At 54.2% G+C, this 45,927-nt stretch carries 35 protein-coding genes, 5 tRNA genes and 1 pseudogene (1 of these 41 cut by a window edge); 28 read left to right on the top strand and 13 right to left on the bottom strand.

The features are described 5' to 3' along the window. The 3 genes from AA74_RS0115965 to AA74_RS0115955 form a co-directional block, all read right to left on the bottom strand. Window positions 1–58, bottom strand: a tRNA-Lys gene (locus tag AA74_RS0115965). A gap of 12 nt (window positions 59–70) precedes the next feature. Next, window positions 71–146 (bottom strand) — tRNA-Val (locus AA74_RS0115960). Window positions 147–187: 41 nt separating this feature from the next. Further along, window positions 188–263: transfer RNA gene (locus AA74_RS0115955), tRNA-Val, on the bottom strand. 258 nt (window positions 264–521) lie between these two features. On the opposite strand from AA74_RS0115955, the gene gltX reads away from it, so the two are divergent. Continuing rightward, on the top strand, window positions 522–1,937 hold the full coding sequence (gene gltX, locus AA74_RS0115950) for a glutamate--tRNA ligase (protein WP_023294239.1): 1,416 nt from the start codon (window positions 522–524) through the stop codon (window positions 1,935–1,937). Window positions 1,938–1,981: 44 nt separating this feature from the next. Here gltX and AA74_RS0115945 read toward each other — a convergent pair whose 3' ends face one another. Together AA74_RS0115945 and AA74_RS0115940 are read right to left on the bottom strand one after the other, a co-directional pair. Then, the gene (locus tag AA74_RS0115945) at window positions 1,982–2,374 is read right to left on the bottom strand and encodes a YfeC-like transcriptional regulator (RefSeq protein WP_008501594.1); all 393 of its coding nucleotides are present in this window, start codon (window positions 2,372–2,374) and stop codon (window positions 1,982–1,984) included. A gap of 1 nt (window position 2,375) precedes the next feature. Continuing rightward, on the bottom strand, window positions 2,376–2,738 hold the full coding sequence (locus AA74_RS0115940; protein ID WP_008501593.1) for a YfeC-like transcriptional regulator: 363 nt from the start codon (window positions 2,736–2,738) through the stop codon (window positions 2,376–2,378). 217 nt (window positions 2,739–2,955) lie between these two features. Here AA74_RS0115940 and AA74_RS0115935 point away from each other — a divergent pair. The 3 genes from AA74_RS0115935 to AA74_RS0115925 all read left to right on the top strand — a co-directional run bounded on the left by AA74_RS0115935 (window position 2,956) and on the right by AA74_RS0115925 (window position 5,553). After that, window positions 2,956–3,031, top strand: a tRNA-Ala gene (locus AA74_RS0115935). A gap of 41 nt (window positions 3,032–3,072) precedes the next feature. Then, a tRNA-Ala gene (locus tag AA74_RS0115930) sits at window positions 3,073–3,148 on the top strand. 215 nt (window positions 3,149–3,363) lie between these two features. Then, the gene (locus AA74_RS0115925) at window positions 3,364–5,553 is read left to right on the top strand and encodes an EAL domain-containing protein (protein WP_025912772.1); all 2,190 of its coding nucleotides are present in this window, start codon (window positions 3,364–3,366) and stop codon (window positions 5,551–5,553) included. 44 nt (window positions 5,554–5,597) lie between these two features. Here AA74_RS0115925 and AA74_RS0115920 read toward each other — a convergent pair whose 3' ends face one another. Further along, window positions 5,598–6,785 (bottom strand): NupC/NupG family nucleoside CNT transporter, encoded by a 1,188-nt coding sequence (locus AA74_RS0115920; RefSeq protein WP_008501591.1) that lies wholly within the window; start codon window positions 6,783–6,785, stop codon window positions 5,598–5,600. A 348-nt stretch (window positions 6,786–7,133) separates the two neighbouring features. Here AA74_RS0115920 and AA74_RS0115915 point away from each other — a divergent pair, with 348 nt between their 5' ends. After that, on the top strand, window positions 7,134–8,372 hold the full coding sequence (locus AA74_RS0115915) for an Nramp family divalent metal transporter (protein ID WP_008501590.1): 1,239 nt from the start codon (window positions 7,134–7,136) through the stop codon (window positions 8,370–8,372). Between the two features lie 32 nt (window positions 8,373–8,404). Here the strand turns inward: AA74_RS0115915 and AA74_RS0115910 are convergent, their stop codons facing one another. Together AA74_RS0115910 and mgrA are read right to left on the bottom strand one after the other, a co-directional pair. Beyond that, complete coding sequence (locus AA74_RS0115910; protein WP_008501589.1) at window positions 8,405–8,746, bottom strand: DUF2502 domain-containing protein; 342 nt, start codon at window positions 8,744–8,746, stop codon at window positions 8,405–8,407. Window positions 8,747–8,873: 127 nt separating this feature from the next. Beyond that, the gene (gene mgrA, locus AA74_RS0115905; RefSeq protein WP_025912771.1) at window positions 8,874–9,872 is read right to left on the bottom strand and encodes an L-glyceraldehyde 3-phosphate reductase; all 999 of its coding nucleotides are present in this window, start codon (window positions 9,870–9,872) and stop codon (window positions 8,874–8,876) included. 184 nt (window positions 9,873–10,056) lie between these two features. On the opposite strand from mgrA, the gene ipdC reads away from it, so the two are divergent. Continuing rightward, the gene (gene ipdC, locus AA74_RS0115900) at window positions 10,057–11,715 is read left to right on the top strand and encodes an indolepyruvate decarboxylase (protein WP_025912770.1); all 1,659 of its coding nucleotides are present in this window, start codon (window positions 10,057–10,059) and stop codon (window positions 11,713–11,715) included. Here ipdC and AA74_RS0115895 read toward each other — a convergent pair whose 3' ends face one another. Next, complete coding sequence (locus AA74_RS0115895) at window positions 11,716–12,951, bottom strand: ion channel protein (RefSeq protein WP_008501586.1); 1,236 nt, start codon at window positions 12,949–12,951, stop codon at window positions 11,716–11,718. It abuts the gene before it with no gap. A gap of 205 nt (window positions 12,952–13,156) precedes the next feature. On the opposite strand from AA74_RS0115895, the gene glk reads away from it, so the two are divergent. Continuing rightward, window positions 13,157–14,122, top strand: a complete 966-nt coding sequence (gene glk, locus AA74_RS0115890; RefSeq protein WP_008501585.1) for a glucokinase — start codon at window positions 13,157–13,159, stop codon at window positions 14,120–14,122. A 35-nt stretch (window positions 14,123–14,157) separates the two neighbouring features. Here glk and AA74_RS0115885 read toward each other — a convergent pair whose 3' ends face one another. Next, window positions 14,158–14,889 (bottom strand): LytTR family DNA-binding domain-containing protein, encoded by a 732-nt coding sequence (locus AA74_RS0115885; RefSeq protein ID WP_021241782.1) that lies wholly within the window; start codon window positions 14,887–14,889, stop codon window positions 14,158–14,160. Between the two features lie 3 nt (window positions 14,890–14,892). Next, entirely contained in the window at window positions 14,893–16,599 is a 1,707-nt protein-coding gene (locus AA74_RS0115880; protein WP_032667591.1) for a sensor histidine kinase, read from the bottom strand. Window positions 16,600–16,985: 386 nt separating this feature from the next. Between AA74_RS0115880 and alaC the strand changes: the two genes are divergently transcribed. After that, complete coding sequence (gene alaC, locus AA74_RS0115875) at window positions 16,986–18,224, top strand: alanine transaminase (protein WP_008501582.1); 1,239 nt, start codon at window positions 16,986–16,988, stop codon at window positions 18,222–18,224. 52 nt (window positions 18,225–18,276) lie between these two features. Here alaC and ypdK read toward each other — a convergent pair whose 3' ends face one another. Further along, window positions 18,277–18,348 (bottom strand): membrane protein YpdK, encoded by a 72-nt coding sequence (gene ypdK, locus AA74_RS1000000123455; RefSeq protein WP_099458937.1) that lies wholly within the window; start codon window positions 18,346–18,348, stop codon window positions 18,277–18,279. A gap of 357 nt (window positions 18,349–18,705) precedes the next feature. Continuing rightward, entirely contained in the window at window positions 18,706–19,626 is a 921-nt protein-coding gene (lpxP, locus tag AA74_RS0115870; protein ID WP_025912768.1) for a kdo(2)-lipid IV(A) palmitoleoyltransferase, read from the bottom strand. Between the two features lie 12 nt (window positions 19,627–19,638). Between lpxP and AA74_RS1000000123630 the strand changes: the two genes are divergently transcribed. From AA74_RS1000000123630 to tssF, 20 genes and pseudogenes are all read left to right on the top strand, one after another. Further along, on the top strand, window positions 19,639–19,776 hold the full coding sequence (locus tag AA74_RS1000000123630) for a hypothetical protein (RefSeq protein WP_159427010.1): 138 nt from the start codon (window positions 19,639–19,641) through the stop codon (window positions 19,774–19,776). A 639-nt stretch (window positions 19,777–20,415) separates the two neighbouring features. Further along, window positions 20,416–20,913, top strand: a complete 498-nt coding sequence (gene tssB, locus AA74_RS0115865; protein WP_008501580.1) for a type VI secretion system contractile sheath small subunit — start codon at window positions 20,416–20,418, stop codon at window positions 20,911–20,913. A 32-nt stretch (window positions 20,914–20,945) separates the two neighbouring features. Next, a complete protein-coding gene (gene tssC / locus AA74_RS0115860) occupies window positions 20,946–22,490 on the top strand; it encodes a type VI secretion system contractile sheath large subunit (protein WP_025912767.1) in 1,545 nt (514 codons plus the stop codon). 17 nt (window positions 22,491–22,507) lie between these two features. After that, entirely contained in the window at window positions 22,508–23,848 is a 1,341-nt protein-coding gene (gene tssK, locus AA74_RS0115855) for a type VI secretion system baseplate subunit TssK (protein WP_025912766.1), read from the top strand. Continuing rightward, window positions 23,845–24,534, top strand: a complete 690-nt coding sequence (tssL, locus tag AA74_RS0115850) for a type VI secretion system protein TssL, short form (RefSeq protein WP_025912765.1) — start codon at window positions 23,845–23,847, stop codon at window positions 24,532–24,534. The genes tssK and tssL overlap by 4 nt, the downstream gene beginning before the upstream one ends. Next, window positions 24,531–26,237, top strand: a complete 1,707-nt coding sequence (locus AA74_RS0115845) for an OmpA family protein (protein ID WP_025912764.1) — start codon at window positions 24,531–24,533, stop codon at window positions 26,235–26,237. Before tssL ends, AA74_RS0115845 begins: the two co-directional genes overlap by 4 nt. Before the next feature lie 5 nt (window positions 26,238–26,242). Further along, on the top strand, window positions 26,243–26,734 hold the full coding sequence (hcp, locus tag AA74_RS0115840) for a type VI secretion system effector Hcp (protein ID WP_023325816.1): 492 nt from the start codon (window positions 26,243–26,245) through the stop codon (window positions 26,732–26,734). Window positions 26,735–26,892: 158 nt separating this feature from the next. Next, on the top strand, window positions 26,893–29,547 hold the full coding sequence (tssH, locus tag AA74_RS0115835) for a type VI secretion system ATPase TssH (RefSeq protein ID WP_025912763.1): 2,655 nt from the start codon (window positions 26,893–26,895) through the stop codon (window positions 29,545–29,547). Further along, a complete protein-coding gene (locus AA74_RS0115830) occupies window positions 29,544–31,922 on the top strand; it encodes a type VI secretion system Vgr family protein (RefSeq protein ID WP_025912762.1) in 2,379 nt (792 codons plus the stop codon). Before tssH ends, AA74_RS0115830 begins: the two co-directional genes overlap by 4 nt. A gap of 3 nt (window positions 31,923–31,925) precedes the next feature. Continuing rightward, window positions 31,926–32,708, top strand: a complete 783-nt coding sequence (locus AA74_RS0115825) for a DUF4123 domain-containing protein (RefSeq protein ID WP_025912761.1) — start codon at window positions 31,926–31,928, stop codon at window positions 32,706–32,708. A gap of 119 nt (window positions 32,709–32,827) precedes the next feature. Further along, window positions 32,828–33,361, top strand: coding sequence for a DUF3304 domain-containing protein (locus tag AA74_RS1000000123005; RefSeq protein WP_025912760.1), 534 nt, complete (start codon window positions 32,828–32,830; stop codon window positions 33,359–33,361). Window positions 33,362–33,542: 181 nt separating this feature from the next. After that, window positions 33,543–34,075: pseudogene (locus AA74_RS01000000122240) on the top strand (DUF3304 domain-containing protein). 181 nt (window positions 34,076–34,256) lie between these two features. Then, the gene (locus AA74_RS0115810) at window positions 34,257–34,790 is read left to right on the top strand and encodes a DUF3304 domain-containing protein (RefSeq protein ID WP_025912759.1); all 534 of its coding nucleotides are present in this window, start codon (window positions 34,257–34,259) and stop codon (window positions 34,788–34,790) included. A 181-nt stretch (window positions 34,791–34,971) separates the two neighbouring features. Beyond that, on the top strand, window positions 34,972–35,505 hold the full coding sequence (locus tag AA74_RS0115805) for a DUF3304 domain-containing protein (RefSeq protein WP_025912758.1): 534 nt from the start codon (window positions 34,972–34,974) through the stop codon (window positions 35,503–35,505). After that, window positions 35,493–37,952, top strand: coding sequence for a DUF2235 domain-containing protein (locus tag AA74_RS0115800; RefSeq protein ID WP_025912757.1), 2,460 nt, complete (start codon window positions 35,493–35,495; stop codon window positions 37,950–37,952). The genes AA74_RS0115805 and AA74_RS0115800 overlap by 13 nt, the downstream gene beginning before the upstream one ends. 14 nt (window positions 37,953–37,966) lie before the next feature. Beyond that, window positions 37,967–38,224 carry a PAAR domain-containing protein gene (locus AA74_RS0115795; RefSeq protein ID WP_025912756.1) on the top strand — a complete coding sequence of 86 codons (258 nt, stop codon included), beginning with the start codon at window positions 37,967–37,969 and terminating at the stop codon, window positions 38,222–38,224. Between the two features lie 5 nt (window positions 38,225–38,229). Beyond that, a complete protein-coding gene (locus tag AA74_RS0115790) occupies window positions 38,230–39,357 on the top strand; it encodes a hypothetical protein (protein WP_253270962.1) in 1,128 nt (375 codons plus the stop codon). Next, entirely contained in the window at window positions 39,335–42,772 is a 3,438-nt protein-coding gene (locus AA74_RS0115785; RefSeq protein WP_025912754.1) for an ImcF-related family protein, read from the top strand. Before AA74_RS0115790 ends, AA74_RS0115785 begins: the two co-directional genes overlap by 23 nt. Beyond that, window positions 42,772–44,373 carry a type VI secretion system protein TssA gene (tssA, locus tag AA74_RS0115780; RefSeq protein WP_025912753.1) on the top strand — a complete coding sequence of 534 codons (1,602 nt, stop codon included), beginning with the start codon at window positions 42,772–42,774 and terminating at the stop codon, window positions 44,371–44,373. The genes AA74_RS0115785 and tssA overlap by 1 nt, the downstream gene beginning before the upstream one ends. A 42-nt stretch (window positions 44,374–44,415) precedes the next feature. Next, a protein-coding gene (gene tssF / locus AA74_RS0115775; protein ID WP_025912752.1) for a type VI secretion system baseplate subunit TssF crosses the window boundary here: on the top strand, window positions 44,416–45,927 show its 5' portion. 243 nt of this gene lie beyond the right edge of the window; 1,512 of the gene's 1,755 nt are visible here — the first part of the coding sequence; the start codon lies at window positions 44,416–44,418; the stop codon falls past the right edge of the window.

Here is a 45,927-nt window from a genome sequence, read left to right as displayed (position 1 = left end):
TGCAGGATTCGAACCTGCGACCAATTGATTAAAAGTCAACTGCTCTACCAACTGAGCTAACGACCCGAAATGGTGGGCGATGACGGGCTCGAACCGCCGACCCCCTCCGTGTAAAGGAGATGCTCTACCAACTGAGCTAATCGCCCAATCTCAATCCTTATCTACACTGCGAGTCTACCGAAGTAGATGGTGGGTGATGACGGGCTCGAACCGCCGACCCCCTCCGTGTAAAGGAGATGCTCTACCAACTGAGCTAATCACCCCCGCTGTGTGGAGTCGCATTATAGGGAGAGTTGAAAATGAGTCAACGCATTTTCTAAAGTTTTTATTCGTTCGTCGTAAAATTAAGCAAAACGATCGCGAAATGGGCAGTGGCGCATGATTTCTAAACAAAAATCGCAAACTCGGGCCCGATTCAGGGAACAACATTGAGGAATCGCCGCACAGTGATAGAATATTGCCCATTGTTTTTTCCCCAGGATTTGCCGATTACCGGCATCTTTATAACGTAAGGCCATTTCATGAAAATCAAAACTCGCTTCGCGCCGAGCCCGACAGGCTATCTGCACGTCGGTGGTGCACGTACCGCTCTCTATTCCTGGCTTTTCGCACGCCACAACAAAGGTGAGTTCGTGCTGCGTATTGAAGACACCGATCTTGAGCGCTCCACGCCAGAAGCAATTGAAGCCATTATGGATGGGATGAACTGGCTGAACCTGGAATGGGATGAAGGTCCCTACTTCCAGACCAAACGCTTTGACCGCTATAACGCCGTCATTGATGAGATGCTGGTCGCGGGCACGGCGTATAAGTGCTACTGCTCCAAAGAGCGTCTGGATGCGCTGCGTGAAGAGCAGATGGCGAACGGTGAAAAGCCGCGTTATGACGGCCGCTGCCGCCACGACCACAGCGAGCATGCTGCAGATGAGCCTTGCGTTGTGCGTTTTGCTAACCCGCAAGAGGGGTCTGTGATCTTTGACGATCAGATCCGTGGCCCGATCGAATTCAGCAACCAGGAGCTCGACGATCTGATCATCCGTCGTACCGATGGTTCTCCAACCTACAACTTCTGCGTCGTGGTTGACGACTGGGATATGGAAATTACCCACGTTGTGCGCGGTGAAGACCATATCAACAACACGCCACGTCAGATCAACATCCTGAAGGCGCTGAACGCCCCTGTGCCTGTTTATGCGCACGTCTCCATGATCAACGGCGACGACGGGAAAAAGCTGTCTAAACGTCACGGGGCGGTGAGCGTGATGCAGTATCGCGACGACGGCTATCTGCCAGAAGCGCTGCTGAACTATCTGGTGCGTCTGGGCTGGGCTCACGGTGACCAGGAGATCTTCAGCCGCGAAGAGATGATCGAACTGTTCTCTCTCAGCTCTGTCAGCAAATCCGCCAGCGCGTTCAACACCGACAAGCTCCTGTGGCTGAACCATCACTACATCAATACCATGCCGCCAGAATATGTGGCGACGTATCTGCAGTGGCACATTGAGCAGGCAAATATTGATACCCGCACAGGCCCTGAGCTGGCGGATCTGGTGAAACTGCTCGGCGAGCGCTGCAAAACGCTGAAAGAGATTGCTGAAAGCTGCCGCTACTTCTATGAAGAGTTTGATGCGTTTGATGCGGACGCCGCGAAGAAACACCTTCGCCCGGTTGCGCGTCAGCCGCTGGAAGTGGTGCGTGACAAGCTGGCTGCCATTACCGAGTGGACCGCAGAGAATGTGCATCACGCCATTCAGGCGACGGCGGACGAGCTGGAAGTCGGCATGGGTAAAGTCGGTATGCCACTGCGCGTTGCGGTGACCGGTGCGGGTCAGTCTCCGGCGCTGGACGTAACGGTTCATGCTATCGGCAAATCACGCAGCGTAGCGCGCATTAACAAGGCTCTGGACTTTATCGCTGAACGAGAAAATCAGCAGTAATAACGTCTCAGATAAAACAAACGGCAGGGGAACCTGCCGTTTTTTTATGCTTCTTCTTCTGCAATACCCAGACGCTTAAGAAAGCCGTGAATGCCTTCGCGCTTCAGGAAGGTGTCCAGACGCTTCTGCTCTGCTGCAGTCATACTCTCCAGCGTCTCAATTATGCCCGGAAACAGGTTTGCAGAGGGGGCATTGTAGGCGGAGGTGGCCTCCGCGAGATGGTAAACTGCCTGACGGTTGCGAATCGCCGGGAGACTCATGATATGTTCCTTCACGCGCGCATCGATATGAATGAGCCGCGCGCGGCCGCCTTTCACGCCGTTGAGTCCTTCTGTTTTCCAGCCCTGCTGGCGAATCCAGCGATTAACCGTTTGCCTGGCAACGCCCAAACTCTCCGCCAGCTCTTCCGTGGTCATTTTGCTCCGTAATTTTTTCATATCAGTCCCGATCGCGAATCCCTAAACGTTGCAACAATCCGGTGATCCCTTCCCGCAGTAACAGCGATGTCATCTGTTTCTGCTCTTCCGGTGTCATTTCATCAGCCAGCGTCAGGAGTAGGGTGTGAAGCGAACTGTTATGGCTGGTACCTTCTGCCATATCGGACGTTTCGCTTGCCCGACGTGCGCTGCGGATAAAGTCGCGGACTTTTTCGTTCACATGTACCAGTCGCGCTTTCCCGCCCTGAACGCCAGGTTTTGGTGACGTAATCCAACCCTCTTTGCGTACCCATTTATTGATGGTCTGTCGGCTATAGCCAGTGAGCAGGGCTAACTCTTCTGGCGTCATTCGTTCCTTGATCATGCAATTTCCTGAATATCAGTGGGGTTAATTAACGGCTCATTTTATAGCACCGTTTTACATGAAAACGTGACAGGCTTAACTCCTGATTACGAGCACGCTCGCAAAGTGATTCATTTGCATGATTTTTCGGCGATCGAACGGCGGTCATTGATTTTGCCGTTGACACTCCGCAGCGGAATTCATATTATGCCGCCCGTCAACATGACAGCTTTACGATGGGGCTATAGCTCAGCTGGGAGAGCGCTTGCATGGCATGCAAGAGGTCAGCGGTTCGATCCCGCTTAGCTCCACCAAACTCTGAACCCAACAGAGTGCGGTCAGTAAAGTCATATGTGGGGCTATAGCTCAGCTGGGAGAGCGCTTGCATGGCATGCAAGAGGTCAGCGGTTCGATCCCGCTTAGCTCCACCAAAATTGTAAACCCTCGTCAAATGACGAGGGTTTTTTTTATCTGTTTGTAACGCCCGCCACTGGTTTTTGTTATCAAAAAGAAGGTATTCCCATACCTCACCTCAATCGAAATCAATAAACGTGTCTATAAATAGACTTGAACTTGATTCGTGCAATTAATAAACCTATTATCCATCCGGTCAATGATTCAGACGGATAATATACTCATCAGCTTAATGAATAGAAAAACGTACAATAATGTAAAGATATTTATAATTGCCCTGACACTTTGTCTGATTGCGGTACCTGTCTCCCGTTATCTCTCTCCACGCGCAATTGTTAATGGTCATGACGTTTATTTAGCATGGCTGCCGCTCAGCGTGATGCTGGCGGTAATTCTGCTATTTGGGCGCAGGGCTATTTTTCCCATTTTGTTAGGTTTTACTGTCACTAATTTATTCTATATTAATTTAGCGCCGCTACAATATTCAGTTTTGCTGTTCTGTCAGACCTTTGCGTTGTTCGCGGCCTGCGGTCTGCTACGCCTCATGCTGGGCAAGCGCTGGCGCCACTCCATCCCTAACAAGCACATCGGGCTACGTATATTCTGGCTCGGTTTTATTGTGCCATTTGGTATTAAGCTGTCGATGTATATGGCAGGCTATTTGTTTGATTTTCCGGTGACTATCTCAACCTATTTCGGCGAAGGAACGGTAATTTATAATGTTGTGGATATTCAAAGCCTGATATGCGCGGGGCTGATTTTTACCATGATGTTCTATTACCCATTAAGAATGATAATTAATCCTCGTTATGCCGTCACCTTCTGGCGGCGAAGCGTGAAGCCCGTGTTTTATCACAAGAATCCATTATATATTTTTGTCTGGCTGATGCTTTTAGGCGCCATTCTCATCATTTTATGTGGTCCTTTTGAATCACCGGTCATTGCGGGCTATTTGATGCCGCTGATTTTTATTCTTTTTACCCTGGCAATAAGCCGCCTGACCTATGCGTTGATTTCTCTGCTCTGGGCCACCTCAGCGCTCCTGCTGTTGACCTACAACTACAACTTCCTTAACGGGGTCGAATCGGGCCATTCACTCTCCTTTATCCTCTCCGTGCTGATCTCTTTCGCTATCTGCTTGCTTTACATGTCGCGCATTTACCAGCGCAGCGAGTGGCTGAAGCGGGGCTGGCAGGGCAGGGCGCTTACCGATCCCCTTACCGGTTTGCCCAATATTCGTGCGCTGGAAGATTATCTTGAGATTCACCCGGATGCCAAAGTGTGCATTCTGCGCATGGATAACCTGGAGTTTTTGAGCCGCCACTACGGGATTATCATGCGGGTCCACTGCAAACGTACGATCGCCACGTCGCTACAGCCACTTTTGCAGAAAGATGAGACGCTCTTCCAGCTTCCGGGAAGCGAACTGGTGCTGGTATTACTGGGGCCGGGAACCGCCGAGCGGCTCCAGCATATGGTCGATCGGCTGAACAGCCGTAAGATTTTCTGGAACAACACCGGGCTGGATATTGAATTTGGCGCATCCTGGGGAATGGTCGAAAACGGCGAAAAGCTGCATCACACGCTGGGACAGCTGAGCTGGCTGGCAGAGCAGGCCTGCGGAGAGCAAAACGTTCTCGCGCTCACGAATAGCCTTGAGGCGGCATCAGGACAAACGACAGAGCGTGTCCTGATGCTGGCGCGGATTAAGCATGCCCTTGAGGTGGGGCAGTTCCATTTATACGCGCAACCGATCCAGAAGGCGGACGGGAGCGGGTATTACGAAATCCTGGCGCGTATGGAGAGCGAGGGCGAGATCTTCACCCCTGACCGCTTTATTCCGCTGATTGCCCAGTTCAACCTCAGCCATCGGTTTGATATGTGCATTATGGAGAAATTACTGCTGTGGCTGCGCGATCACCCTTCAACACAGGCTGGCACCCGTTTCTCCGTCAATCTGATGCCGCTCACGCTGATGCAAAAAGAGGTGGCGACTGAGATTTGCGCGCTGTTTGAACGGTACGGCGTGGCACCTCAGGCCGTCGTGATTGAGATCACCGAGGAGCAGGCTTTTTCAAATTCAGGCACAAGTATCAACAATATTCAGCAGCTGCGGGATTACGGTTTCCGAATTGCCATAGATGATTTTGGTACTGGCTACGCCAACTACGAGCGCCTCAGACGCCTGCAGGCGGACATCATTAAAATTGACGGCTGCTTTGTGAAAGACATTTGTACAGACGACATGGATGCAATGATCGTCCAGTCGATGTGTAATCTGGCGAAGGCGAAATCGCTGTGCGTCGTCGCGGAATACGTCGAAACGCCGGCCCAGCGGGAGATGCTGCTTCGCTTTGGTGTGGATTACCTGCAGGGATACCTGATAGGCAAACCCAAACCGCTGGAAGAATTGCGGGCATAAAAAAACCGGGAGCCAGGCTCCCGGTTTTTGTTTAACGGTAAACGTTACAGAACCAGTGCCGCGATAGATGCGGACAGGACGCTCACCAGCGTAGAGCCGTAAACCAGCTTCAGGCCAAAGCGAGAAACCACGTTACCCTGCTCTTCGTTCAGACCCTTAATCGCACCGGCGATGATACCGATAGACGAGAAGTTCGCGAAGGAGACCAGGAACACGGACAGAATACCTTCCGCGCGTGGAGAAAGCGTGCTGGCAATTTTCTGCAGATCCATCATCGCAACGAATTCGTTAGAAACCAGTTTGGTTGCCATGATACTGCCCACCTGCAGCGCTTCGTGAGCCGGAACACCCATCACCCATGCAACTGGGTAGAAGATGTAGCCCAGAATGCCCTGGAAGGAGATACCCAGCACCGCGGCGAACAGGGCGTTCAGTGCAGAAATCAGCGCAATGAAGCCGATCAGCATGGCGGCAACGATAATCGCGACTTTGAAACCGGCCAGGATGTATTCACCCAGCATTTCGAAGAAGCTCTGGCCTTCGTGCAGGTTAGACATCTGGATGTTCTCTTCGCTGGCGTCAACGCGGTACGGGTTGATCAGCGACAGAACGATAAAGGTGCTGAACATGTTCAGTACCAGCGCAGCCACCACGTATTTTGGTTCCAGCATGGTCATATACGCGCCCACGATAGACATGGAAACGGTAGACATTGCGGTTGCCGCCATGGTGTACATGCGGTTGCGGGACATCTTGCCGAGAATATCTTTATACGCGATGAAGTTCTCAGACTGACCGAGGATCAGGGAACTGACGGCGTTGAAGGATTCCAGCTTACCCATGCCGTTCACTTTGGATAACAGGAAACCAATTCCACGAATCACGAACGGCAGAACGCGGATGTGCTGCAGAATACCGATCAGCGCGGAGATGAAGACGATAGGGCAGAGAACCTTCAGGAAGAAGAACGCCAGACCTTCGTCGTTCATTTTACCGAAGACAAAGTTGGTCCCTTCATTGGCGAATCCGAGCAGTTTTTCGAACATTTCGGAGAAGCCTTTCACGAAGCCGAGGCCTACGTTGGAGTTCAGGAAGAACCACGCAAGTAAAACTTCAATGACCAGCAGTTGGACAACATAACGAATACGAATTTTTTTGCGGTCTGTGCTGACCAGCAATGCGAGTGCAGTAACGACAACAAGTGCCAGGACAAAATGAAGGACGCGGTCCATATTTGCTCCAAATATGAGGCAGGTTTAATTTTCGTGCACATTCTATGTAACAAGCGAAAAGAAAACGAGATCGAGGACACACTATAGTTACATCCTGTGACGAGTCTCAAAAATAGTGATCCACAATACATTTTTGTTATGTTAGGTAAATGAGTGAAAAGTTAAGTTTGTGTGCTAGTCTTCACAAAAGCATGCGCGATTTCAGTTTCAGTTAGATCGCCCCACTTACCCGCCCGTCTATCGTTCAAAGCTATCAGAGAAATCACTGCAAACTTCATAAATGATCTTGATAATCATTCTCATTTTGATAGCATTAAACATAGCAAAGGCTATATTTCAGAGGCAGAAATGACAAACAGTCGCGTAGAGGGTAGCAGTGGCAGAGCAGCGCGCAAGTTGCGGTTCGCATTAATGGGACCTGCGTTCATCGCTGCCATTGGTTATATCGATCCAGGTAACTTTGCGACCAATATTCAGGCCGGGGCCAGCTTCGGTTATAAGCTGCTCTGGGTGGTCGTCTGGGCAAACCTGATGGCAATGCTGATCCAGATGCTCTCCGCAAAGCTGGGGATTGCGACGGGCAAAAACCTGGCGGAGCAAATTCGCGACCATTATCCGCGTCCCGCGGTCTGGCTCTACTGGGTTCAGGCTGAAATCATCGCCATGGCCACTGACCTTGCTGAATTTATCGGCGCAGCGATCGGCTTTAAGCTGATTCTGGGTGTGTCGCTATTGCAGGGGGCGGTCCTCACCGGGATTGCCACGTTCCTGATCCTGATGCTGCAGCGTCGGGGTCAAAAGCCGCTGGAGAAGGTCATTGGCGGTCTGCTGCTGTTTGTCGCGGCGGCCTATATCGTTGAGCTAATCTTCTCACAGCCGAATCTGGCGCAGCTCGGTAAAGGAATGGCGATCCCAAGCCTGCCGACCTCGGAAGCGGTGTTCCTGGCCGCCGGGGTGCTGGGGGCGACCATCATGCCGCATGTGATCTATCTCCACTCCTCGCTGACTCAGCATCTCCACGGTGGGACGCGTAAAGAACGTTACTCCGCCACCAAGTGGGACGTGGCGATCGCCATGACCATCGCGGGGTTTGTCAATCTGGCGATGATGGCTACTGCAGCCGCAGCTTTCCACTTTAACGGTCATACCGGTATTGCCGATCTCGACCAGGCGTATCTCACGCTGGAGCCGTTGCTGAGCCATGCTGCCGCCACGATATTTGGCCTTAGCCTGGTGGCTGCTGGTCTCTCTTCTACGGTGGTGGGTACGCTGGCAGGCCAGGTGGTGATGCAGGGGTTTGTCCGGTTCCATATTCCGCTGTGGGTTCGTCGTTCCGTCACCATGCTGCCGTCATTTGTGGTGATTCTGATGGGACTCGACCCAACGCGAATTCTGGTCATGAGCCAGGTGCTGCTGAGTTTTGGTATTGCGCTGGCGCTGGTGCCGCTGCTGATCTTTACCAGCAACAAAACTCTGATGGGCGAGCTGGTCAACTCAACGCTGGTGAAACGAACCGGGTGGGCCATCGTGGTGGTGGTCGTGGCGCTGAACCTGTGGTTGTTAGTGGGAACCGCGCTGGGTCTTTAACATAAAAAGGAGCCGTGGAGGCTCCTTTTTGATTAGTGATGATGGCCGTGACCATGACCTTTGCCGCGACCCCAGCCGCCGCGACGGTCGTCACGATCGTTCCAGCCTTCACGGTAACCGCGCTCATAGGCGCTGTCTTTATACCAGCCGCGGTGTCTGCCGTTATCATGTTTCCACCAGCGATCGCCGCGCCACTCATAGTGACGATGCCAGTAATCACGGTCGCGCCAGTAGCCACCGTCCCAGTATCTGCCGTAGTCGTCACGATCGCCAATTTGTAATTTTACTGATGGCAACAGGGTGATTTCGCCCGCAGTGGCGATCAGCGGCGCCGAAGCCAGTAATACCGCTGCAAGAATCAGTGACCTGAACATACTCTTTCTCCTTCACGATCGGGGCCTTTGTTGGGCCTGTTAACGCAATTTTACGAGTTGGTAAAGCGCCGTATCATCGCCTCAACTCCGAATTCCTGGGTGAGAGCACTTTTTGCTAAAAGTGATGTTATATTGAGCTGCTCAGGATCGCGTCTATACGGGCCAACTCTTCTGCAGAGAAATGGCGGTTTGCCAGCATCCCCACGGCGTCATCAATCTGAGCCGCTTTACTTGCCCCAATCAGCACCGACGTCACGTCCTCATGGCGTAATACCCAGGCCAGCGCCATCTGGGACAGCTTCTGGCCGCGACTTTCTGCCAGGGCATTCAGCTTCCTGACTTTCTCCAGCTTCTCTTCGGTGAGCTGATCGGGTTTAAGGAACTGACTGCCGCTTGCCGCGCGTGAGTCTGCGGGGATGCCGTTCAGATAGCGATTGGTCAGTTGCCCGCCGGCCAGCGGCGAGAAGGGAATACAGCCGACTCCTTTTTCCTGCAACACGTCCAGCAGCCCCGCTTCCGGCGCACGTTCAAAGAGGGAGTATTTCGGCTGGTGGATCAGGCAGGGCGTCCCGAGGTCATTAAGGATATCAATCGCCTGGCGAGCCAGAACAGCCGGGTAGTTGGATAATCCGACATACAAAGCCTTCCCCTGACGCACCGCATGGTCAAGCGCTTTCATGGTTTCCTGCAGCGGCGTTTGAGGGTCTGGCCGGTGATGATAGAAGATATCTACATACTCCAGCCCCGTGCGCTTCAGGCTTTGATCGAGGCTTGCCAGCAGATATTTACGTGACCCCCAGTCGCCGTAAGGCCCCTCCCACATGGTATAACCCGCTTTGGTGGAGATGATTAGCTCGTCGCGCCAGGGCAGGAAATCCTCCTGCAAAATACGTCCGAAATTACGTTCGGCCGATCCGGGGGGCGGGCCATAGTTGTTGGCAAGGTCGAAATGCGTAATGCCCAGATCGAACGCACGCTGTAAAAGTTGACGGCTGTTTTCGATAAGGGTGGTGTCACCAAAGTTATGCCACAGCCCAAGTGAGATGGCAGGCAACCTGAGTCCGCTTCGCCCGCAGCGGCGATACTCCATTGTCCTGTAACGATTTTTGTCCGGCTGATAACCCATTTTCGTGACCTCTGGCGCTGAAGTGAAAAATCAGTGTATGCGTTTACATTTTCGTGAAAAAAGCAGCATAGCGCAGCTTTTTTTGTAAAGCATTCTTTCCATGCCCTTCTTATCACCAATTCTGGACAGCCATCACGCTTATTTAATACTCAAGGTGAGGTCAACATTAGAAGGATACCTGTTCATGCGTACCCCATACTGCGTCGCCGATTACCTGCTGGACCGTCTTACTGATTGTGGAGCCGATCATCTGTTTGGCGTGCCGGGCGACTATAACCTGCAGTTTCTCGACCATGTGATAGACAGCCCGGATATCTGCTGGGTGGGCTGTGCCAACGAGTTAAACGCTTCTTATGCCGCTGACGGATACGCCCGATGTAAGGGCTTTGCCGCGCTGCTGACGACATTTGGCGTAGGAGAGTTAAGCGCCATGAACGGCATTGCGGGCAGCTTCGCCGAGCACGTTCCGGTCTTGCATATTGTAGGGGCACCGGGTACGGCATCACAGCAAAGAGGGGAGCTGCTGCACCACACGCTTGGCGACGGTGAGTTTCGTCATTTTTATCATATGAGCGAGCCGATCACTGCTGCACAGGCGATCCTGACCGAACAAAACGCCTGTTATGAAATCGACCGGGTGTTAACGACAATGCTCCGGGAGCGTCGCCCCGGCTATCTGATGTTGCCTGCCGATGTGGCAAAAAAGGCCGCCACTCCCCCTGTAAACGCTCTCACGCTCAGGCATCCACATGCCGATAGTGCCTGCCTGAAAGCGTTCCGGGACGCCGCAGAAAACAAGCTTGCCAGGAGCAAGCGTATTGCGCTGCTGGCCGATTTCCTTGTCCTGCGCCACGGCCTGAAGCATGCGCTACAAAAATGGGTCAAAGACGTGCCGATGGCACACGCCACCATGCTGATGGGAAAAGGGATCTTTGACGAACGTCACGCCGGATTTTATGGCACCTACAGCGGTTCAGCGAGCGCAGGTGCGGTAAAAGAGGCGATTGAAGGGGCGGATACCGTACTGTGCATCGGCACGCGATTTACCGATACCCTGACAGCCGGCTTCACGCATCAGCTCACCCCGGCACAAACGATAGAAGTTCAGCCTCATGCCTCACGCGTGGGTGATCTCTGGTTTACCGGCATCCCTATGCTTCAGGCAATCGAAACGCTGGTAGAACTGTGCAAACAGCACGTGCACGAGACGCCCGCGCAGTCCTCTCAAAGCGCGATGGCCTACCCGCAGCCGGATGGCTCGCTGACGCAGGCGAATTTCTGGCAAACGTTGCAGACGTTTATTCGTCCGGGAGACATCATTCTTGCGGATCAGGGCACCTCGGCCTTCGGCGCGATCGACCTTCGTCTGCCGGCTGACGTGAATTTTATCGTCCAGCCGTTGTGGGGATCGATTGGCTATACGCTAGCGGCAGCATTTGGCGCGCAAACGGCCTGCCCGAACCGGCGCGTGATTGTCCTGACGGGGGATGGCGCGGCGCAACTTACTATCCAGGAGCTTGGCTCGATGCTGCGGGATAAACAACACCCCATCATTCTGGTCCTGAACAACGAAGGGTACACGGTGGAAAGAGCGATCCACGGGCCTGAGCAGCGTTACAACGACATTGCGCTATGGAACTGGACGCAAATCCCGCAGGCCCTGAGCCTTGATCCTCAGGCCCAGTGCTGGCGGGTCAGTGAAGCGGAGCAGCTGGCGGACGTCCTTGAGAAAGTGGCGCACCACGAGCGGCTCTCGCTGATTGAGGTGATGCTGCCGAAAGCCGATATCCCTCCGCTGCTGGGGGCGATCACCAAAGCGCTGGAAGCGCGCAACAGCGCCTGATTATTTGTCGTTTCGCCAGGCCATCATCATCGGTTTGCCCGCCAGCAGGAGCCAGGCGGGCAACATCACGATGCAAAGTAACGGGATGAGGGTGGTATCCGGTACCACCACGGCGGCCATGAAGAGGCTCAGCCAGGCATCGCGCGTGACCACCAGCACCAGCCCCAGAATCGAGCAGGAAACGGTAATCGCAGCCGGAACGGCATCGACATGCTCGTGCAGCATCAGCCCCAGCGCGACGCCGACAAAGACCGCCGGGAAGATGCGTCCACCACGGAAACCGCAGGCGGCCGCCACCACCAGCGCTGCCAGCTTGATCACGGCAAACAGCAGATAGTCGGAGACGCTAAACACCTGGCTGAAGGCCAGCTGCTGCATCTCGTCCAGTCCTTTAAACAGCGTCACCGGCCCGCCGATCGTACCTAAAATACCCAGAATCAAACCGCCAGCCCCCAGAATCAGCACCGGGTGTTTGAGTCTGTGCATCAGCCGGTGCAGGCGTGGAAGACACCATACTGCCACCATGCCCAGCGCAATGGCGATGGCGGCGACGATGGCACCGCTGAAAATATCGGCGATTTGCATCTGGCCGTAGTGGGGGAGAGAGAGTGAAAAATGGGGATGGAAAAACAGGCTGGTCGTCAACGCTCCGGCGGCTGCGGCCATCAGTGGGGCAAAGAGCTTGTCCCAGAGTGGGACATCGTTGTTACTGCTGAGCGTCTGAGAAAAGATCAGTGCCGCCGCAACGGGCGTGCCGAAGAGCGCCCCGATGGTGCCTGCGGAGGCGAGAATGGTCCAGTCCAGCGCGCCAACGCGGGGCAAAATGCGTGAACCAAGAAAAACCGCCAGGCCAATGTTCACGGCCATAATCGGATGCTCAGGTCCCAGACTAACGCCTCCAGCCAGACCGATAATCAGCGCAATGATTAGCCCTGGCAACGCCGAGGGGGCCACCGGGGCACCGATCAACGGTTCCAGTGCCGGATCGGGGCCGGCATGGCCGGGACTGAAACGGATCACCAGGCCCACCGCAATACCGGTTAACGTCAGCATCCCAACGATCCACGCAGGAGAGTCAGCGGTGACGCCCAGCCCTGCAGGAAGCGCGTTCCATAATAGTGTTTGCAGCACCGACGCGACTTTCATCACGACAATAAGGACCAGACTTGAAACCACGCCTATGATGAGCGCCGGAATTGCCAGCAACAGCATGGTTCTGGCTCGCGGGTGAAGCATGATGATTTCCTTGTACAAAACGGTATTACGTTACTTTGCACATTAAGCCTTATGGCAATAGTGCAAAAGGTGCTGAAACGGTAAAGTTATTCTGTGACGAAGATCGATAATCCATGGGCATTCACCTTCCGGTCGTTGTTGTTATCACGCCTTGAATTTACAGTGTCCCAAAGATTTATTCTGACTTTAGCGGAGCAGTAGAAGAATGACAAAGTATGCTTTGGTAGGCGATGTGGGCGGCACGAATGCGCGCCTTGCATTATGCGATGTAAATAGCGGTGAAATTTCCCGGGCGAAAACCTATTCCGGTCTCGATTATCCAAGCCTTGAGGCCGTTGTCCGCGTCTATCTGGAGGAGCATCAGATAAGCGTCGAAGATGGCTGCATCGCCATTGCCTGCCCGATAACCGGCGACTGGGTCGCCATGACCAACCATACCTGGGCATTCTCCATCGCCGAGATGAAAAAAAACCTCGGCTTTGCGCATCTTGAAATCATCAATGACTTTACCGCGGTGTCCATGGCGATCCCGATGCTGAAGCCTGAGCATCTGATCCAGTTTGGCGGCGCTGAACCGGTCGAAGGTAAGCCGATTGCGGTTTACGGGGCCGGTACCGGGCTGGGCGTTTCACATCTGGTGCATGTCGCTCAGCGCTGGGTGAGCCTGCCGGGTGAAGGCGGCCACGTGGACTTTGCGCCAAACAGCGAAGAAGAGGGCATTATCCTCGAAGAGTTACGCGCGGAGATCGGCCACGTCTCCGCCGAGCGCGTCCTTTCAGGACCGGGGCTGGTGAACCTGTACCGGGCGATTGTGAAATCGGACGGTCGTCTGCCGGAAAATCTGCAGCCGAAAGACGTCACCGAACGCGCGCTGGCGGACAGCTGCATTGACTGCCGTCGTGCCCTGTCGCTGTTCTGCGTGATCATGGGGCGCTTCGGCGGCAATCTGGCGCTGACGCTGGGTACCTTCGGAGGCGTTTATATCGCGGGCGGCATTGTGCCGCGCTTCCTGGAGTTCTTTAAAGCCTCCGGCTTCCGCGGCGGGTTTGAGGATAAAGGGCGCTTCAGAAGCTACGTGCAGGACATTCCGGTTTATCTGATCGTGCATGATAATCCAGGCCTGCTGGGGTCGGGTGCCCACCTGCGTCAGGTTCTCGGTCAAATCCTCTGACGCATAGCCCTCTCCCGCAGGAGAGGGCTTTTTCGTTACAAGTGCATGAGCTGGCGGAATTCTTTCACCTTGCTGCGGCTCACCGGCACCTGAAAATCCAGATCCTTCAGACGCAAAATATAGGTGTTGTTAAACCACGGTTCGATCTCGCGGATCTTGTTTAAATTGACGCAGAACGAGCGGTGGCAGCGGAAAAAGTGCGACGCAGGCAGCTTGCTGCAAAACTCGGTGATGTTCATCGCCATCACGTAAGATTCCCGCCGCGTATAGACAAACGTCATCTTTTCATGGGCTTCGGCATAGTAGATATCATTGACCGGCGTCACGATGATGCGCTCATCTTTGACCAGATTAATGGTGTCGTTTTCCCGTACCGTTGGGCTGGCGTTTGCAGGGGCGGTCTGCTGCTGCCACGCGGCCTCCAGCTTTTGCAGCATGCTGACAATCCGCGACTCCTGGTAAGGCTTAAGGATATAGTCAAATGCCTCCAGCTCGAAGGCCTCTACGGCGTGCTCTTTCCAGGCGGTCACGAACACAATAAACGGCTTATGGGCAAACTGATTGATGTTTTGCGCCAGCAATACGCCATCCAGCGACGGAATATTGATGTCCAGGAAGATGGCATCGACCCGGTTATGCTGCAGAAACTTCAGCACGTCCAGACCGTCATCAAAGGTACCCACAATTTCCATCTGGCTGTGGGTGTTGATAAGCCAGGTTAGCTCCTGTTGAGCCAGAATTTCATCTTCTACGATGATGACTTTCATGGGTTACTCCACCTGGGGCAACAGTGATGTTGCCGAATGAACGGGAGAGCGCTCGTTCGGGACGTAAAACGCAATTTCGGTGCCCGGTTCAAGACGCTGAATATTCAGCCCGTCGCCGTAAAGCAGCTTGACCCGGTGGTGCACGTTCAGCAGGCCGATTTTATTTCCGGGCATCTCGTTAGACTCCACCCGCTCAATGACTTTAGGATCAATTCCGTGGCCGGTATCGCGCACGGCAATACGTACGCGGTTGCCGCTTTCGGTGACGCTGATGGTGACGACGCCTTTGCCTTTACACGGCTGAATGCCGTGAACAATCGCGTTTTCGACCAGCGGCTGGATAAGCAGGCTTGGGATCACGCAGTTGACCTCTTCATCAATATCGTAAATGACCGTGAGCTTGTCACCAAAGCGCGCCTGCTCAATCGCGATGTAGTCTTTAATCTGATACAGCTCTTTTTTGATGTCGATCTGCTCGTCATCTTTCAGCTCGATGTTGTAGCGCAGATAGCGCGACAGGTTAAAAATCAGCTGGCGCGCGGTGTCCGGATTAAGACGAATGGACGAGGAGATCGCGTTCAGCGCGTTAAACAGGAAATGGGGATTGATTTTGCTCTGCAGCGCGCGCAGCTCTGCCTTATTTGCCATCTCACGCAGTTGTTCCGCCCGGGATACTTCCAGCTGGGTGGAGATAATCTGCGACAGGCCGATGGCCATCTCCTGCAGCGTGGAGGTGATCTGATGCGCGTGGCAGTAATAAATTTTCAGCGTGCCCGTCACGACGCCTTTCTCCCACAGCGGAATCACCAGCATGGAGTGGATTTCCGGCGTTCGGTGGGCTTCATCATTGTTTTTAATAATGATTTTACCGTAGTTAATGGCCTGTCGGGTGGTTGGGCTGATGGTGTCATCATTATCGCGATAGTTGTGCTCCCCGACGCCAACGTAGGCCAGCACGTGGTCAATATTGGTGATGGCGACAGCGTCAGCGTGGATGTCATGGCGAATGATTTCGCAGACCTGACGCAACGACTCCGCGTTAACGTGGCGGAAGAGAGGCAGCGTTTTGTTGGCGATATCCAGCGCCAGCTTGGCCTGACGGGCGGCGCTGGCCTCTTTTTCCCCTTCAACGCTTTGCACCAGCAGCACGATAAAGCCGATGCACACGCTGCCCAGGATCATCGGAATACCGATTTTCGAGACGATATCCAGCCCAAGTTCGGTGGTCGGGGCCCAGACGACGACCAGGATCATGGTCAGCGTTTCGCACACCATGCCCGCCACGATCCCGGCGCGCCAGCGCTGTTTTTTCGGGATTTTGCGGCTGATCCAGCCGGAGAGCACCCCGGCAATAATGCTGGTGATAAAGCAGGGCACCGCCGTGACGCCTCCGATGTCAATCAGGTAGCGATGGGTTCCGGCAATCACGCCGGTGATGACACCCACCCACGGGCCAAACAAAATTCCGCCGGACATCACGGCGATAATGCGCACGTTAACCAGCGAACCCTCTACCGGCACGCCAGACCAGGTGCTGAACAGGGCGAACAGCGAAAAGATGGCGGTAACGGCCAGCAGCTCTTTTGGCGAGTGTGCGGATTTGTGCAATAGCTCGCGAAACAGGCGAATGCGAATGAGGAAAAACAGGCAAATCAGCATTAATGCCGCACGGTCAAAAACCGCCAGCAGCATAGTGAATATTTCGTGCACGAGTAGACCTGGGAAAACGGGAAAGAACCATGATAAAAAACCTGGGGCGTGTTGACCAGCTATCCGTCAGGTTTATCAAATGAGGAAAAACCATAATTTCTAAAGGGGATTGTCTGTCAGTAACGGACACGTCCTGATTTTTTATAGCCTGCGTATCGTCAGGTAACCGTTTTGATATCATCTTGTTAAATAACAGCTATCAGAAAGCCAACCCTGAAACAGGGGCTTCCGCTTTTCGGCACAGCCGGGTTCCGGTTTTCAGGCGATCGCTTTTTTTTCACTTCCCTCTCGACAGCGTGATTTTTTTCAGGTTATTTTCTAAGCACGCCACATCGGTGGCAGCGTCGCTCGGACGGTCCGGGCGCTAACGTTAATCTGAGGAATCTATGGCTGAATTCAGTCCTGAACGCCGTTTTACGCGTATCGATCGTCTCCCCCCTTATGTTTTCAATATCACCGCTGAACTGAAGATGGCTGCGCGTCGGCGCGGCGAAGATATTATTGATTTCAGCATGGGTAACCCTGACGGCCCAACACCACCGCATATCGTTGAAAAACTCTGCACGGTTGCCCAGCGTCCGGATACGCACGGCTACTCGACCTCCCGCGGTATTCCCAGATTACGTCGCGCGATCTCGCGCTGGTATCAGGATCGCTATCAGGTTGATATCGATCCGGAAAGTGAAGCGATTGTGACCATCGGCTCGAAAGAGGGGCTGGCACACCTGATGCTGGCTACGCTGGATCATGGCGATACGGTGCTGGTACCGAATCCCAGCTACCCAATCCACATCTACGGTGCGGTGATTGCCGGGGCGCAGGTCCGTTCGGTTCCGCTGGTGGAAGGGGTCGATTTCTTTAACGAACTGGAACGTGCGATTCGCGAAAGCTATCCGAAACCGAAGATGATGATCCTCGGTTTCCCGTCGAACCCAACGGCCCAGTGCGTGGAGCTCGATTTCTTCGAGAAAGTGGTCGCGCTGGCGAAGCGTTATGACGTGCTGGTGGTTCACGATTTAGCCTATGCCGACATCGTGTATGATGGCTGGAAAGCGCCATCTATTATGCAGGTCCCGGGCGCGCGTGACGTGGCGGTAGAGTTCTTCACCCTGTCGAAAAGCTACAACATGGCGGGCTGGCGTATTGGCTTTATGGTGGGTAACAAAACGCTGGTGAGTGCACTGGCGCGAATTAAGAGTTATCACGACTACGGCACCTTCACGCCGCTGCAGGTTGCGGCTATCGCTGCTCTTGAGGGCGACCAGCAGTGCGTCCACGAGATTGCCGCTCAGTATAAGCGCCGCCGTGACGTGCTGGTAAAAGGCTTGCATGAAGCCGGCTGGATGGTGGAAATGCCGAAGGCGTCCATGTACGTCTGGGCGAAAATTCCGGAACCGTACGCGGCGATGGGATCGCTGGAGTTTGCCAAAAAGCTGCTCCAGGATGCGAAGGTGTGCGTATCACCGGGCATTGGCTTTGGTGATTATGGCGACACCCATGTGCGATTTGCCCTGATTGAAAACAGCGACCGCATTCGTCAGGCGGTGAGGGGCATCAAGAGTATGTTCCGGGCCGACGGGCTTCTCTCCTCGAAGAGCGTGGCTGAAAATCCCGCGTCATCATGACATAAAAAAACAGGAGCCAATGGCTCCTGTTTTTTTGACTGCATGTTCTTCACTAGATCATCAGGGCAAAGGTTCCGGCCCAGACTAAAACAATCACCGAAATGCCCATAAAGAAATATTTCACGTTTCATCGCTCCGCGTATCTTGTGGTACGCATTTAAAAACAGAGTCCACCTGATTATAGAGAACTGAAATCCGGTCAAAGCGGAAATGAGAATTTTCCCGTTTCGCCGCTGACTCCAGCTCAGAATTCTGTGCTTTCCTGTTGCCAGACGGCGCTAATGTACGCCTAAAAATGAGGGGTGACAAGAGGGATTTTTTTAAATAATTTCCGTCACTTACGAGTGTCGTGGAACGGCGACAGTTTGATTTCGCATCGCAATAAATTCACTTTGGGCGACGCAATGAAAAACGGTTTCTTAACGGATGACAGGTGATTGAAAAGGTTAGTTTCTTAGCGAAACTAACCTTTCTGAAGAGCTTAAATATAGAGCGAGGCTTCGCCAATAGGGCGGGTTTTGAAACGACGATGCATCCACAGATACTGCTCTGGCGCACGCATGATTTCAGTTTCGATGACTTTATTGATAAACGCCGCGGCTTCGCACTCGTTTTCAGGATAGTTAGCCATCTCAGGAGAGATGTGCAGACGATAGCCTGATTTATCTGCTTTTCTCACCATCGTCACGGTCAGCATGGAAGCGCCCGACAAACGAGAAATGACAAAGGTGCCGTTGGTCGTCGCAACATCTTTAACCGCAAAGAAAGGCGCAAAGCTGCTGCCTTTACGTCCATAATCCTGATCGGGGGCAAACCAGACGGCTTCACCTTTCTTCAGAGCCCCGACCATACCGCGCAGGTTATTACGGCTGATCATCGCCTTATTCGAACGCATGCGGCCACGCGTTTGTACCCACTCCATCAGCGGACTGTTGTGTGGTCGATAGGTCGCCATCATTGGCTGGCACAGACCCATCACGCGGCCACCCAGTTCCAGCGACATAAAGTGAACGCCGACGACCATCACGCCGCGTTTTTGCATCTGCGCGCGTTTAAGGTTATCCAGCCCTTCCACGTCAAACCACTTGCGGACGCGCTCATCCGGCCAGAACCAGGCCATGCCGGTTTCAAGCAGTGCCATGCCGATAGACTTGAAGTTTTCAGCAATGAGTTTCTCGCGCTCTTCGGCATTGTAATGCGGAAAGCAAAGCTCAATATTTTTACGCGCGATGGATTCGCGGCGTTTCAGGAAGAAGCGGGAAGCGCTGCCCAGTTTCGACCCCAGCAAACGCAGGACAGGGTACGGAAGTTGAACCAGCAGCCAGAGAACGCCAAGACCAAACCATGTAAACCAGTAACGCGGGTGTAAAAACGCGCGTTGAAATTTGGATTGAGACAAAATAGTAAAACCTATGTGAAGCCTGTAAAGGTAGCGCAGAGTTTGCGATACGACGTGCCGATAAGACCGTTCTTCAAGGTGATGGTTGCAGGCTTTACCGAACTTTACGGCGTTGCCTGGCCACTGCTGATTTGGGCGGGCGGCGTAATGTAGCACCGTTATACGATATGTGCTATTACTCGTTTTTGATTAAAAAAGCGGCAGTTAAGGAGGTGCTTGATTTTACAGATTTTATAGAAAGTCGCATTGAAAGCGTTTTTCCTGACTGAGCGGAGAGCAGAAGCCCTGGCGATCGGATGGAAGACGTAACGAAAAAGAATGGCATTGTTGAGTTACGGCAAATTAATTATTTCTCGTTTATTTCTTCCTTGCCTAATAAATAAGAATTTTCTTTGTGAAAAATCTTATTTATTATTCATATCCTCAATGGAATAGTCGTCTTTTATCACCCACTTTTCTCTTCTTTTAATCGTACTGCAATAAAATATTGCAGTTCTTTCTTGTTTTTTGACATAGTGCCGTGATGCAAATCAAAATAAGATGTTTTTATTAATATCTCTCTGGCTGCAATCCCTTCGGCGATACAAATATTCGATTTGTGAGAAAAGAGTAGTTTCTTTTTCTGAGTTGATTGAGCAATTTGCGATAATGTCTTAGTGGAAAATTCTTAAGAAAATTCTTGTATCGGATAAATGATCTGTGTATTTGATTTTGTTCCGATCATTATTCTATTATTGCGCATCAAGAACGATACCGTGAAGTTGGCATAGCAAAACAAAGAGGGATGATTAGATGGCTGACAGTTTTCAGAACGAGGTGCCTAAGGCACGTATTAACCTGAAGCTTGACCTGCATACTGGCGGAGCAAGCAAGAAAATGGAATTACCCTTGAAATTGCTTGTTACGGGTGATTTCAGCAACGGGCAGGAATCTGCGACAATATCTGAGCGTGAAAAGATTAACATCACCAAAAATAATTTTGATAGCGTTCTTTCCGAATATTCCCCAAAAGTTAACCTGGCCGTAAAAAATACACTGTCTGACGATGGTGGTGAAGACAACATTCAGCTGACTTTCCAGAGCATGAAAGATTTCACGCCAGAGCAGGTGGCTGCCCAAATTCCGCAGCTGAAGGCGATGCTGGCGATGCGCAACTTGCTTCGCGATCTCAAAGCTAACCTGTTGGATAACCAGACTTTCCGAAAAGAGCTGGAAAAAATCGTTGTTGACCAGTCGCTTAGTGCTGAGTTGCGAAATGAACTGTCCGCACTGGCTTCAAAACAACCTTAACCATCATGCTGTTTTAACGGATTAATCAAGGAATGCTCATGTCTGTACAAAATAATATTGCTGGCGGGGAAAGCGTGGTGCTGGAACGTCCTGCTGTGGGTGGTGTATACGCCTCACTGTTTGAGAAAATCAATCTGAATCCTGTCTCCGAGCTGAGTGCGCTGGACATCTGGCAAGATGCACAGGCGATGTCCGATGCGACCGCTGACGAGCGTCTGACAGCAGGTATGCAGGTCTTTCTGGAATGCCTGACCAAGGCAGGCTCGAAAGTCGAAAAACTGGATAAAAGCCTGATCGATCATCACATCGCTGAGCTCGATTACCAGATAAGCCGCCAGCTCGACGCCGTTATGCACCATGAAGAGTTTCAGGCGGTTGAGAGCCTGTGGCGCGGCGTGAAGTCGCTGGTTGATAAAACGGATTTTCGCCAGAACGTGAAAATTGAGCTTCTGAGCATGTCTAAAGAAGAGCTGCGCCAGGACTTTGAAGACAGCCCGGAAATCATCCAGAGTGGCCTGTATAAACACGCCTATATTGATGAATATGATACCCCTGGCGGCGAGCCGATTGCGGCGCTGATTTCCGCTTATGAGTTCGATGCTTCAGCGCAGGATGTCGCTCTGCTGCGCAACATCTCAAAAGTATCCGCAGCTGCACATATGCCGTTTATCGGCTCAGCAGGCCCGAAATTCTTCCTCAAGGAGTCAATGGAAGACGTCGCTGCGATTAAAGATATTGGCAACTATTTTGATCGCGCCGAGTACATCAAGTGGAAATCGTTCCGCGATACGGACGACGCTCGCTACATCGGTCTGGTGATGCCCCGCGTACTGGGACGCCTGCCATATGGCCCGGATACCGTTCCGGTTCGCAGCTTCAACTATGTCGAAGAAGTCAAAGGTCCGGATCACGACAAATACCTGTGGACGAATGCGTCGTTTGCCTTCGCGTCCAACATGGTGCGTAGCTTTATCAATAATGGCTGGTGTGTACAGATCCGTGGCCCGCAGGCCGGCGGTGCGGTTCAGGACCTGCCTATCCATCTGTATGACCTGGGTACCGGCAATCAGGTAAAAATCCCGAGTGAAGTGATGATCCCTGAAACGCGTGAATTCGAATTCGCGAATCTGGGCTTTATTCCGTTGTCCTACTACAAAAACCGCGACTACGCCTGCTTCTTCTCGGCGAACTCCACCCAGAAACCGGCGCTGTATGACACCGCTGATGCGACCGCCAACAGCCGCATCAACGCGCGTCTGCCGTACATCTTCCTGCTGTCGCGTATCGCCCACTACCTGAAGCTGATTCAGCGCGAGAACATCGGTACCACCAAGGATCGCCGACTGCTGGAACTGGAGCTGAACACCTGGGTCCGCACTCTGGTAACCGAAATGACCGATCCGGGCGACGAACTGCAGGCGTCTCATCCACTGCGTGATGCAAAAGTGGTGGTGGAAGATATTGAAGATAACCCTGGCTTCTTCCGCGTGAAATTGTATGCGATTCCGCACTTCCAGGTGGAAGGGATGGACGTCAACCTGTCGCTGGTTTCCCAGATGCCGAAAGCGAAATCGTAATAACAGGCAGGAAGCCGATGAAAACGGAACAACCGTTATGGGGTAGGGGCATTATGGTCGCTCCCCAGCATTTTCAGCAACAGGTCGCGTATGCGGCCTGGTCTGCCGAGTGTATTGCCCGGCTGGGCCTCTCCTGCCCGTGGGGGGTCATAAATGCTACCTTCGAGCCGGAAGCGCTCAGGCTTGGTCGTCTTCAGGCCCGTCATCTGCATGTCCGTTTTCAGGACGGTACGCTGATTGATACAGACAATGCTGATTCGCTGCCTCCGGTACTGTCGCTTGAAAGCGAATCGCAGGAGGTGACGGTGGTGCTGGCGCTCCCGCTACTGCGGGCGAACGGCGGCAACTGCCTGAAACCCGATGAGGTGGCCGAGCGTCCGGTGCGATATCGTCAGCGCTGGCGGGATGTACGCAATACCTTTGGGGAAGACACTCGTCAGATTGCCGTGATGCAGCCTGAACTGACGCTGCGTTTTGCCCATCAGAACAACAGCGATTATCTGACTTGTCCGGTCACCCGCCTGCAGCAAGACTCGCAGGGTACATGGCTATTGGATGAAACATTTCTTCCTCCGCTGTTGACCCTCCAGGGCAGCCGTTGGCTGGTTACCCAACTGGAACAACTACTGACACAACTGCGGGCGCGACTGTGCCGTCTGATGGCAATGCGGCGTGAAAGCAATGAGCGCATGGCTGATTTCGCCGTGGCAGATGTATCACTGTTCTGGCTGCTCAACGCGCTGAACAGTGCCGAGCCCGTGCTGGGTCAGTTCCAGCGTAATCTTCAAAGCCCACCGGAACGTCTGTATCCGGAACTTTCTCGCCTTGCGGGGAGCCTGCTGACCTTTTCCCTGGAACATCAGGTGAGCGCCATACCGGCCTGGCATCACGAGCAACTCAATGCGGTATTTCCACCGCTGTTTGATTTGCTTGGCGATCTGCTTGAAGCCAGCCTGCCGTCACGCGTGGTGGCCCTGGCACTCGACTATGACCCACGGCTGCACTTCTGGCAGGCTCGCCTGCATGACCCGCGTCTGCGCGAAGGGGCTGATTACTATCTTTCTGTGCGCTCACCGATTCCGGTGGCGCAACTGCAGGAGCAGTTTCCGCGCCAGTGTAAGGTGGGCAGCCCTGACCATGTGCGGGGGATCGTCAACTCTTCCCGCGTGGGCGTGCCGCTGACGCCGCTGCGCCATGTGCCAGCCGCCATTCCACTGCGTCTGGAAAATCAGTATTTCAGTCTCGATCTCTCCCATCCTCTGGCGACTGAAATGCTCCAGAGTGGGACATGTATGTTTTACGTCCCGGGCATGCTCGGCGAGCCTGAACTTGAACTCTTTGCGGTATTGAGAACATGAGTGAACGTAAACACGGCGCTGTCGTGTCTGTTGATATTGACGCACTGCTGCAGGATACCTGGCTTCAGGTCATCAGCCTTCGCTATGGCCCGCAGTTTCAGGAAGGCGAAGGTCGGATCTTGTGGGAACGCTGTATCGCTGATGTGGAACGCGTTCAGCGTGAACTGAAAGCGAGCGAACTCGATGAAGCCAGCTGTAAGCATATCCTCACTGCACAATGTGCATTGCTTGATGAGGCGGTCAAAGGGCGCGGTGTAGAGGATGATGCCTGTGTGCAGTGGTATGACATTCCTCTGCAGGGACACTTCCTCGGCACAATGGACGCGGGTGACACTTTATGTGACAGGATGCGCGATGTGCTGCGTGAACCTGCTCCAGATAATGCCGTACTGACCTGCTTCCAGCGGGTAATGATGCTCGGATTCCTGGGAAACTTTCGTGCGCTAAACGATCCGGAACGCCAGAAACTGGTCAGCGCACTCAACGAGCGCGTTACACCGTTCAGCTACCCGCAGACCCATCCCGTTCTGGCAGAGAGCCGCAGCGGACGGGGAGCGGGAGGCTGGCTGGCGTCATGGCCCGCGCGTATCGGCCTGAGCGTGATTGTTCTTGCCGCACTCTGGTGGGGACTGGATCGCTGGCTCGATCAGATGCTGCTGACCCTGTTGCCGGGAGTCGTAAAATGAGTCCTGTACAACAGCGCGGGCTTGCGCTGTGGGCTGCCCTGCTGAGTGCTGTGGTCTGCCTGGCTTTTCTGCCGTTATCCCGGCTGGCTTCAGTGCTCATTCTGCTGGCGATGATCGGGGTTATCGTCGCGTTCTGGTATATCGCCAGACCTCGTGCGGAGCATGACGTCAACCTGCGTCTGGATGACCTTCCTGAAACTACTTACCGTCAACCTGTGGTGCTGGTTTGTGGCGATATGCCTTTGACCTGGCCGCAGCAGTCACCAGTACTGATCGTCACGCAGGGATGCTGGATCCGCGTTGAGGACCATCAGGATCTGGAGCAGGTTGCCCGTCAGATTCTGTGGCAGCGCCCGGACTGGGGGCGTCAGCTGTCGGTGATGGTCAGTGTCTGCCCGCAGAAACATGTCGACAGCGAAGCCCTGACAAGTCGTCTGCTGGCTCTGCGCTGGCAAATCAGCCAGTTGCGTAAAGAAACGGGACAGTCTGTGCCACTCATTCTGAATGGTCAGATTGGCAGCGCGATGACGGATGACATGCTCTGGCAGGCCGCTATTCCGGGTGAAGGGTGGACTGTCTGGCGTGAGTCGAATGCGCCTTGTTCGATCGCCGCGTGGGTCACCACTGGCGGTGCGCCTGTGATGCAGCAGCAGGTGCTGATGAACAGCCTGATGAGCTGGTTCCATCAGCATGTCCAGGCGGTATTCATCGATGAGAATCCTGATGTTCCGGTCATTGCACCTGCAGCGCTGCTGTGGGGAATGGGACCGATTCTTGCCGGAAGCCTTGCGTCCTCTGCCTGGACGGCATGGTTATCGCGTCATACTGCCATGCAGCAGGTAGCCGGCTGGCAACCGGTAGGGACGGACAGCACGGTGATATCACCCTTCCCGGATTTCATCCTGCCGCTGTTACCGGAAGGAAGTGGACTTACTCCCCGCGCCCGCACCTGGCGCTGTGCCCTTGGTCTTTTCACCCTGGCGGCCATCGCCGCGCTGCTGAGCAGTGGCTGGAACAATCGCCAGTTGCTGCATCGCGTGAGCTTCGATATAGCACGTTATGACAGCCTCTCCATGGATGACTACGGCCCGAAAGCTGGCGCCGTTGAGGTCCTTCGTGAGAATGCAGCGCTGCTGGATGACTATGCACGTAACGGCGTACCGGCCCGATTGGGTCTGGGGCTTTATCAGGGGGAACGTCTGCGGATGCCCCTTCTGGAAGCGATCCGCTCGTATATGCCGCCGCCTCCTAAACCGCAGCCAACCCCAAAACCAGCACCGAAAATAGTGAGGCTCGACAGCATGTCGCTGTTCGATTCCGGCAAGTCCGTGCTGAAAGCGGGTTCCACCAGGATGCTGGTGAATTCACTGGTTGGCATCAAAGCGAAACCGGGCTGGCTGATTGTCGTGTCTGGGCATACCGATAACACCGGCAATCCGCAACTTAACCAGACGCTGTCTCTGAAACGCGCCGAAGCGGTACGCAACTGGATGCGGGACACGGGCGACGTGCCCGAAAGCTGTTTTGCGGTGCAGGGCTATGGCGAAAGCCGTCCTGTCGCAACCAACGACACCCTGGAAGGGCGTGCGCTCAACCGCCGTGTCGAAATCAGTCTGGTACCGCAGGCGAATGCCTGTCAGATACCCGGCAAACACCCGGCGCCATCGCAGGATGATGGCGTCTCAGAAAATAAAACGGAGTAATTAACATGGCAATTCCTGTTTATCTTTGGCTGAAGGACGACGGCGGCGCGGACATCAAAGGGTCTGTTGACGTTCAGGATCGTGAAGGCAGCATCGAAGTGGTTGCACAGGAGCATAACCTGTACATCCCGACCGACAACAACACCGGCAAGCTGACTGGCACCCGCATCCACACGCCGTTCCTGTTCACGAAGGAAATCGATTCCTCCAGCCCGTACCTGTACAAGGCGGTGACCACCGGTCAGACCCTGAAATCCGCTGAGTTCAAGTGGTACAAAATCAACGACGCGGGCCAGGAAGTGGAGTACTTCAACACCAAACTGGAAAACGTGAAGGTAGTGAAGGTGAATCCTGAAATGTATGACATCAAGGATCCTTCTAAAGAGAAGCACAACCACCTTGAACGCGTTGAACTGCGTTACGAAAAAATCACCTGGACCTACAAAGACGGCAACATCATTCATTCCGATTCCTGGAACGAACGCGCCACGGCGTAATCCTGATGCGGGCAGGTTTTCCTGTCCGCAGTTTTTTGCTGAGTGCCTGAGATGCGGGCACTCAGCAAAGAAAAAACAATCTGCCTGCCTGACCTTATGCGCTTTGGTGAACAGCGAGGGGCGGTAGCGTGTCCAGGAACCGACAAAGAGAGAATCTCATGGAAAATCCAGCCATCCTGTTACGTCGTCTGAACCCTTACTGTGCCCGAGCGATGGAAGGCGCAGCTTCGCTCTGTCAGACCCGTGCCCATGCCGAAATTCTGCCGGAGCACTGGCTGCTGAAGCTGCTGGAGCAGGGGGAGGGTGACCTGACGGTGCTGGCGCGTCGCTATGAATGGGATATGGATAGCATCTGGCAGGATTTGCTTGGCTGGCTCGACAGACAACCTCGCTCCGTGCGCCATCGGCCCCAGCTCTCTGATGACATCCAGACTCTGATGCAGCAAGCCTGGCTACTTGCCTCACTCAATGGCGAAGAGCACATTCGCAGCATCCATCTGCTGATGGCCCTGGTGGAAAAACCAAAACTGGCACGTTGTGACGGCCTTTGGCCGTTGTTAACGCTTGCTCAGAGCCAGCTGGAGCGCCTGCGACCGTTGCTGGATGCGCAATCGGATGAACGTCCGGAAATGCAGCGCGAAGCCGAGCTGGCACAGAACCACGGTGGTGAGGTGGAGTTTGTCGGGCGTCCGGCTGGTGTGGAAATGAAAGAGGGCGAACTGAGTCCTGCGCTGCAGAACACGCTGGATAAATTCACCCTCGATGTCACCGCCAAAGCGAAGGAAGGGAAGATCGATCCGGTGTTTGGCCGTGACACAGAAATCCGTCAGATGGTGGATATCCTCTCCCGTCGCCGCAAAAACAACCCGATCCTGGTCGGCGAGCCGGGCGTGGGGAAAACCGCACTGGTTGAAGGTCTGGCATTGCGTATTGCCGAGGGTAATGTGCCTGAATCACTGAAAACGGTCACTCTGCGTACCCTTGACCTGGGCCTGCTGCAGGCCGGTGCAGGCGTGAAAGGCGAGTTCGAACAGCGGCTGAAAAACGTTATCGATGCGGTGCAGCAATCCCCGTCCCCGGTCCTGCTATTTATTGATGAAGCGCATACCATCATCGGCGCGGGCAACCAGGCGGGGGGCGCCGATGCAGCGAACCTTCTGAAACCGGCGCTGGCGCGTGGTGAACTGCGTACCATTGCGGCCACTACCTGGAGCGAGCACAAGCAGTACTTCGAACGCGACGCGGCCCTGGAGCGTCGTTTCCAGATGGTAAAAGTCGATGAGCCTGACGATGACACCGCCTGCCTGATGCTCCGTGGTTTGAAATCCCGCTACGCCGAGCACCATCACGTGCACATTACCGACGATGCGGTGCGCGCTGCTGTTACGCTTTCCCGCCGCTATCTGACGGGCCGCCAGCTGCCGGACAAGGCGGTTGACCTGCTCGACACCGCCGCAGCGCGCGTCCGCATGAGCCTCGACACGGTGCCGGAACAGCTGACCTGCATTCGCTCGCAGATTACCTCTCTGGAAATGGAGAAGCAGGCGCTGCTGGAAGATATTGCTGTCGGCAATCAGAGCCATGGTGAACGCCTGACCGTCATTGAGCAGGAAGAGAACGCTCTTATCGTTGCTCTCGACGAGCTTGAAACGCAGTACGGGCAGGAACTGAAACTCACCGAACAACTGCTGGAAAGCCGCCAGGACATCTCCCGTCAAAGCGAGACGCACGCGCTGCAGCAGGAACTGAACGGCATGCAGCACAGCAATCCGCTGCTCTCCCTGGATGTGGATGTACGCACCGTTGCCAACGTGATTGCTGACTGGACAGGCGTTCCGCTGTCATCGCTGATGAAAGATGAGCAGACCGAACTGCTGACCCTCGAAAATGAAATGGGTAAACGTGTGGTCGGGCAGGATGTGGCGCTCGAGGCCATCGCCCAGCGTCTGCGTGCGGCAAAAACGGGTCTCACCTCCGAGAATGGTCCGCAGGGCGTGTTTCTGCTGGTGGGACCGAGCGGGGTGGGGAAAACCGAAACCGCGCTTGCGCTGGCCGATGTCATGTACGGCGGTGAGAAGTCACTCATTACGATTAACCTCTCAGAATACCAGGAGCCGCATACGGTTTCCCAGCTGAAGGGCTCCCCTCCGGGTTACGTCGGTTATGGCCAGGGAGGGATCCTGACCGAAGCCGTGCGCAAGCGCCCGTATAGTGTGGTTTTGCTCGATGAAGTCGAAAAAGCCCACCGCGACGTGATGAACCTGTTCTATCAGGTCTTTGACCGCGGCTTTATGCGCGACGGCGAAGGACGTGAAATCGACTTCCGCAACACCGTCATTCTGATGACCTCGAATCTCGGCAGCGACCACCTGATGCAGCTGCTTGACGAACAGCCGGAGGCCAGCGAAGGCGATCTTCACGAGCTGCTGCGTCCGATACTGCGCGATCACTTCCAGCCGGCGCTGCTGGCCCGCTTCCAGACCGTGATTTACCGCCCCCTCTCGGAAGCAGCCATGCGTACCATCGTGGAAATGAAACTCTCACAGGTCAGCAAGCGCCTGCATCGACACTACGGCCTGAGCACGCATATTGATGAGAGCCTGTATGACGCGCTGACCGCCGCCTGCCTGCTGCCGGACACCGGCGCGCGCAATGTCGACAGCCTGCTCAACCAGCAGATTCTGCCGGTGCTGAGTCAGCAACTGCTGACCCACATGGCCGCGAAACTGAAACCACAGTCATTACGCTTTAGCTGGAGTGAGGAAGAGGGGATCGGGCTGGAATTTGATGTGAAACAGGGAGTGGACGCATGAGTAATAATCCTCCATTAAGATACAGTCATAGCCACCACCTGCTGGCGGTGAAAGGCTGTGAGTCCGCGCTCGACGTGCTGGCGTTTGAAGGCGATGAAGCCCTGAGCACGCCGTTCCGCTATCGTATTGAATTCACCAGCATTGACCACGCTATCGCCAGAGAGGCGATGCTGATGAAGCCCGGTTCGCTGACGCTGCAGGCCCCGGTAGAACAGGGTTACGGCATTAAAGTGCAGCAGGCCGTGCGCACCCTTCAGGGCGTGGTGACCGGTTTTGAACGCCTCAGCACGTCAAAAGATGAAACCCGCTACGCCCTGACGCTCCGGCCACGTCTGGCGCTGCTCGATCGCTCGCACCAGAACGCCATTTACCAGGACATGTCGGTTCCGCAAATCGTGGAAAAAATCCTGCGCGAGCGCCACGGTATGCGCGGTCAGGATTTTCTGTTCTCGCTGTCAAAAGAATACCCGCGCCGTGAACAGGTGATGCAGTACGGTGAGGACGATCTGCACTTTATCACCCGCCTGCTGGGTGAGGTCGGTATCTGGTTTCGCTTCACCACCGACACGCGCCTCAACATTGACGTGGTGGAGTTTTACGACAGCCAGCAGGGGTATGAAAAAGGTCTGACGCTGCCGTCGGTACCGCCATCGGGCCAGCATTCAAAAGGCGTGGATTCAGTCTGGGGAATGGAATGCCATCACAACGTGGTGCAGAAGCAGGTCAGCACCCGGGACTACAACTACCGTCAGGCCACGCAGGACATGAACACCCTGGTGGATGCGACCCGCGGGGATGTCACCACGTACGGTGATGCCTATCACTGGGCGGATAACTACCTGACGCCGGGCAGCATCTATGACCGCAATCCGGCCCCGGAGTCCGGGGCCTTTTATGCCCGCCTTCGTCACGAACGCTACCTGAATGGTCAGACCCGGGCGCAGGGCATCACCAGCTGTCCGACCCTCTCGCCGGGTCAGGTACTGAAAGTCACCGGCGGGTATGAAGTGGCCGACGTGTTTGCGCAGGGCGTGGTCATCACGGCGATGCACACATATGCCCGCCGTGATAAGGACTTTGCGGTTGATTTTGACGGCATTCCGGACAGCACCGATTTTGGTTTCCGCCCGGAACCTGGCTCACGCCCGGTGATGGCTGGCACCTTACCGGCCCGCGTTACCAGCACCACCGAAAATGACACCTACGGGCATATCGATAAAGACGGTCGCTATCGCGTCAACATGCTGTTTGACCGTGATAACTGGGAAACCGGGTTCGAGAGCCTGTGGGTGCGCCAGTCCCGCCCATACGCAGGGGACACTTACGGTCTGCACCTGCCGCTGCTGGCGGGCACCGAAGTGGCGATTGGCTTTGAGGACGGTAACCCGGACCGGCCGTACATTGCCGGCGTGCTGCACGACTCGGCGCACGGCGACCACGTCACCATCCGCAACTACAAACGCAACGTCCTGCGTACCCCGGCGAACAACAAAATCCGCCTCGATGACGAGCGCGGAAAAGAGCACATCAAGGTCAGCACGGAGTACGGCGGGAAGAGCCAGCTGAACCTTGGACATTTAGTGGATGCTGAGAAGCAGAAGCGCGGTGAGGGCTTTGAACTCAGGACGGACAGCTGGGGTGCCATCCGGGCGCAGAAAGGGATCTTTATCTCGGCTGACGGTCAGACGAAGGCGCAGGGCCAGGTGCTGGATATGGCACCAGCAATCAGCCTCCTGAAAGGGGCGCTCAACCAGGTCACGGAATGGGGAAGCATCACGCAGACTCATCACAACTTTTCGCCTGATACCGATCCACTGAGAGAGTTCGTTAACGGATCTGAGGGGCTTAAAGCCCCTGCGCTGCTGATGTCTGCCCCGAATGGTATAGCCGCCGTTACGCCTGAAACCACGCTCATGCACAGCGGGAAAGGTCTTTACCTGCAGAGCCTGGGCGAGGTCAATATAGCATCAGCACAACGTCATTCGGTCAACGCCGAAAAAGCGATTTCTATGCTGGCACAGCAGGAGGGAATGCGGCTGGTTTCTGGAAACGGCCCGATGACCCTGGAATCCCACGCTGACACCTTATCGCTGACCTCGCTTAAGGACATTACCGTGCAGTCAACGCAGGGGCATCTGCAGATTACGGCGAAAAACGGCATCACTATTGGTTGTGGCGGCGCGTATATACGGCTTTCGCCGCAGGGAGAGATTCATATTCACGGACCAGGGCTGCTTAGCCTGAAAGGTCAGCACAAGATGCTGGGGCCGCAGAGTGAAGATTTTCCATTGCCGGAACTTCCTTCCTCGGTCTGCAAGGAGTGTCTGAAACGGGCGCAGGAAATGGCTAAAGGGTTTGTGCCGAGGGAGAGTTAATAAGTGTTGAATGAATATTCTGAAAACGTGCTGGAGAGCGCTCGACGGCTTTGCCAGCAGATTGGACACACCTATATCGATGTCATTGTTGATCAGTGTAGTGTGGATTATTCAGTCATTCCGGCGTTATCAGGTTTTTCTCCGGAGATAAAATGGCAGTCGCTGTATAAGGGCTTACCGGAGGAGATTTATCCCGAAGATGCGCCTCTTCTGGTGCGGGTTATGTTTGACGATCTGCAACAATGGAACTGGCTTCAGGCGCTTGCAAAAGAAATGTCCTCAACGGCACCTTTACTGATTATATGTTCGCCATGGACATTGTCTGGATTGGGTAAATGGCTTACTGAAATCGTTAATGCCCGCCAGGAAGGCAGAGAAGGTGTTTTTCGGTTCTGGGATACTCGTATTTTTTCTTATCTTTTTACGGATATTCTGAGCGCTGAACAGCAGGCGCAACTTAAAAGACCCGTAATAGGCTGGGGATGGCAGGATCGTGATGGACAGTCGGTATGGCTTACAGGAAGCGGGAAAATCCCGAAGCGCGACGAGCGCGCTGAGCAAGTAGATTTCAGCGATAAGCAATATGAAAAATTTATGTGCTTATGTGATGCAAAACGTTTTATTGACCAGAAGTTACTGATGACAACGATGTTTGCCTCAAAGGAAGCTGAATTCAGGGCGTGCTTTGAGGGAATGGTGAGCGCTACCCAGGCCGGCGTATTGTTCGACGATGAACGTGATGCCTGGGTGATCGACTATTTGACCCGATTGCATGCCGGAATTTGATAATGAAGGTGCTGGAAGTATGTTCTACGTAACCACGGATTTGGTCTGGTACCTGCCTGAATTTCCGGCTCAGGTCCGGCAGGTGTAAGAGTGGACGACGCAATACAAGGACAATAAGGATGAAGATAACAATTTCAGGTGTATTACTGGGTGCTTTTTTACTGGCCGGATGCAGCCAGCCAAAGGCTGAGGCGCAAACGCAAAGCGGTGGTACGGGAACAATAAAAGCGATTAACCATACCAAATGGGCCATCAATCATTTCAGCGTAAACGGTCAGTCGGGCATTGATATTATTGGTCCATTTCAGGGGGGCGGCGGAGGATGCTGTTACGGTGTACCTTCAGCCTGGAAACCGGGAATGACAGTCAAAATTGACTGGGAAACAGGAGTTGGTGGGTCGAAAGGTTTTCCGGGCTTTTCTGACAGAGAAAAATATAAAAAATGGAAACGGCAGAATGATTTGCAAAAAAAACAACATAGCGCGATTGTTTCAATACCTGATTATACAGGACAGGAAACCTGCGGTATTACGGTACATTTTTTACCGTGTGATGACGTAAAGGTAACAACCAGCTGCTGGTCACCTGCTAATGCAAATTACCCGATCAAACTCCCCCTGGAAATGAAGGAGCCAAAAGTATGTCCGAAGTAACCACGGATTTAGTCTGGTATCCACCTGAATTTCCTGCTCGTGGCAGCAGGCTTAAAGCCTGCCTGTCATAACCTGAACAGAAAGTTATTCCGGACCAGAAATGATTTAATTATGTCAGCCGACGGCACAACTAAATGATTTTACCTGTAAGAGTGGACGACGCAATACAAGTAAAATAAGGATGAAGATAACAATTTCAGGCGTATTACTGGGCGTTTTCTTACTGGCCGGATGCACTCAGCCAAAGGCTGAGGCGCAAACGCAAAGCGGTGGTACGGGAACAATAAAAGCCATCAACCATACCAAATGGGCCATCAATCATTTCAGCGTAAACGGTCAGTCGGGCATTGATATTATCGGGCCTTTTGATGGCGGTGGCGGTGGGTGTTGCTATGGCGTACCGGCAGTCTGGAAACCAGGAATGACAGTACGTATAGACTGGGAAACCGGGCGCGGGGATACCGATGGTTTTCCTGGGTTTGGTGATGACGCTAAATATCTCGCATGGGAAAAAAAATGAAGGCAGAGAATCGCCAGCACACAAAAACAGTACCACTGCCCGATTATACAGGACAGGAGACCTGCGGTATTACGGTACATTTTTTACCCTGTGATGACGTAAAGGTAACAACCAGTTGCTGGTCACCTGCTAATGCAAATTATCCTATTAAACTACCGCTGGAAATGAAGGAGCCGAAAGTATGTCCGAAGTAACCACGGTTCTGGTCTGGTACCCGTCTGAATTTCCTGCTCGTGGCAGCAGGCTTACAGCCTGCCAGTCATAACCTGAACAGAAAGTTATCCCGGGCCGGAAATGATTTAATTATGTCAGCCGACGGCACAACTAAATGATTTTACCTGTAAGAGTGGACGACGCAATACAAGGAAAATAAGGATGAAGATAACAATTTCAGGCGTATTACTGGGCGTTTTCTTACTGGCCGGATGCAGTCAGCCAAAGGCTGAGGCACAAACGCAAAGTGGTGGTACGGGAACAATAGAAGCGATTAACCATACCAAATGGGCCATCAATCATTTCAGCGTAAACGGTCAGTCGGGCATAGATGCTATCGGGCCTTTTGACGGCGGTGGCGGTGGGTGTTGCTATGGTGTACCGACAGTCTGGAAACCGGGAATGACAGTACGTATAGACTGGGAAAGCGGTGAGGCTTCCACAGAGGGATTCCCGGGATTTGCTGACTATGAAAAATATAAGGCCTGGGAAAAGAAAATGAGTGCAAATAACAGAGAACATAGCAAAATAGTACCGCTTCCCGATTATACAGGACAGGAAACCTGCGGTATTACGGTACATTTTTTACCCTGTGATGACGTAAAGGTAACAACCAGCTGCTGGTCACCTGCTAATGCTAATTATCCAATCAAACTTCCGCTGGAAATGAAGGAGCCGAAAGTATGTCCGAAGTAACCACGGATTTGGTCTGGTACCCGCCTGAATTTCCTGCTCGTGGCAGCAGGCTTACAGCCTGCCAGTCATAACCTGAACAGAAAGTTATCCCGGGCCGGAAATGATTTAATTATGTCAGCCGACGGCACAACTAAATGATTTTACCTGTAAGAGTGGACGACGCAATACAAGGAAAATAAGGATGAAGATAACAATATCATGCGTATTACTGGGTGTTTTCTTACTGGCCGGATGCAGTCAGCCAAAGGCTGAGGCACAAACGCAAAGTGGTGGTGCAGGAACAATAGAAGCGATTAACCATACCAAATGGGCCATCAATCATTTCAGCGTAAACGGTCAGTCGGGTATTGATATTATCGGGCCTTTTGATGGCGGCGGCGGAGGGTGTTGCTATGGCGTACCGGCAGCCTGGAAGCCGGGAATGACTGTTCGCATAGACTGGCAAACTGGCGTTGGAACTTCTGAAGGTTTCCCCGGGTTCGCTGATCGTGAAAAGTATAAAGCTTGGGAAAGAGAAATTACGGCACAAAATCGCCAACACAGCAAAACAGTCCCACTGCCCGATTATACAGGACAGGAAACCTGCGGTATTACGGTGCATTTTTTACCCTGCGATGACGTAAAGGTAACGACCAGTTGTTTCACCTACGGTAGTCCGTCCTACCCGATCAAACTACCGCTGGAAATGAAGGAGCCGAAAGTATGTCCGAAGTAACCACGGATCTGGTCTGGTACCCACCTGAGTTTCCTGCACAGGGACGTCTGCCGTCGCATTCTGTGCTGGTTGGAAAAAACTGCAGGCAGCAGGAAAGTCTGGAGCGTGCTTATCGCAATGAACTCTGTCAGGCTAAGAACAAGCTGGTAGATATGCCGTGCTGCAAAACTCTTCATATTAGTTTGTTCTTTGATGGCACCGGCAATAACCTGAACAACGATCTCTATTTGTCTGACCCAAAACATCCAACCAATATCGCTCGTCTTTTTCGTGCCACGATCGGCAATGGGACTGTTGGTGGGGTGTCTTCCACTGCCGGGTTACTCGATTCTGATTCTGGTCTCAAGGGGAGCTATTATAAATATTATATCCCTGGCGTCGGGACACCTTTCCCGGAAATAAACGATCTTGATTATTCGTCCTCGGGGCTGGCCTTTGCCAAAATGGGGGAGGACAGAATTAACTGGGCGTTGCTGAGAATAATTGACGCATTAAAACGTTCTTTAGCTGCTAAAAATGACGATAGCAGTAAACTTTCGGATAGTGCAACTCGTGCTGCCATTGAAGCCATGGCAACGTCGTGGGCCTCCTTTGGTTTAACCGGGAGCCATAATCGTTACGAAACGTTTACTGATGAGCTAAAAAAGCTGAAGCCTTTGCTGGGTCCTGCGTTGCAGCAGCCGAGCCCCACGCAGCCGAAGTTGTTGGCTATCAAGCTGTATGTGTACGGTTTCTCTCGCGGAGCGGCCGCAGCGCGCGCCTTTGTCAACTGGCTGAGCGAGCTGCTGCCCGTACCAACAGGCAAAGACGAAAAGCCCGAGCAGTGCCTGATGGTGGATGAATTGAAAATACCCGTCAGCGTGGAATTTCTGGGGCTGCTGGATACCGTGGCGTCCGTGGGGGTTGCGCATGTAGCCCCGGTGGCGGAAGGGCATATGTCCTGGGCCGACAACACCCAGGAGTTGCCAAATGAAAAAACTTACGGCGGATTGATTAAGAATTGTGTGCATCTGGTGTCCTCGCACGAGCAGCGTCTTTGTTTCCCGCTGGATTCTATTCGTCGCGCTGACGGTCAATATCCGGCAAACAGTAAGGAAATAGTTTATCCGGGTATGCATTCAGATATTGGCGGCGGGTATCCACCGGGTGATCAGGGGAAAGCAAATTATCTAGATATTAGTGATAGCCAGCTACTTTCCCAAATTGCTTTACATGATATGTACTGCAACGCTTTTAGAGCGGGTGCACCTATGAAAGTTTCTATTGAGGCTCTGACTGATGATTTAAAGAAGGACCGCTGGAGGCAATTACCTCCTGATGGTTTGAAACAGTTTAATATAGATACCACACTTATCAACCGCTTCAACGCATGGCGACAACTCACACTTAATCTCCCCCCCTCAGGGAAGAGAATAGCTGACGAACAGGCTGCAGAATACGATCCTCCTCGGGCGACAGTCAGTCTCGAAAAAGCCTTCGAAAATCAGATAGCCTGGATCACCGCGTGGCGAATCGACCGCTATGCCAAAGGCACCATGCTTACTACGCCGTTTTACCTGCGGGCATCGGATAAAGATGGCAACCCGGGGGCGCTGGAAACGTCCAAAGCTAAACGGGACCTGAAGCAGGGGGCGGTTGAGGCCCGACGGAAAGAAAAAATCGCCAGCCAGCCTGCAGATAAAATGGATGAGTTAGTGCTGGAAGCCGGGATAAAGGACTTTGACCCGGATATCGCTCAAACCCAGCTGAAGCAGGCCGCGGTGGAGTTTGGCGAAGACTATCGACAACAGCTCCGCAGCCCGACCAGCATTGGGCAACTGGTGCTGGCGGCCATCCCGCACAACACCATATTCCTGCTTAATATCGATGACAGGCCGCGAGAATATGCCCTGATCAAAGCCTCAGCCGACACGAAGGTTGCGATATTGTTCCCGCCGCTCGGAGAGGCCTCAAACGCGGACACCCCGGCCGGGCTGGTCAGAGCGCTTTTTGACGATCAGGTACATGATTCCCGTGCGTGGTTTATGCATTACGCGCTGGGAACGCGTGAGCCCTGGGGGAGCTACTTCCTCTACCGGATGATCTACTTCGGTGATAACTGCAATAAATCGCTCTCTCCGTTGACCATTGCCGGTGATGTCGTTGGGGCCGCCACGGTGGTGGGTGGGGTGATCTTCAGCTTCAGGCAGAAAGGCACGCCGGCAAAACTGGCTGGCCTTGCCGCAACGGCCGGGCTATTCACGCTGGAATCGCAGGCAGTGGATTACCTGACCGGACTGGCTATCCCAATGGTCGACAACGCCGATGCGTTAAAAGCCTTTACCACCGAGCCAGGCGTGGTCACGGCGCAACAGACCGCAGCAATAGGTGAAAAGCGCCTGGAAATGGCGAAATCAATTATTCAGTCCGGATGGCTGGAAAAAGCACAATCGCTGGTGACTACCTGAGCAGGAGACAATGAATGAAACAGGTCATTCGTGAGGGAGATACCCTGAAGGAGTATGGCGGTAAGGTTCTGGGTGGCCACTATCTCTGCTTTGGTAAAGGGATAGCCGCTAAAGGGGATGCGGTTAAATGCAACAAGCACGGTATGACGATCATCGCGGAAGGCAGTTCACTCTCAGAGGTCGATGGTCAGCCTGTCGCCCTGCATGGACATCGCTGCGCGTGCGGCTGCACGCTGGTGAGTTCCTTCCCTGATTTTGGTATCGAACAGTGAGGAACGTGCCGAAGTATCCTGTCTGGGAAACAGCCAGAGCACCCATAACCCGTCGCTGGCTGCAGGCAGGGGCATTTATTATTTTACTTGCCGGAGGCACTGGGGCGTTGACTGGCGAGGCTAACCGCAGCGCTGCGGCTTTTGCGGTAATGGGCTTTGCCCTGGTCTCCATCGGTTTTCTCTGGCTTTGCCGACTGCTTTATTACCGCTTCTCTTTGCACCATGCAATGGCCTGGCAACGCAACGTCAGGCACGAGCAGAGCCTGTGGTGGGAAGAACATCAAAGCCAGCTTGGGCTGCAAGACGTCCTGCTGCTTGGCCCGGCAGGTGCGGAAACGGTGGACTGGCAAAGGGTGCTTCGCCGTATTCAGCGGCCCCCTGCTGAACGTCACGAGTCTGGTGGGAAAACACTGCGTATTGCCCGAACCTTCTCCACAGAGAGCCAGGAACGTGAGCAGCAGCTGGTTCGCGCGCTCGTGATGCAGTGGAAGACGAGCTCACGCGATATGCCGCGGTCGATCTCGCAGTGCTTTTTTCTGGGAGATGCCCTCGTATGGTCAGCTTTTTATGCACAAATGAAGGACTCTTTTCCAGGAATTGCATTGCCAGACCAGCCTGAACGCTGGGAGGGAGAGGCGACGCTTGCGAGATTGACGGCCCTGCTTCGGGAGGATGCGAAAAGCCAGTATCTTGTGGTTGGATGCGTTTCATGCCCCGCTTCACCTGATAGCCTGTTGTCCGCAGGGGAGTCTGCAGTACTGTGGCTGATAGGCACTGACGCACCGGTGGTGATGCCTCGGGGGGAATATTATGACGCCTCTGCTTCAGACAAATTGGACATCGTCTGCGAACGCGCAGTTACTCAATGTGAACTTAAGGAAGATCCGGCCGCCTGCATTTTGTTTTCGCATCCTCAAATTCCCCAGATTGACGAGTGTGGCTGGAATACCACCCATAACCTGCAGGACAGCTATTGGGGAATGCCGGGAAGCATGGAACCTCTTATTGTTATTTCTCTTGCCGCTCTTTTTGCCCAAAACGAAGCACAGCCTTGCGGCTGGATTAGTACCGATCCTCAACATACCCTCGCTCTTGGAATAGTAAAGCCACATGGAAAAGGAAAACACCCTTAAACCAGACACAAGTATCTCGACTGCCGTAACGGTGACTATCACCCTTGCTGTTGTCACTTTGGTGATACTTTTTGGAGGCCTCCTCTACTGGTATTTCGCTGTTGATGTCTCGCTGGGCTGGGAATCGGTTCGGCCCCTGCTTATTGTCTGCGGCATTGCCTGGATTACGTCAATTTGCCTGATTGTGCTGGGTTTTCTCGGCGTTCAGCTGTGGCAGATATGGCATGTCAAGACGCTCTCGACGCGAGGAGAGAGAGAAAACCACAGAAAGCAAAAAGTAAAACAGCAGGGATTAAAAGCTGAAATCGCGGGTTCTTTGCGCAAGCGCTACACCCTTTTCTGGCGTCATAACGTCCGCCTGCTGCTGGTTACCGGTGATGAGACGGCAATCGAACAGCTGGTTCCTGGTCTGCAGGAAAACCAGTGGCTTGAAGGCAATCGTACTGTACTGATTTATGGCGGCAGTCTGGCTTCTGAGCCCGATCGCGAAAAATACACCGCGCTGCGTAAACTTCGGCGGGGACGTCCACTGGATGGGATTATCCGGGTCATACCTCCAGCATTTAACCTGACACCGCAGATGAGTGACAACGATTTACGCGGGCTGGAAAAAATCAGCGAACTGCTGCGTTATTCCGCACCGGTATGGTTATGGCAACTGCGCGACAGTAAATGGTCGCAGGCTAAGCGTATTGAGCAGGTGGTAGGGACTCATTTCCCGCTGCGCGCTAAAGAAAGCGACATTATCGGTCAGCTTGAACTGATGCTGCCGGCATTGCGGACGCAGGGGGTGAACCAGGTCGCTGAGAACAACCGTCACGATTTCCTGCTACGTCTGGGTCAGCATCTCAAAGACGGCGGCATTGCCCGTTGGGCTCAGCAACTGACGCCATGGCTCTTTGTCTCTCAGCAGCGTGTTCCGCTGCGTGGCCTGATATTTAGCTGCCTGCCGGACAAAAAATCTACTGACGCAGAGTCCTCTATCGCGTCTGTACAGCATCATGCCCTTACTCTGCCCGTAACCTGGCAGGGTATTATTGACGACTGCATCCGTGTGCGTGGCCGCCGTGTCGGTATGGCCTGGGAGCAGACCCTCGCCTGGACGCTGATGACCATCATCGGTATCTGGGGAGCGGGTACACTGCTGTCGTTCGCGGTCAACCGCATGCAGATAGTCTCTGTTGCCGAGCAGGCGCATGCGCTGGTGGAGCATCCTTCCGTATCGGATTACCAGCTCACGGCTCTGCATACCCTACGTAATGACGCCGGCCGCCTGCTGCACCGTATTCAGGAAGGAGCGCCCTGGTACCAGCGCTTCGGTCTGGACCATAACCAGCAGCTGCTCGATGCGTTGCTGCCCTGGTACGGCGTGGCAAATAACCGCCTGATACGCGACCCGGCGAATCAGGCGCTGACACAGAAACTCAGCGCATTGGCAAATTCTGCCCCCAACAGCGACCAGCGTGCACAGCTGGCGAAGCCGGGTTATGACCAGCTTAAAGCCTGGCTGATGATGTCTCGTCCGGATAAAGTCGACGGCGCGTTTTATGCGCAGACCCTGAAAACCGTGCAGCCGACACGAATGGGTATTTCTACCGGTCTGTGGCAAAGCCTGGCGCCGGATTTGTGGGCCTTCTACATCACCGAACTGCCTGAGCAGCCACAGTGGAAAATCACACCGGATGCGCAGCTGGTCAGCCAGAGTCGCCAGCTGCTGCTGCAGCAAATTGGGCGTCGTAACGCTGAAAGCACACTGTATGAAAATATGCTCAAGTCAGTGCGTCGTAACTTCGCCGATGTCTCCCTGGAGGACATGACCAGCGGTACCGATGCGCGTCGACTTTTTTCTACCGAGGAGGTCGTACCGGGCATGTTCACCCGCCAGGCCTGGGAAGGTGGCATTCAGCAGGCTATCGAAAAGGCTGCAAATTCCCGCCGGGATGAAATTGACTGGGTGCTGAGTGATTCCCGTAAAGCCGTATCGGCGGATCTGTCGCCGGAAGCGCTCAAAGCACGCCTGACAGAGCGTTATTTCATTGACTTTGCCGGCAGTTGGTTGAATTTCCTCAATAGTCTGCACTGGAACCCGGCAAACAATATTGCGGACGTTACCGACCAGTTGACGCTGATGAGCGATGTCCGCCAGTCGCCACTGATTGCCCTGATGAATACCCTCGCCTGGCAGGGACAGACAGGCCAGCAAAGCGAAGGTCTTTCGGACTCCCTCATCAAATCGGCTAAAGATCTCGTCGGTGGAAAAGATAAACCTGCCATTGATCAGGCTGCGTCAGGGCCGCAGGGGCCGCTGGACGATACCTTTGGCCCGCTGCTACAGCTTCTGGGTAAAAACAAAGGTGGTAATGTCATGTCGGCGGACAACTCCCTGAGTCTGCAGACGTATCTGACCCGTATCACCCGCGTGCGTCTGCGACTGCAGCAGGTAGCCAGCGCTTCTGACCCGCAGGCAATGATGCAGACCCTGGCGCAGACCGTATTCCAGGGCAAAAGCGTGGACCTCACCGACACTCAGCAATACGGCAGCCTGATTTCGGCAAGTCTTGGCGAGGAGTGGAGCGGATTTGGCAGCACAATGTTTGTGCAGCCGCTGACCCAGGCCTGGGAGACCGTGCTTCAGCCGTCGGCAGCCAGTCTGAATGACAAATGGAGCCGCTCGGTTGTCGCGAACTGGCAGACTGCCTTTGACGGTCGTTTCCCGTTTGCTGCCAGCAAAAGCGATGCCTCTTTACCGATGCTGGCTGAATTTGTGCGTAAGGACAGTGGACGGATAGAACGCTTCTTGTCGACAGAGCTCAACGGTGTGCTACACAAAGAGGGTAGCCAGTGGGTACCGGATAAGGTCAACAGCCAGGGACTGAATTTTAACCCGGCCTTCCTGCGGGCCATTAACCAGCTGAGCCAGCTGTCAGACATCCTGTTCACCGATGGCAGTCAGGGCATCAGCTTTGAGCTGCAGGCGCGTCCTGTGCCACAGGTGGTGGAGACGCAGCTAACCATTGATGGACAAAAGCTGCACTACTTCAACCAGATGGCCGACTGGCAAAGCTTCCGCTGGCCAGGAGAGACTTACAGGCCGGGAACGATGCTGACATGGACCACGGTCAACGCCGGTGCGCGTCTGTTCGGGGATTACAGCGGGACCTGGGGCTTTATCCGCTGGCTGGACTTGAGCAAGCGTCAGCAGCTTGACCGCAGCCAGTGGATGATGAGCTTTACTGCACCGGATGGTCGCACCCTGCAGTGGGTGCTGCGCTCCCAGCTCGGAAAAGGCCCGCTGGCGCTGTTGGATCTGCGTGGTTTCACGCTGCCGGATCACATATTCAGTGTCGACAGCGCGGCCACCGCTCAGGCGCTGATGGCTAATACGGAAAACAATGACATGGAGGGCGTCGAATAATGAGCACATTGCAGAATTTGGTTATCGCCTGTCAGGCTGACGATGCTCAGCTGCGTGAACAGGCGCAGACGCGCACGGATAACTGGCAGCCCTGGCTTGCTCCGGTAAGCGTAGCCAGTCCGACCGGGGAAGACCCGGGATATCACGATGATTTTCAGCGTATCCGCGAAGAGGTTAATAAGCTCTCTGGTATTGATACCGAACTGATATGCACGCTTGCTGAAAAGTTACTGACCACCACAGCCAAAGACATCCGTATTGCGACCTATTACTGCTGGGCGCGATTGCACCAGGATGGCGAAGCCGGCTTTGCCGAAGGGCTTGAACTGCTTGCCGGATTATTGCAGCGCTACGGCATGCAGCTTCACCCGCAGCGGGACCGAAGCCGCAAGGCTGCACTGGAATGGCTTGCCGGTAGCCGTGTCCTGGACAGTCTGTCACTGTTTCCGGAGGTCATCCGCGAGGATGCACAGCGTACCGCCGGGGCCTTGCTGCTCATCAGTACCCGTCTGGAGACCGAGCCGGAAGCATCGCGGCCAGAGCTGAATGCCCTGTACAGCGGGCTGGAGTCTCGCCTGATGAAGGCCGGGGGTGTGGATGCCGTGGTACCGCAGAACGCAGGGAATAAGGCGCAGTCACAGCCCTTTACGCATGCGACCGAGTCAGATGCGCCGGTTCTGAACCGCATCACCTCCGGTCAGGATTTGCTGGCCCAGGCCCGTACCCTGACGGGATATCTGCGCGAGCAGCCCGATGGCTGGCTTGCCGCACACCGGCTGATGAAAAGCCTGCGCCATGACACGCTGAGAGCGATCCCTGCACCGGATGCCGAAGGGAAAACACGTATCGAACCACCGCGGGCTGACCAGCGGGCCATGCTTAAACGGTTGTACCTGCAGCAGAGCTGGCTGGAGATACTGGAGCAGGCGGACAGCACCTTCTCGCGTGGCGCTAATCACCTCTGGCTGGATTTGCAGTGGTATATCCATCAGGCTCTGATGAAATTGGGGCACGATGTGCTGGCCGATATCATCATCGCCGATCTGAAAGGGCTGCTGAGCCGTCTCACAGGACTTGAAACGCTGGCCTTTAATGACGGAACGCCGTTTGCCGATGAGGTCACGCTCAACTGGATAAATCAGAGCGTGCTGGACGATTTGTCCAGCTGGCGGGATGAGCCGGTCAGTGCTGCTGGTGAGGCAGATAACGATATCCTGGCCCTCGAGCCGGAAGCGCTGGAGAAAGCGGACACTGACGGTCTGGATGCCACCCTTCACTGGCTCCAGACCCGTCCAGGTTGCGACTCTACAAAAGACAAATGGTTGCTGCGCCTGCTGATGGCCCGCATAGCCGAGCAAAAGGGTAAAAATGAGCTGGCCCTGCATCTGCTGGGTGAGCTCGATAGCGCCGCACGGTCAATCACCCTCACGCAGTGGACACCGACACTGCTGTTTGAAGTGAAATCTCGTCGCCTCAGACTGCTGCGCATGAAAGCCACACGCAGTGAAACCGATAAGTCACGCCTTCAGCCTGAGATGGACCAGCTTTTGGCCGGTCTGATTGCGCTCGACCCGGCAGGCAGTGCGGTGCTTTGCGGATAAAAACGCCTGGCTACCTTTAACATTCCTAAATTCAGGTTTTTTATGGACGACTTAACCCTGCGTTATTACGACGCTGAAATGCGCTACCTGCTGGAAGCCGGTGAAGAGTTTGCCCGTGCTCACCCCGAGCAGGCAGCAATGCTCAACCTTGATAAAGCCGGAGCGCGCGACCCGTATGTTGAACGCCTGTTCGAGGGCTTTGCCTTCCTGATGGGGCGCTTGCGTGAAAAGCTCGATGACGACCTGCCTGAACTGACCGAAGGGCTGGTCAGCCTGCTGTGGCCGCATTATCTGCGCACCATACCGTCGATGTCGGTGGTGGAGTTCACCCCTGACTGGCGCGAGATGAAAGAGCAGATGCGCATCGCCAAAGGTTTCGAAGTGAACTCGCGGCCGATCGGCGAGAAGGCCACGCGTTGTCGGTACACCACCACCAAAGAGATCACCCTCCTGCCGTTGTCGCTGGAGCAAGCCCGCCTGTCCACTGACCCTGACGGGCGTTCGGTTATCAGCCTGCGCTTTAACTGCAGCCATCTTGCCGACTGGAGTCGTATCGATCTCAGCCAGATCCCGCTCTACTTCAACGCTGATGCACCGCTGGCCTGCGCCATGCATGAAGCTTTTACCATGAATACAGCGCGCCTCTGGCTGCGGATGCCGGGCGACATGGACAGAAGACCGCTCGACGGGTATTTCACCGCGCTGGGCTTTGGCGATGATGACGTCCTGTGGCCGAAGGGAAGCAGCAGCTTTAGCGGATATCAGCTGCTGCTCGAGTACTTCACCTTTCGTGAAAAATTCATGTTCACGGGGCTGCGTGGGCTGGAGACAGTGGCCTTTCCGGCTGAGCTCCCCTGGTTTGAAATCGACGTGGTGCTGGCAGAACGCTGGGAGCATGATTTCAGCTTTACCGAAAAGCATCTGCGCCTGAACTGTGTGCCGGTGATTAACCTGTTCCCGCTGGAATCTGACCCGCTGACGCTAAACTCCCTGCAGACCGAATACATGCTGCGCCCGATGCGCGTGCAGGATGGCCATACCGAGATATATGCGGTGGATTCGGTGATGTCATCGAGCCAGCATACCTACGTGCCATTTTCAAGCTTCCGCCACAAGGGCGGAATGATGCGCCATGAAGCCCCGGAATATTACTACCACACCCGCGTGCGCCGTGGCCCGTCGGGGTTGCATAACACCTGGCTTATCCTCGGCGGGGAAGCGTTTGATAACCACACGGTGCCGGAGGATGAAAGCCTGTCGCTGACGCTAACCGGCACCAATGGCCAACTACCTCGCAGAGCGTTGCAAAGTACCGTGCTCGATACAGTGATGAAAACCACTTCAGCCAGTATCGCCGTGCGTAACCTGTGTGCGCCGACGCTGCCTTGTTATCCCCCGGCGCAGGACCGTTTCCACTGGCGCGTGCTGAGCCACCTCGGCAGCGGGTTCCTGTCGATGATGGACAACGCCGACGTGCTGCGCGGCACCCTGGCGCTGTATGAGTGGACCGACAGCGAGATGAACCGCCGTCGTCTGGAGGCGATTATCGATGTG

The sequence above is a fragment of the Enterobacter sp. 5-4 genome (genome assembly GCF_000612205.1).
GTDB classification, from domain to species: Bacteria; Pseudomonadota; Gammaproteobacteria; order Enterobacterales; family Enterobacteriaceae; genus Enterobacter; species Enterobacter roggenkampii.
Note: the sequence above shows the minus strand (reverse complement) of the source record. Positions and strands in the feature narration are given on the sequence as shown.

What these genes read in the sequence shown, in the direction of transcription:
- AA74_RS1000000123005 (WP_025912760.1), top strand. Translation starts at nt 32,828, where the DNA reads ATGAAGATAACAATTTCAGGTGTATTACTGGGTGCTTTTTTACTGGCC.
- AA74_RS0115845 (WP_025912764.1), top strand. Translation starts at nt 24,531, where the DNA reads ATGAGTCCTGTACAACAGCGCGGGCTTGCGCTGTGGGCTGCCCTGCTG.
- AA74_RS0115910 (WP_008501589.1), bottom strand. Translation starts at nt 8,746, where the DNA reads ATGTTCAGGTCACTGATTCTTGCAGCGGTATTACTGGCTTCGGCGCCG.
- glk (WP_008501585.1), top strand. Translation starts at nt 13,157, where the DNA reads ATGACAAAGTATGCTTTGGTAGGCGATGTGGGCGGCACGAATGCGCGC.
- tssC (WP_025912767.1), top strand. Translation starts at nt 20,946, where the DNA reads ATGCTCATGTCTGTACAAAATAATATTGCTGGCGGGGAAAGCGTGGTG.
- AA74_RS0115945 (WP_008501594.1), bottom strand. Translation starts at nt 2,374, where the DNA reads ATGAAAAAATTACGGAGCAAAATGACCACGGAAGAGCTGGCGGAGAGT.
- AA74_RS0115920 (WP_008501591.1), bottom strand. Translation starts at nt 6,785, where the DNA reads ATGGACCGCGTCCTTCATTTTGTCCTGGCACTTGTTGTCGTTACTGCA.
- hcp (WP_023325816.1), top strand. Translation starts at nt 26,243, where the DNA reads ATGGCAATTCCTGTTTATCTTTGGCTGAAGGACGACGGCGGCGCGGAC.
- gltX (WP_023294239.1), top strand. Translation starts at nt 522, where the DNA reads ATGAAAATCAAAACTCGCTTCGCGCCGAGCCCGACAGGCTATCTGCAC.
- AA74_RS0115785 (WP_025912754.1), top strand. Translation starts at nt 39,335, where the DNA reads ATGGAAAAGGAAAACACCCTTAAACCAGACACAAGTATCTCGACTGCC.
- AA74_RS0115895 (WP_008501586.1), bottom strand. Translation starts at nt 12,951, where the DNA reads ATGCTTCACCCGCGAGCCAGAACCATGCTGTTGCTGGCAATTCCGGCG.
- AA74_RS0115810 (WP_025912759.1), top strand. Translation starts at nt 34,257, where the DNA reads ATGAAGATAACAATTTCAGGCGTATTACTGGGCGTTTTCTTACTGGCC.
- AA74_RS0115915 (WP_008501590.1), top strand. Translation starts at nt 7,134, where the DNA reads ATGACAAACAGTCGCGTAGAGGGTAGCAGTGGCAGAGCAGCGCGCAAG.
- AA74_RS0115940 (WP_008501593.1), bottom strand. Translation starts at nt 2,738, where the DNA reads ATGATCAAGGAACGAATGACGCCAGAAGAGTTAGCCCTGCTCACTGGC.
- AA74_RS0115800 (WP_025912757.1), top strand. Translation starts at nt 35,493, where the DNA reads ATGTCCGAAGTAACCACGGATCTGGTCTGGTACCCACCTGAGTTTCCT.
- tssH (WP_025912763.1), top strand. Translation starts at nt 26,893, where the DNA reads ATGGAAAATCCAGCCATCCTGTTACGTCGTCTGAACCCTTACTGTGCC.
- tssK (WP_025912766.1), top strand. Translation starts at nt 22,508, where the DNA reads ATGAAAACGGAACAACCGTTATGGGGTAGGGGCATTATGGTCGCTCCC.
- tssA (WP_025912753.1), top strand. Translation starts at nt 42,772, where the DNA reads ATGAGCACATTGCAGAATTTGGTTATCGCCTGTCAGGCTGACGATGCT.
- alaC (WP_008501582.1), top strand. Translation starts at nt 16,986, where the DNA reads ATGGCTGAATTCAGTCCTGAACGCCGTTTTACGCGTATCGATCGTCTC.
- AA74_RS0115805 (WP_025912758.1), top strand. Translation starts at nt 34,972, where the DNA reads ATGAAGATAACAATATCATGCGTATTACTGGGTGTTTTCTTACTGGCC.
- AA74_RS0115925 (WP_025912772.1), top strand. Translation starts at nt 3,364, where the DNA reads ATGAATAGAAAAACGTACAATAATGTAAAGATATTTATAATTGCCCTG.
- ipdC (WP_025912770.1), top strand. Translation starts at nt 10,057, where the DNA reads ATGCGTACCCCATACTGCGTCGCCGATTACCTGCTGGACCGTCTTACT.
- mgrA (WP_025912771.1), bottom strand. Translation starts at nt 9,872, where the DNA reads ATGGGTTATCAGCCGGACAAAAATCGTTACAGGACAATGGAGTATCGC.
- AA74_RS0115830 (WP_025912762.1), top strand. Translation starts at nt 29,544, where the DNA reads ATGAGTAATAATCCTCCATTAAGATACAGTCATAGCCACCACCTGCTG.
- tssL (WP_025912765.1), top strand. Translation starts at nt 23,845, where the DNA reads ATGAGTGAACGTAAACACGGCGCTGTCGTGTCTGTTGATATTGACGCA.
- tssB (WP_008501580.1), top strand. Translation starts at nt 20,416, where the DNA reads ATGGCTGACAGTTTTCAGAACGAGGTGCCTAAGGCACGTATTAACCTG.
- AA74_RS0115795 (WP_025912756.1), top strand. Translation starts at nt 37,967, where the DNA reads ATGAAACAGGTCATTCGTGAGGGAGATACCCTGAAGGAGTATGGCGGT.
- AA74_RS0115885 (WP_021241782.1), bottom strand. Translation starts at nt 14,889, where the DNA reads ATGAAAGTCATCATCGTAGAAGATGAAATTCTGGCTCAACAGGAGCTA.